Raw genomic sequence first — 40,762 nt, 5'->3', positions numbered from 1 at the left:
ATCCTTCATATCCGCCAGCGAAGAGTAGCATCAAGATGAACGAGTTCCGCTGTGACAGGGCCACTCTGGGCCGTAATGACATTGGTTGCGTCATACCCTGGTACGCCTCCCCGCTCATCTACAGCAAAAGCAGGGCGCCTCAGCTGGCATCCCACGTCACTCGTGCCCAGAACTCGGGGCTGCCCGGCGCGAGTTTCAAGCACCCGCTTCACCGGACGACCGATGAGGCAAGGCGCAAGCGGAACCGGGACCTGGCCTGCCCCGATGGCGAGACCCGGCCCCCCGGTAAAACGTGCGATGAATACCCCGTAGCCACCTCCCAGGAAGGTCTGGCGTCCGGCGGAAAGCGACGGACCTTCCCTGGATGCTCCATCCCGAACGTGCCCTCGCGTACCGGCCTCAAGGGTGCGAGCGCGTGCATGATCCATAAGGCTGACCAGGACTACCAGGGCGGGAAGAACAACGCCTTCTACAGGAGCGAGCGGATGCTGGAGGGAGACCCCTTCCGGGTCCTCATAGAGAACTGACCGCTCAAGGATGTGGGTGCTACAGGTTCATTCGCAGCACCCACATCCTGACGCTTCGCCTGATATTGTCAGGCTATGGTCACATCGTGTGTCATATTCGTCAGCGATGGCATGTTCGGCATTGCAGACGACGCTGAAGAACCCGCGGACACAGCCTGCTGGGCTGTCGGTTTGGCCGCGCCCATGGAATACGGAGCCTGGGTGAGCACTGGCATCCACACCGGGCGTGTAGAGGTTGGGGCCGAGGTCGTCGCTACAGCACCACCCGCGCAAACAACCACGTGGGAAGAGGTTGTCGAGATCAGCGTGCGGTCGATCGAAGGAGACCTCCGCATCATCTCTGCCCACGATGCCGTGCCAACCGACCTCCCCGCGCTCAACCCTCAAGGGCCCGGTTGGTATCGCATCAGAGTCCACGCCAGGGGACGAGCGACATACGCCGACGGAACCAACGAAGCGCCCACCGAGCACTACCTCATCACCGCCTGGCCGCAAGCACCGACGGCCCCCGTGGTACTCCGCACCAGTGACATGATCGAGGAAGCTCGGCTCGCACACGCCGACGACCCATCGTGGGAAGCTCTCACACGGCCGGAACAACAACTGGCACAGAAGCCGATGACCGCCGAACGGGAAAACCTGCTGCGCCACCTGAAACGAAGGTGACGATCCCTCCTGATCCGGGCTGTCGAGGACTCACCTGCGACGACCAGCGTCCAGGCGCTCCCGTGGCCTAGGTGTGTTGTTCGGAGAGGTTGGTGCCCGGACAGTGGGGACGCCCTGGCCGCCGTCGAGCGTTGAGGAACTGGCGGTGGAGCCCGCCAGTATCACGCCCGTACCCGGCCCGCTGGTCCGGCGTCTTCGGCTCACCCGCCCGGGGCGGTGGCATCCCGAGCGGGTCATCGAGTGCCGTTTCCCGACGCTTCGGCTGGATTGCCTCCTTTCTGCGTTCAATGTGGTCTGCGTAGATTCGGTGAACCAAGGCCCGCTGGTGTGCGGGCCCGTTCCGGATTGGTGGTCTGCCCGTGTCACACCAGGAGATCCCGGCTGAGCGCCTGGCCACCCTGCAGGAGATCGTCGACGCCAGCCCGTATTCGGCGGCCCGCCAGGACATCCAGGGGGTGAGCTGTGACGACATCCAGGCGAAGATGGACAGCTACTTCGGAGGTGCCTTCGACGACCCCGCGGCGGGTGCTGGCTACTTCATCTGGTTCCTCACCGCGCTGATCAACGGCTGCGGGTTCATCTGGGGGGAGCAGTCCTCGATGGACCCAGCCACCGGGGATCCCTTCCAGCTCCAGACCGTCTACTACTACAACAGCGACGACCGCGGCACCAAGGTCAAGATGTACTCCGGCGACTCCCCCGAGCTCTACAGCAACAACATCAACACCAAGGGCGACTACGACTCCAGCAGCGACGTCCACAACCTCTTCCGGCTCGCCCCAACGAAGGCGAGGCACTCGGACAAGACCATGTTCCACATGTTCGTCCAGGACGGCGCGCACGCCGGCAAGTCCGTGAGCAGCTACGTCAGGAGCGACGGCCTGCGGGTCGTGCACGCCGTGGAGCACGACTCGGCCACCGCGGACCTCTGGGTGATCGGCGACTACGTCCATCACGACGAATACTCGGGCAACCTCTTCCGCAACTTCTCCGTGAACGGGGAACCGAACGGCTGGCTGACCATTCCCGACGGCAAGGGCGGCCAGCCGATGAAAATCGACCCGGTGTCGGAGAGCACCAGCCAGGGGCACGAGGGCAGGGCCCAGGTCTTCCACTTCCGGCCCGCCAGCTGGGGCGGGTGACCTGCCCGCGGCCGGGACCGGGTGACACAGCACCGGGCGGCCGCCGGCGCTCCGCCGTGCGCCGCCCGGACCGCGGAAGATCGGACGCCAGACCAACGGAGCTTCACGCGGTTCGGTTGAAGGCCCGAGGGACAGACAGACGGCCAGCCCTCTCCGCGCCTGCCCGGGGGTTGAGGAACATCCATGTCAGATCGTGCGCTAATCCCTCGCGGTCCTGTTCGGCGCTTTGACCTGGGCTGATCGTACTGCGGAGCCTTCGCGAGTCGAAGTTGTCGATCTTCGGAGGCCCTGGTGGCGGTCGAGTTCTTGTCGGATCAGCAGGCAGCCCAGTACGCGGCGTTCAACGGAGCGCCGTCTCGTGCGGAGCTGGAGCGGTACTTCTTCCTGGATGACTCGGATCTGGAGAAGGTGCAGGCCAAGCGGCGTGCGCACAACCGGCTCGGGTTCGCGGTCCAGCTGACGAGTGTGCGGTACTTGGGCCGGTTCATGCCGGACCCGCGGCAGGTGCTGGCGGAGGTCGCCGAGTACCTGGCCGAGCAGCTGGGGATCGCCGACGCGTCGTGTTTGAAGGAGTACGGCGGGCGGGACGGGACGGCGCGTACGCACGCGGGGGAGATCCAGGAGGCCGGGGGCTGGCGGGACTTCGCTGAGGTGCGGGACGAGCTGAGCGAGTGGCTGGACGCGCGGGCCTGGACGACGGGCGACGGGCCGAAGTCGCTGTTCGACGCGGCGGGCGGGTGGCTGCGCGAGCGCCGGGTGCTGCTGCCCGGGGCGAGCCGTCTGGCCCGGCTGGTGGGCACGGTGAGGGAGGCAGCGAACAACCGGCTGTGGGACACCCTGTACGGCCTGCTGCTGACGGTGGAGCCGGGGGCACGGGTGTCGGAGCTGGACCGGCTGCGGCAGGGCCCGGTGCGGATCTCCAGGCCGCAGATGAAGTGGGCGCTTCAGAGGGCGCAGGAGATCACGGCCTTCGGGATGGGTGAGGTGGACGTGTCCGCGATACCGCCGCGGCGCCTCGCGGAGCTGTCGCGGTACGGGATCGACGGCAAGGCGTCGCTGCTCAGGCGGCACGGCGACTCCCGGCGCCTGGCCACGCTGCTGGCCACCGCCGTCTACCTGACGTCCCGCGCGGTCGACGACGCCCTGGACCTGCTCGAAATGCTCGTCGCGACGAAGCTGCTGGCCAGGGCCGAGCGGGAGACGATGAAGGAGAAGCTGAAGACCCTGCCGCGGGTGGAGCCGGGCCTCGGCAAAGCTGGCCACCGCGTTTCAGATCGTGTTCGACACCACGTCCGAGCAGGTCGACACCGACACCGGAGAGATCACCCCGCCCGAGGTGGAGACGCTGGAGGCGATGTGGGCGCGTATCGAGCAGGTGGTGCCGCGGCACGAGCTAGCGGCGGCGATCGCCGCGCTGTTCGAGCTGACCCCTCCGCTCGACGCGGACGCGGCATGGCGGACCCAGTTGGTCACCCGGTTCGCCGTCATGCGGCCGTTTCTGAAGCTGCTGGTGGATCACCACTGTGTTCGGGAACGCGTCCGTAGAGCAGACCACCTTCAACGCGTCGAGAGTACTTGCGATGTGCGACCGTGACGACGTACGGGTGGCCAAGGGTGCCGAGTGCCCGCTCGTATACCCGCACCCTCACCGCGCCGAATACGCCCATGGCAAGGACGGCCTCGGCGGAGCGACAGACTCGCTGCCTGCTCCACGGGAGAGAGAACAAGCCCGCCCTGCCGTTGAAGTGCTTGCCGGTGTCCTGAAAACTGCACAGGCACCCGTGACGATCGCAGCGATCGGCCCTATGACCAATATCGCGCTGCTCTTGGCCGTATACCCGGAGCTCCGCTCTCGCATCGGCCGACTGGTGGTGATGGGTGGGGCGACAACAGCGGCAACGTCACCGCGACTGCGGAATTCAATGTGTGGAGGCAGCTCGACGCGTCCTCGTCAAATCCGACGTGCCGACGACGCTCGTTCCTGTCGACCTGACCCACCGGGTCTGGGTGAGTGACGACTGGCTCAAGGCCGTCGTCACCTCCGGCTCCACCGGGGCTTCCTTGGTGTCTGTCCGCGCCCAGTACCGTGCCCACTATCAGCGGGAACGCGGAGTGGGCGACCTTGTCCTGCATGATGCGGTGGCCGTTGCCGAGGCGATCTGGCCCGGCACACTGAAGTGTCAGGCAGTCGATGTGGTGTGCGACTCGTCGCCAGCACGCGGCGCAACCCTCATCGACACCCGCTCCGGATACGACGATGTACAAGCCAGACGCAAGATTGACGTGGCACTCGACGCGGACGTCGACGCTCTGCGCGACCTCCTGCTCGACAAGCTGAGTGGCCACTCGTGATCCCAGCCCATCCCACATACCGATCCAGTCCTCCAGGGACGGCGGCCTGACGGGGCGCCGCACCCGGAGCGCATCGTTCCAGCCGCTTCGCTCAAGGGCTCTGTACAGCCCTCAGTTGCTATCGCTAGGTTGACGATCAGAATCGGGCTCGTCGACGCGTTGGTGGCTGGGTGGCGCGTCCCCTTGACGTGTCCGACGGAGACATCGTGTCCTACCGCTCCCTCTTACGTGTTGCAGGCGTCGGCTTCTTCCCCTTGGGATTCCTGGCCCGCCTGCCGTACGCAACCTCAGCGCTTTCCACGCTCATCCTGCTCCAGGCCTCGACCGACAGCTACGCCTTCGCTGGCCTCGCCAGCGCGGCCCAGAGCATCGCCATCGCCATCGGTGGCCCCCTGGTCGGGGCCCTGACCGATCGGTACGACCACCGGACCGTCGGCGTCGTCGCTGCAATCGCCAACTTCACAGCCTGGGCTGCCCTGCTGACCGCCAGCTACGGTGACCGGGCGAGCATGTTTGCGGCCTCGGCCCTGGTGGGTCTGACCCAGCCCCAGGTCGGGCCCCTCGTGCGGGTGCACTGGTCACGCCTGGTGCAGTCTCGCAACGAACACCACCTGCTGTCCCCGGCTCTGTCCTACGAGGCGTCCGCCGACGAGCTGAGCTTCGTCGCCGGCCCTGCGTTCGTCGGGCTGCTCGCTTCCCTCAGCCCCCTCGCGCCTGCGGTCGCGACGATGGCTCTGCTCGCAGCAAGCACCCTCCCTTTTGCCCTGATCTACGCCCACCGCACCACTCACCAGCAACCGTCGGGTCAGCAGGAGATGCCGTACCTGCCCCGCCGCCCCCTCGCCGTCATGTTCCTGGCCATGGTGGCCATGGGGGCGATCTTCGGCGCGGTCCAGACGGCCGTCACTGTCTACGCCAACACGATTGACAAGCCCGGTGCTTCTGGTCTCATCTACGCCGAGTTCGGCATCGGAAGCGCCCTGGCAGGCGCCGCCTGCGCCTGGCTCCCGCAGAGGTTTTCCCTGCGCGCCCGCTACGTCTCGTTCGCAGCAATCCTCTGCGCGGGCATGCTGGTCCTCTTCATTGGCGCCCAACTGGTGTCGGTCCCTGCCGCGGTCGCGGTCGCGAGCTTCACCGTGGCGCCCTACATGATCTGCCTGTACGCGCTGACCGAACGCCTTGCCCCCGCCGAACGGGCTGCGGTCGCCATGACCATCCTGTGCGCTGGCGGCCCCCTCGGCACAGCTGCCGGACAAGCCTTCGCCGGCAGCCTCGCAGACACTCACGGCGTCGACGGCGCACTCCTAGTCGCTACCATCGTCGCAGCGGGAGCACTCGTCCTCGCACTCTCGGCATTTCTGGCCGACCGACAGCGCAACATCTGGATCATCGACACTGCGTCCGCGAAGCACTGGATGGTCCAGGAGCTCTCAGAACATCCGCAGAACACCCATTGAGCCTTTCCTAGGCGTTTGGTCCAGCGGTACTGGATGTGCCGTAGGCCGCGTCGGATGCGTTGGACGAGGTGTTCGGAGGCGGTGAAAGCGACGTTGGAGAGCCCTCCACGTCACAGGAGGGACCAGATCCTCTCGACCGGATCGAGGTCGGGTGCGTAGGGCGGCAGGTAGTAGATGGTCAGCCAGTCCCGGACTGCCGCCCACTCCCGCAGGTCGGCGGCATTGTGGACATTGAGGTTGTCCCAGACGAGCACAATCGGGCCGTCGAGCTGCTGGTGGGCTGCGGTCAGCGGGCCTGCGTGGCGGCCTGCTCCTTCGTCTTCGCCTCCTCCTTCTCGCGGCGCCACTTCCCCGCTTCGTCCTGCTCCGCCTTCTGCCGGGCACGGGCCGCGGCTTCGTGGCACTGGTCGCAGAGAATCTTGGCTGTCTCCTCGGTGCGGGGGTAGGTATCGGGGTGCCAGATCCGCCACGTCGTCTGCAAGACCTTCGTCGTGCTTCCCAGATCGGCCACCTTGTGCGTCCACATCCCGGGCTGGGTGAAAGCCCAGTACTTCAAGCACAGCTCCCTGTCCGAGGCAGCCACCCCGTCCTCGGCAACCTAGTTGAGGTCGTAACCCAAGCCCAGCACGAAGCGGAACACGACGACGTCCATCTGGTGCTCGGGAAGTCCGGCTATTGCCGCGTACAGGTACAGGCCTCTCGAGGTTGTACCTGCCCCTCGCCCTTCTGGGTGAGGCTGCACGCCACGTCAGCGTGTGCGTCGGGCTGGTGCGGTACTAGAAGCAGCATGGCCACTCCCCCTGACCCCCAACCGAACACTGAGAGCGTGAGCCGCGACTCCCTGGCGGAGCGCAAGGGCTACAACGAGCGATTCCTCGGGCCGATCGTGCCACTGCCCCTGCCTGCCGACCCGGCCACCGACACGGTGATCCTCCCCTACACCAACTTCAGCGTCGTTTTCCGCCCGGACCGACGCCTGGCCGCGGCAACCGCCGTCACCATCGACGGCGCGAGCCTCATCGATGTTCCACGTAACGACAACTGGCGCTTCGACCCCCGCCTCCCCGAAGACCACCAAGCCGGCCACCCTGTTTACAAAGACAACCCTCTGGACAAAGGGCACCTGGTCCGCAGGCTTGACCCCGTATGGGGCACGGAAGCATCCACCGCGAACAGCGACACGTTCCACTACACGAACGCAGCTCCGCAGATGGACATCTTCAACCAGGGCAAGAAGCTCTGGCAGGGTCTGGAGAACTTCCTGCTTGACCATGCCGAAAACTTCGATTGCAAGCTGACGGTCTTCACCGGGCCGGTCCTCGAAGCTTCCGACCCACCCTACAGGGGCATCCAGGTACCGCTCCGTTTCTGGAAGGTCGCCGCGTTCATGCAGGACGGGGATCTTGCGTCAACCGCCTACGTACTCGACCAGAGTCCCGACCTCACCAAAGACGCCGCCGCCCAAGCTCTGGCCAAAGCCGCACGAGCAGGAGACCCTCCTCCCCTCGGCGCGTTCCGCACGTTCCAGGTACCCGTCCCCGACGTCGCCCGCCTCACCGGACTCGACCTCGGGCCACTGCCAGCGGCTGACCGACTCCCAACCGCGGTACGCGCCGCACAGCGCTGGACACAATTGGAGTCCTACGACGACATCACCATGCACACGTCGTAGCTGCACCTGCCGTGTCGGCTATGCGCTGTCACATCCGGCATCGAAGCGGCCAATGAACTGTCCGAATGTTTCCGACGAGACGAGCCTCGAAGCAGTCAGCATCTCCACCATGGGCTGCCAGCGCACCGGACCACGCCCGCTCGAGCGGAGGCGAGCCGCCATCGACGTCAAACGCTGAGGAACCGCCTGAGGGTGGCTGATCACTCCAGTTCCCACTCGATGGCCCGCCACCCGGAAGGCGGCGGGCCATCACCATGCCCTGTTACCGGAGCCCTCCTCCGACCCGACAGCGCAGACTCCGCGAGTTCGCTCTTGTGGGGGGGTGCGCACGGCGATGCGCTGTGGGTCGACCGTTGCGGTTTGCAAGGCCTTTCTTCTGCCCTGGCGAGATCAAGCCTTCCCACCCCATGCCAGGGTCATCGGGCGTCAGGAGCCTTCCCGCCGCCCTTCCTCTTTCCGCAGCAACGCCGGGATGCCGCTGTTGAGGAGGCGCTGCATCTTCAGTCCCAGGTGCAGGGTCAGCCGGTCATGGCCGTTCTTCAGGTCCCATCCGGTCCTGTTCTCGACCTGGGCCAGCCGGTATTAGAGCGTCGTCCGGTGGATCGACAGCCGCGCGGACGCGGCCGCGGTGTCTCCGGCGGTGTCCAGGAACATCTCGGCGGTGCGGGCCAGGGAGTCGGTGCGTGAGCCGGTGCTGAGATCGGCGATCCCAGGCGGTACCACCAGCTCCGGAGAGGCCATCACTGCGAGCATGAGCGGGCCGTAGACGCCGCTGTCCCGCCAGGAGACGACCGGTGCCAGCTCCGGCAGCTCCGCGGCGGCGAACGCCGCCAACACCGCCTGACGGAAGAGGTCAGCGGCCCCGTCGAGCCGGCCGGCGTTGCTCACACCGACGAAGACACCGCGGCCTTCCGCATCCCGCTGCCGCACTCCCCACCGCACTTCCTCGGCCCACCATGCCGCAGCCCGCTCCACCTCCTGCCGGCTGGCGACGAGGACCGCACCGCGGCCCCCCACCGTGGTTGTGAGCGCCCGGGCCGGCGGCTCGTCGCGACCACTCCGGCCGGTGGCGTCCGTGATCACGGCGGCGACCACCTCGGGGTCGGTGTTCGCGTCGGCCACGATGACCGCGACCTCGTCCTGCGCGCCGACGAGCCCCTCGCCGACCAGCTCCGCTGCGGCGTGAGCGGAGCCTTCGCCCCCGCTCAGGAGGTCGGTCGTCAAGGCCCGGAGCCGCTGCTCCTCCTCGCTCACCCGCAGCGACGCTCCCGCAGCCGCGCCGTCAGCTGGACCACGCACTCGCCCACCACCTCGTCGAAGCGCTCTGTGCGCGCGCCGATGAGCCACAGGTAACCCAGGAGCCGTCCGTGATCACGAATCGGATAGCAGCGCCGTTCCTTGAACCCGAGAGACGGGTTCGCGGGTATCGACCGTGGGGTGGCAGAGGTCGCGATGCCGAAGCCGTTGAGGTACGCGGCGGTGGTGGCCGGCAGCCGCCGGGACAGCACCACGTCGACACGGAGCGGGTCCTCGTCGCCGTAATGACGGCTGCACACGATGAGACCGCCACGCTCGTCGTCCACGGCGACCGAATGCCGGATGCGGGCGGCCAGCGCAATCCTACGGCGGGCGCCATCCGGGCCCGATGTGTCTCCTCTGGAACCGGTCCGGCATCGACGCAGGATTCAACCGTGCGTACTGCATTGCAAGATGCCGTCTCGCTCATTGACGAACGATATGACCCCTCCTATCGTGAAGGCACTTCTTGAAAGGACGGGATCCGCATGAGGCCAGTCGCCCGGATAGGCGCCTTGCTCGTGTCGTGCACCGGCCGCCGGACCTACGACGAACCGCTCAGGTATTCCCCGCCCCGGGAAGGGCTGCGCCCCGGCACGGCTGTCGGCGAACCTCAGACCCCCTTCTGAGTGCATGCGTCGCTGTGCCACGCATCGCTGCCGCACCGAGACCTCCGCCGTCCGCCGGATCATCGCCGACGAGCCTTTCCCCTCACCTTCGCGAGGAGTGCATCACCGTGACCACCCATACCCCTCTTGAGCAGATCTCCGGCCCGTCCGCCTGGCGCGGCGACGAGCTGTCGACATCAGACGAGTGGATCTACATCCTCAGCGAGGCTGAGCTCGCCGAACTGGAGGAGCTGGGCCGGCGCTTCGTCGCCGACGACCCGAATCTGCGCACCGTCACCGCCGCCGACTACCCGTTCGACGCCTGCCGTGCCCTGAACAAGGAGTGCGCCCGCCAGATGGACGCCGGCCGGGGATTCATCCTGGTGCGTGGCCTCGCCACCGAGGGGTACGGCGACACCATGGCCGCGGCCATCTTCTTCATCATGGGCCTGCACCTCGGCCAGCCGATCGGGCAGAACCAGAGGGGCGACCTGCTCGACCACGTCATCGCCACGTCGAACATGACACTGTCCGACGAAGGCGCGCTGCCCTCCCGTGTGCGGGACCGGCTGCCCTTCCACTCGGACAGCTCCGACGTCGTCGCCCTCATGTGCCTGCGCGGTGCCAAAGAAGGCGGAGCCTCCAGCCTGGTCAGCGGCACCACGATCTACAACGAGATGCGGCGCCGTCGGCCGGACCTCGCTCCGCGGCTGTTCGACACCTACCACTGGGACTGGCGGCGTCAGGACCCCGACTCCCCGGAGCTGACGTACACCTCACCGATCATCAGCTACGTCGACGGCATCTTCAGCACCTACGCCGGAAGCTCGATGATCTTCAGCGCCCAGGATTACCCCGATGTTCCCCCACTGACGCCCGACCAGGCCGAAGCCATCGCCCTCTTCGACAAGATCTCGCAGGAGCCCGGCCTGCCGATCGACATGGATTTCCAGCCGGGGGATGTGCAGTGGCTTCTCAACTACGCCGCCCTGCACTCGCGCACCAGCTACATCGACCACCCGGAACCCGAGCGCCGCCGCCACCTCCTGCGTCTGTGGCTCAAGCGCGACGTCGGGCGCCCACTGGCCCCGAAATTCGGCAAGCACGTCGTCGAAATGGGTGAGCCCACCACACCCCTGGTACCCGGCGGCCGGTTCCACATCGCCAGCGCCGTCACCGTCAACGATGACTGGGGAGTGTGACGCCGTACCCTTCACCCTCCCGGTGACAGTTGGCCACTGCCGACGGCGTCCGCGGCTGAGTCCCCCGGACGCCGCCCAGCCCACGGCCGATTTCCGAGCACGGTGCCGGAAGGGCGGACGCCCAACCGGCCGGGAACGCAATGAAGCGTCGGCGGAATCGTGGAACACCATCACGGCCACGAGCGCCAACGTGATGGAACCGGACCGGCCTCCTGCGTCATGGCACCGCCGGGGAGTGCTCCCGACCACCGCAGCCATCGCGGCACCTGGCTGCGGCATTCCTCTGTCGTGGCGAAGAAGTCCGTCGCGCGGGTCGGGGCAGCGGAGGCACGTCGCCCCGGGCCTCCGGCCCACCGTCAGGCGGCGATGGTCTTCACACGCCGGTGTGGCCCGCGGGCGGCGCGCACCCCCACTACCGCCCAGGCCGGCCCCGCCGCTCCGTCAGTCATGCGCGTCCGCCACCGCCTGGGCCGGGAAGCCACCATCGTGTCCATCCACCCGCCCGCTTCTCTTCAGTGCGCTCACACACTTCACGGACATTGTTCGCTGGTGAACTCAAGTTCGCGGTCTTCGGTCCGGAGCGACGCCAGGCCAGGTGGGGAAACGTCCCGTCGTGTGCGCCAGCTCCCCCGCCAGGCCCGGGCGTCGGCAATCGCCCCGGCTATGCCGTCGGCTCGGTCAACAGCCTGCGGTAGATCCGCGCGTAGGCCGTCAGCTGCGCCAGCGACAGTTCATCGCGACGCGGGTCGTCGGCGGCGGGCTTCGCCTGCGGACCGAGGCGGACGGTGTCGACGCCGCGGGCGCGCAGTACGACGCCGTCGGTGGATCCCGTCCAGCCGGTGATCGGTGGCGGCTGCGCGCCGAACTCGTCGCGCCAGGCCGCCCGGGAGGCCGTCACCACCGCGGCATCGGCCGGCGTGGCCGCGGCTGAGGCGATCGGCTCGGCCTCCACCTCGACCGCGCAGTCCCGTAGCACCGACTCCGCACACCGCGCCCGCAACCGGTCTGCCAGCTCCGCCGCAGCCACGGCCGGCTCCACGAGGTCACCGGCGACGGCGTACAGATCGATCCGCAGCCGGCCCGGCAGCAGGTCCGGCTTGTCCGGTCGGCCCCCGCTGATCGCGCCGATACCGCATGCCCGGCCGGTCTGTCCCACCCGCGGGTCCGCCGCCAGGTAGTCCGTGCGCCAGCGGGCCAATTCCTCCAGGACGACGCCGGCCCCGGCGACGACTCCCCCGGGCGGTGTGGCGGACTCCGGCACCATCGCGGCCCCGGGACGGCCGGTCACCAGGACGGTCAAGTAGAACGCGCCCGGCTCGTGCCACAGCAGCGTAGGCGGACCGCACTTGGCGACGATCGCCGAGCGCGGCAGCGGGTACCTGTCGGCATAGGCCTCCAGGCCGGTGATCTGGCTGGAGCGGCGGTGCGTACCGGAACCGGCGAGCAGCAGCCGCCCAGCACCCGCCTCGACGAAGGCGACCAGCGCGGCCGCGGCCGGTCCGCGGGCGACCCCGAGACCGAAGCCGGCCACCAGGTCTCCGTCCACGGTGAGCGGACCTACCGGCCCGGTGTCGCCGGTGAGGAGCCGGTTCGGCGCGTCGCCGTCGTTCAGCGAAGTGTCGAGGTGGGAGTACAGGAGCGGCCCGGCCCCGTGGTCGGCGACCAGGCTGCCGCCCGCGGGGCCGTGCTCCAGTACCTGCCACTCGATGTGCGGCCACCGGTCCGTGCACCAGCCGCGCAGCCGGTGGGCGGCCGTCCGCTCATTTCCGCGCGGGGCAGGGGTCGCGTCGAGCAGCCGCAGGATGTCCAGCATCCGTTGTCTCAAAAACGTCCCCAGTCGTCAGAGGCCGGACGCCACACGTCGATGTTGCGCGGGTCGGCCGGCATCTTGCGCGGCCGGTGCGTCTCATGCTCCTCCGACGTGAACACCCGGTGCCGGTCGCACAGTTCGTACCGCGGACCGAAGCGCGGGTCGTGCAGGTAGAACGCGATCGACGTCGAGGCCGAGTGGTTGACGATGTCGGAGGCGATCGGCGCACCCTTGTACAGTGCGCGGGCGCGCATCCGCATGACGTGGTCGAAGCTCTTCATCGCGAAGCACAAGTGCGCGGTGAAGTGTTCCTTGTTGTTCTGAACCGCAAGGCTGTGGTGGTAGCGGTCCTCGCCGCGGAAGAAGGTGGTCGAGCCGACGACGTAGTCCGAGGGCAGGAACTTCAGGACGTGCTGGTAGAAGTCCATCGTCTCCTGGTACTTCGCGGTGGCGATGAAGGGGTGGACCAGGTCGAGCGGCCGGATCTCGATGTGCGGTGGCTCGGCGTACTCCTGGAACCCGGTGAACAGCTCCACGATGAGGCCGTTCGGGTCCTTCACGGCGAAACCCTTGTCGCACAGCGCCCGCTGCCGCTCCTGCAGCTCCAGGACCTCGAGGCCGGTGTCGAGAACACTCTTGTGCAGCTGTTCGAGGACCTCCTCGCTCTCCACGCTGTAGCCGACAGCGGTCGTCCACCCGTCCGCTCGTTCCGGCGCGTGGATCAGCTCGATCGCGTGGTGCTCGATGTCGGCGCGCAGGTAGGCATACTCGTCCGTACGCTGTTCCAGCTGCAGCCCGACGTGGTACTCGAGGAAGTCGATCGTGGCCTGCATGTCCGGAACCTCGATCCGGGCGTACTCCATGCCATACGGGCCGTGCGGGCGGTTGTTCACCGGCGATGTCCTTCCTGCAGCGAGCGACGCACACTCGGTGAATTCGAACGAGGTGATGGCCTGCTGGGCGACGACCGGCCGCCAGCGCGTGCGCACGAAGCTCTCGTGGGACTCGCTGCCGAGATAGGCGAGCAGGTCGTTCTGGTCGTCGAAGTCGACGGCCATGGTGTGGGTGAAGGTCCGGTCGCGGGTGCTGATGTTCTCGCCGAGGACGAAGCCGCGCATGGCCGGGTACCGGTCCGGGAAGGCACGCAGCTCGGCCAGCACGGACTCCCGGGTGGCCTGGTCGGCTCCGTCGGCGAACCGGAAGGACAGGGTGTGTCGAATCATCGGGTCACCTTCCGCCGCCGGCTAGAGGATGAAGCTGAGGCGGGCGCCCGCCGCGAGTGACTCGTGGCCGAGGACCGAGCGCCGCAGCCGGAAACGGAGTCCGTCCTCGGTCGGCACCAGCAGATGGTCGTACCACCCGACATAGACGTCGAAGTGCCCGTCGCGGGCGCGGTGCACCACGAACGACGCCGCCACGCGGAAGGAGTCCTCCGTGTGCTCGGACAGCCGTACGTTCGACACCAGCCGGTGCGTGCGCGAGTGCGGGTTCTCAGCGTGTGCCTTGCGGGACTTCAAGCGCTTGACCCGGGCGCGGAGCAGGTCCCAGTCGTCGTCGACGAACGATCCGGTCTCATGCGGAGACCATCCGGGGCGGTGGTCGGTGGTCGGGATCTCGTAGCGGGCGCCGGTCTCGAAGAGGGCCAGCCAGCCGTCGTAGTCCCAGTGATCGAGGATGTCCGCCTCGGCGTAGAGGAAGTCCTCCACTTCCGGCCGGGTGATGGTGCGCCCCGCGCACCGCAGGGAGCCGCTGTTGACGATCGGGGTCATCGCACGTCCCTCCCCGACAGGAAGGATGCCGGACGCTCGCCGTTGACCTCGAGGCCGTCATCGAGCCCCGCGACCTCGATCCAGTGCCGCCAGAAGCCCCGCATCGCACCTTCGTCGATCGACCTGCCCTGCACACCCTTGGCCTCGTCGGCCATGCCGCGCGACATGTCGCTGTAGTCCAGCTCGGGCGGAGTGGTGCCCGCCGTGGCCTGGATGCCGCGCTGGACCGCCTCGTACGCCTCGATGTCGTCCGGTGTGGCAAGCCCGCCGGGGCCGACGAAACTGACGACGGTTCTCATGCGCAGGGATCGGGTGTCCGGGTCCTCGTCACGCGGGACCAGCTGCCATGCGCGTACGTCCGTCTGGTCGGGCGCCACCGGCTCCAGCTGCCGGATCGACAAGCCCTCGATGTCGAACAGCAGCAGGTTCGGGAACACGAACAGGATGTGGCTCTCGTCGGCCACGTGGTGCGCACGTTTCTCTCCCAGCCGCCGCGTCATCTCGGCTCGGTGGGCTTCGGTACGCACGCGCTCGTCCTCGCCGAAGCGTGGTTCCCAGACCATGCTGATCCGTCCCCCGTGCCCGGTCAGGACCAGCAGCCCGTGGCCGTTGCCGAGGTTGTACGCATACTGGTCGTCATCGGTGACGGCGTAGCCGCTCTCGCGCAGGTAGCCCACGAACGTGTTGTGCGTCGGTGCGAAGTGGTAGCCGTCCATGGCGTTCTCGACGGCGAGTTTCCAGTTGCCCCGCACGCTGTAGAGCTGTGTGCCGGGCAGTGTGGTCATCCCGCCGGCGTGCTGCTGCTCGATCATCGTCATGTAGTCGGCCGCATCGCCGAGGTACTCGAGCAGTGGCGGAACGTCGGGGTCGAAGGCGATGAAAACGAACCCCTCGTGGATTTCCAGACGCGGTACGCCACGCAGCGCCATCGACGCCCGGAACTCATCGCTCGACTCGTACGCGCCCGCGTCGGGGATCGCGGCGACCTCACCGTTGTTGCGAAAGGTCCAGGCATGGTAGAAGCACTGGAAGATCCTGGTCGAGCCCTCACTCTCCCGGCACAGCACGGTGCCACGGTGCGGACAGGAGTTCAGGAACGCGTGTATCTCGCCGGCGGTGTCCCGGCAGAAGATCAGCGGCCGGCCGCCGAGAGTGCGGACCTTGAAGTCATTGGGATTGGGGATCTCGGTCTCGTGCCCGAGGTAGAGCCAGGTGTGCATCCACACCCAGCTGCGTTCCCGGGTGAAGATCTCCGCGCTGCGGTACGCCTCGCGGTTGACCCGGAAGGTGAGCTGGTCCCAGTCCTCGACGATCATCGGCGCTGGGACGGTCCGGGGGTTGCTTCCCATGGGAGTTTGCCTCTCACAAGTCCCGACCCGAGTGGCGTCTCGTGAGACGCCATCTCGTATGTCGCCTCAGCGTCCCCCAGTGCGCTCAAGGGTGTCAAGCATTCGCCTCGTGGTTGACACCCTGGTCCGGCATCGCCATCATCCTGTTCCATATTGAAATACACCGTCTCGCATGTTGTGCGACCGTGTGAAGGGCAACAAGCTCGTGCCGTACGTCATCACTCAGGCCTGTGTCGATGTCATGGACAAGTCCTGCATGGAGGAGTGCCCGGCCGACTGCATCTACGAGGGCGAGCGGATGCTCTACATCCAGCCCGACGAATGTGTCGAGTGCGGGCGCTGCGAACCCGTCTGCCCGCAGATCTCGATCTTCCACCACGAGGACCTGCCGCAGGAGAGCCAGCAGTTCGAGCGCATCAACTCCGAGTTCTTCACCCTCGGAACCGAGCCGCTCGGATCGCCGGGCGGAGCACGCAAGGTCGGCAAGACCGGCCACGACCACCCGGAGGTGGGCGCGTGACCGGCCTCTCGACCACGGGTGCCGACCCCGAGATCTCCGTCGACCTGCTCATCATCGGATCCGGCCCGACGGGGCTGTACGGCGCGTACTACGCCGGCTTCCGCGGCATGAGCGTCGCGGTCGCCGACGCTCTGCCCGAGGTCGGCGGCCAGATCGCCGCGCTGTACCCCGAGAAACTCATCTTCGACGTGGCCGGCTTCCCCGCGGTCCGCGGCCAGGACCTGGTGGACCAACTGGCCGAGCAGGCCGGACGGTGGAACCCCAGCTACCTGCTCGGCCACGGGGTCACTCAGCTCAACGACACGGAGGAGGGCATCGTCGCCACCACCGACCTCGGCGCGCGGATCACCGCGGGCGCGGTGCTCGTCTGCGGTGGGATCGGCAACTTCATCCCCCGCGAGCTCCCGGTGGGATCCGAGTATCTGGGCCGGGGACTGCGGTACTTCGTGCCGCGGTTGGACGAGCTCACCAGCCAGGACATCGTGATCGTCGGCGGCGGCGACTCCGCGCTGGACTGGGCGCTGTCACTGGAGCCGATCGCCTCGTCGGTGACACTGGTACACCGGCGTACGCGTTTCCGGGCCCATGAACGCACCGTCGAGCAGGTCCACTCATCCTCCGTGCGGGTCCTGACGCCCTACGAGGTCGAGAAGATCTCCGGCGACGGGCCGGTGTCGGAGGTCGTGGTGGCGAGCCCCGACGGCAACCGGATCACCCTGCCCGCCCGATCCATCGTGGCCGCACTCGGCTTCATCGCCGATCTCGGCCCGATCGAGCAGTGGGGACTGGAACTGCGCCGCCGACGCATCCGCGTCGACCCCACGATGCGCACCAGTCGGGAGCGCATTTTCGCGGCCGGCGACATCGCCGACTACGACGGCAAGGTCAGCCTCATCTCGATCGGCTTCGGCGAAGCCGCCCTCGCCGTGAACCACATCGCCGCCCTGCTGGACCCAGCACGCTCGATCACACCGGGGCACTCCTCGGATGCGTGAAGCCGGCCCCGGACCGTCTAGCCGCGGCACCCCCCGCCGACACGAACCCTGCCTCGAGCCCGTCCAGCACACCGGTTCGCCGTGGACGAGCGCTCTGAAGAGACCCACACGGGTCACACGTCACCGTACTCTTGTCCCTATTCAATACGGCGTTTCACTTGTCGTCCCACCCAGTCTGAGTGACCACGGACAGGAGCGGAAATCCATGCCCCCGAAGGCTCAGCGGAGCACCGACGAACCAGCCGGCCCGGACAGGACCGCGCCGACCATCCAGACGGTGCAGCGCGCGGCACTGATCCTCGGTTCGTTCACCGTCGGCAAGCCGCATATGAGCCTCAACGAGATCACGACACGTCTCGGGGCCAGCAAGGCCACCGCGCACCGCTACACGAAGGCACTGCGGGCGGCGAACCTGCTGCGGTACGACGAGCGCACCTCCCTGTACTCCCTCGGCCCCCAGGTACTCACTCTCGCCGCGGCCGCGCGGGCCGGCCTGCCGATCGTCGCGGCCGCCGAGCCCTACATGGAGGATCTGGTCCGGCACATCGACGAGACGATCGTGCTGTCGGTCTGGGACGGCGAGTCGGCGACCGTGGTGCGCTCGGTCGACAACACCGACCACATGGTGCGCATCAGCGTCCGGGTCGGCTCGCGACTGCACCTCACGTCCTCGGCACAGGGACGCGTCTTCCTCGCGTTCCTGGCCCCGGAGCAGGTACCGACTCTTCCGCGCGAGGTCCGCAAGTCGGCCGAGTTCGCCGAGGAGCTCCAGGCCATCCGGCAGCACGGTCTGTCGGTCAACTCCCCCACGGTCAACGGGGTCCGCACTGTCGCAGCGCCGATCTTCGAGGGCGACAAGATCAGCGGAACCCTGGCGATCGTCGGCACCACGGCGACGGTTTCCGACGACATCAAGTCGCCGATGGCCCAGGCGCTGCTGGAGACCGCCCGCGCGTTGTCGCAGCGGCTGGGCACCTCCGACGACGCGACCAACGGCGGCTGACCCGGTCGCAGCAGCAGTGGATGGCGGCTCACCGCGAAAGCGGTGGGCCATCTGTCGTGACGTGCGTGTCGGGGATGGCTGGATGGCTCATGCCGGCGCCCTTGCACATCGATCCGCTCCCACGGTGTCCCCGTGGGGGCGGACTCGTATGCCCGTACGCCCGTCAGGGCAGCAGGTCGGCCCGCGGCGGAACGAAGAAGTCGATGTTCACACAGGGGGTTTCCGTCGGCTCGACGTAGTGCTCGCTGCCACGCGGAACCAGCAGGAAGGATCCGGTACGCATGTCGTGTGCGACACCGTCCACGTAGTAGTTGGCACGCCCTTCGGCGATATGGACCAGCTGGTCGAAGTCCTCGTGCCGGTGCGGGTTGAGCGTCATGCCGGCCTCGAGCTCGTGGTGGGCGATCATCACCTCGTCCGTCGCATAGACGCGACGACGGACCCCTGGCCGCACCTGGGTCACCGGCAGCTCGTCCCAGTTGACGACGGTGTTGAACAGTGCCGCGTTGCGTGTGCTCACTGGTGTTCCTCTCCGGCGGCCGCTCTCAGACCGGCCGCCAACATCTGCAGGTCCGAGCCGACGACCAGGTAGTCGGCGTCGCCGAGGCCCAGGTCCGCCGCGGCGCCCCGGGTCGGTGTCCAACCGCCGAACGCCACCGTCGCGGAGCGGGCGGCGTCGCTCACCCGGTCCACCACGACGCGCAGCTCCGTCCGGTCCGTCGGCAGGCCCAGGTCGACCGCGAGGTCGGTACTGCCGACGAAGCACACGTCGAGAGCGGCGACCAGATCCCGCAGCGGATCCGTCCGCGCCGTCTCGATCTGGCCGACCAGCACCGGCGGGTCGTCCTGCTCGGAGCGCAGGAACCCGGCCAGCGGGAGCGCGCCGAACCGGGCGGCCCTGTTGGCCAGGCTCACCGACCGGCGGCCGGCCGGTGCGAACCGGGTGGCCGCCACAAGTGCCTCGGCCTGGGCGACACGGGTGAGCATGGACAGCTGGATTCCCGCCGCCCCGGCCTCCAGAAGCCGGTTGATGGCGGCGGCGTCCACCTCGGGCACGCGGACCAGGGACGGCAGGCCGCACGCGTCCGCGTGGCGCACCAGGCCGACGGCGTCCTGCTCGGTGAGGGTGGAGTGTTCGAGGTCGACGACCACGAACGCAAACCCGGCCGCCACGGCCAGTTCCACCACGTCGGGCGACGCCAGCTTGACGAAGGTACCGACGGCGGGGCGACCCGCGGTCAGGGCCACGCGCAATCGGCGCCGCAGAAGACGGAGGTCACCTGCGGTCATCTCGGATCCTCATCTCGAGCTGCGGATGTGCCGGACCGACTACAGACCCCGCCACGGCACGATGTCGACCTCGGCTCCGCCGTGCAGTACCACGGTCGGCTCCAGGCGCGGCGCGACGATCGTGTTGCCCGCGGCGTCGGGCAGGGTGACCTCGTCCGTCTCGCTGACGACCGTGACGTCGGCCCGCCCGCCGACCTCCAGGCGCCCGTAGCCCTCCGCGTCGAGCCCCAGCAGCTCGGCCGGCGCGGCAGTGGCCCGCCTGACGCACTCCTCGAGGGGCGCACCGAGCGCGACCAGCTTGGAGATGCTGGTGAGCAGGTCGAATACCGGGCCGCGCCAGTTGCGTGCACTGGTGTCGGAGCTGAGGACATCGGGCAGGAAGCCGTCGGCGATGGCCCGGCGCGCCACCTCGAAGCTGAGGTTGCTCCTGCCGTGGGCCGAGTCGAACAGCACGCCGCGCGCACGGGCCGCGGTGACGGCGGGCTGCACATGGTCACCGTCGAGAATCCCGTGCGGCTTGCCGGTGTAGCAGTGCGCCACGATGTCGCCGGGACGCAGGTAGTCGAGGACGACGGGCAGCGGCTCGGCGGTTTCGCCGATGTGCAGCATCAGCGGGAGACCGGCCTGTTCGGCGAGCGCCACGGACTTCTTCAGCAACGACTCCCAGTTCTCGCCGACGACGTCCTCGGAGAGACGGATCTTGAAGCCGCGCACGATGTCGGGGTGGGCCTGGGCGGTCGCGAGCGCGTCCTCGGGGACCAGCGTGCCGGGGTTCAGCAGCTCACCGAATCTGAAGTCGATCAGGCCGAGCACCGAGACATTGAGGAAGTTGACGATGCGCAGCGGGTTCGCCTCGACCACCAGTTTACGGAAGGCCGCGAACGTCGATGCGCCGGCGGTGCCGGCATCCGCCGCCGCGACGACGCCGCGGCGCAGGTGGGCTTCTTCGGCCGGGGCGCCGACGGCGGAGACGTACGGGAAGATGTGGGTGTGGCCCTCGACGAGCCCCGGCAGCACGGTGGAACCGGTGACGTCGATCGTGCGGGCGGCGTTCGCCGCCAGCCCCTTCTCCATCGCGGCGATGCGGTTGCCGGTGACCGCGACGTCAAGCCGGGCGTTGATGCCCGACGCCGGGTCGAGGACGGTACCGCCGGTGAGGACGAGGTCGTAGGACGACTCTGACGAGATGGACATCGGTATGGGCTCCCAGGGGGCTGAGGGGCGGTCAGCTGTCCGATCTGTGCAACGGGGTGGCCGTGCGGTGACGCGTCACGCGGATCGCACGACGCGGGTGATGAGGGGCAGCACACCGTCGACCTCGACGCGCACCTCGTCGCCGTCGGCGAGGAAGCAGGCGCGGTCCTGGCCGGTGCCGGCCGGGCTTCCGGTGAGGACGACATCGCCGGGTTCGAGCACGGTGAACCACGACAGTCTGCTGAGCAGATCGGGGAGTGGAAAGATCATCCAGGCGCTTGTGTCGTCCTGCCGGAGTTCGCCGTTGACCCGGGTGCGTAGGCGGATCGCGCCGGGGTCGCCGATGTCGTCGGGAGTGCGCAGCGACGGGCCGAGCGGCGTGAAGCCCGGGTAGCTCTTGGCGAGGGCGGGCACGCCTGTGGTGCGCATGACATCACGCGCCGTCATGTCGTTGGCCGCGGTGATACCGGCAATCGCGGGCCATACCTCCGACTCGGACGCCTGGTACATCCGGCGCCCGACGACGACCGCGATCTCCCCCTCGTAGTCGAGTTCGGTCACGGCCCGCGGGACCACCACCTGCGCACCGGGCCCCGATACGCCGGATGACGCCGCAAGGTAGAGGATCGGCTGCTTGGGCCGCGCCCGGCCGGTCCGGGCCGCCTTCGAGACGTAGTTGAGCCCGACGCCCCACACCGCACGGGGACGGCCCAGTGGCGCCACGACCGTGGCCTCGCCGAGCGGGACCCGCTCGCGCACCGTGCGGGACGACAAGCCCAGCAGCGAGCCCTCCTGCTCCAGGAGGGCGCCTATGTGAGGGAAAGGCGTGTCCAGGAGGGCGATGGCCCCACCCTCGATCCGGCCCAGTCCGGCCGATGTTGTCACAACTTGCATGACGGCATCTTTCAATGCGAGACGGGAGGTGTCAAGCAATGCGAGACGGCATCATGCTCAGCGATACGCACCCGGAAGCCGAAACGCCGACACCCCGTCCGCACCACAGTGCGGACGGGGTGTCCAAAGCGCTGGCTCCGGGCAGCCGACCGGGGCGTCAGGTGAGCTGGCGCTGCACCTCGCCGCTGTCCCAGTAGTCCGTTCGGCGTGTGATGAGGCCGTCGGCAACGGTGAACACGAAGACCCCTCGCACACGTACCGGGCGGTCTTCTGCCGAACGCATCAAGAACGTCATGACGTATGGCACCGCGGCCGTCTCGCCGTCGACGAGGAAGCACTCGGGCACGTAACGCAAGTCCCCGAAGTTCTCGAGAAACCCGGTCAGCGCGGCGCGGTACTCGGCGCGGCCCCTGCGGCTGTGCCCCATCGACGAGGTGTGTTCGTTGACGAAGTCCTCGGCCACACAGGCGGCCACGGCGTCGGCATCGTGCGCGTTCAGCGCCGCGAGGTACCCCTCGACCACGGCGCGGGTGTCCCTCAGGACGAACCCCACTTCTTGCGGACCGTGTCGAACACCCGCTGGTCGTGGGAAATCTCGACGACGTTGCCGTCGGGATCCTTCAGAGCGCAGATGTAGCCGATGGGATCGGGCATCTGCCGGGGCTCCCAGTGCAGGCAGCCCAGCTCGCGGGCCCGGTCCGCGAGCGCGTCGACATCCTCGCGCGCCGGCACCTCGATGCCGATGTGCGCGAACGGGTGCAGCAGCCCCAGCTGGTTGCCCTTGTCCTTGTTGAAGGACACCAGGACGAGCACGAACGGTGTCTCGGCCTGTCTGTCGTTGGAGAGCCAGACACTCTCGCCGTCGGCGTCCTTGAACCGCTCCACCACCACCAGAGGGGTCAGCGTGGTGTAGAACGCGATCGCCTTGTCGAGATCGCCGGTCGGCAACGCGACGTGAGTCCAGCGGGCCGAGATGAGGCCGGTGGCCACGGTGCCTCCAAGGTGAGTAGCGAGCATTTCGTGAAGCCTAGGTGTGCGCCCGGCCGCGAGTCGATGTGCTGCGGACACAACACCTGCGCGGCAGATGCTGGCCCCGCGCGACATCGGCTCCGGACCTGCCGCCATGGGAGCCTGCGGCATGACAGGGACGGGCATCACCAGGGAAAACGAGGGCAGACGTGCAGTACGGGATTCTGGGTGGTACGGGCATCGAGGTGAGCCGACTGTGCCTCGGGACGATGATGTTCGGCGCGTGGGGCAACACCGACGAGGCGGAGTGCCACCGTATGGTGGCCACGGCACTGGACACGGGGGTCAACCTCGTGGACACCGCCGACGTGTACGCCTTCGGCGAGTCGGAGGAGATCCTCGGCCGCGCGCTGAAGGGACGACGCGACGATGTCGTCCTCGTGTCGAAGTTCCATAACCAAATGCCCGGAGGCCCGCTGGACCGCAACCGGCGTGGCAACTCCCGGCTCTGGATCATGCGTGCCGTGGAGAACAGCCTCCGACGGCTGGGGACGGACCACCTCGATGTGTACCTCGTCCACCGTCCCGATCCCCGGACCGACATCGAGGAGACCCTCGGTGCGCTCAGCGACCTGGTGCGGGCGGGCAAGGTACGGGCGATCGGAACCTCGAGCTTCCCGGCCGAGGAGATCGTCGAAGGGCAGTGGGCGGCGCAGCGCCGTGGCCTCCAACGGTTCACCGTGGAGCAGCTTTCGTACTCCGTCCTGGCCCGGCACGCGGAGGCCGCCTCCCTGCCCACCGCGCAGCGGCACCGCATGGGCGTCATGGTCTGGAGCCCCCTCAACGGTGGCTGGCTGACGGGCAAGTACCGGACCGGAGCCGAACCGGCGGGAGACTCACGGGCCCGGACCAACGCTGATCACTTCGACTTCGGCGACGAGCAGGTGCGCAAGCGCAAGCTCGCGGTCGTGGACGAACTCCTGCGCGTCGCCGCCGACGAGGGCTGCACGCTCGTCGAGCTGGCACTGCGGTTCGTGCTCGCCCATCCCGGCGTCACCTCGGCCGTCATGGGCCCGCGCACCCACGACCAGCTCCTCTCACAGCTCACTGCAGTGGAACGGCCCCTGTCGAACGAGGCGCTGGACCGGATCGACGCACTCGTCGAACCGGGCAGCGTGCTCAACCCGAGCGACATCGGCTACACACCGCCGACGCTGAAGACCGCTGCGCTGCGCCGACGCTGAGGGCGGGCCCGGGGACCGCTCCAACCAGGGCCCCGGGTCCTGCCGTCAGGTCGATCCACGTTCGAAGGGCCGTCCGAGCGCGGCGGGTTCCCGGTGCTGGGTGGTGAACAGCACCATGGCGAGCAGGGCGAGCAGGTACGGCGCCGCGACGAGCAGCTGGGCGTTGAGGGTCACGCCGAGCGCGGGGAGCGCCAGCCGCATCGCGTCGGACAGGCCGAACACGCAGCAGCCGAGCAGGGTCCGACCGAGCCGCCACGCCCCGAAGATCACCGCGGCGATGACGATGTACCCACGCCCGGCGGTCATGTTCTGGTTGAACGATCCGACCTCGCCGACCGCGAGGTACGCCCCACCGAGACCGGCCAGTGCGCCACACCACAGAAGGGCCTGCCGGCGCCGAAGGTTCACCTTGATGCCCGTGACGTCGGCTGCCTGCGGGTTCTCCCCGACCGCCCGCAGTTCCAGGCCCCAGCGGCTGCGCTCCACCAGCCACCAGGTGAGCGGCACCAGCAGGATCAGAAGGTAGGCGGGCCAGCGTTCGGAGAACAACGGCTTGCCGATGACCGGGATGTCCTGCAGCAGCGGGATCGACACCGCCCCGACCTGGTGCGAGGAGAACTGCTCCGTCGTGATCAGGTAGCTCGTCAGCCCGAGCACCAGCGAATTCAGCACAAGCCCGACGACGAAGCTGTTGATCTGCGCCCGGTGGGAGAGGTTGCCGTGCACGAAGCCCACGACGAGGCCGGTCAGGACGCCGACCACGAGCCCGACGGTGGCACTGCCGGTCGCGCTGGCGGTGGCGATCGAGGTGAACGCGGCCCCGAGCATCATCGCCTCGACGGAGATGTTCATCGCGCCGGCGCGCTCGGCCAGGTATTCACCGCAGGCGGCGAAAGCCAGGGGCACCGTCAGCCGCACCCCGCTCGCGAGAATGGTCGCACTGCTGTCCAGGGCGCTCATACGGCTGCCTTCCTCTCGATCGGGACAACGGACGCGGCGGGCGCCTCCTGCGGAGTGGTACCGCGCCGCCCTCGGAAGAGGTCGACGAGGACGGGCGGTGCGACGAACGCGAGGACGAGCAACGCCTTGACGATGTCGACGAGGTAGGACGGCACACCGGTCGCCGACAGGAAATCCCCGCCCGCGCGCAGCACGGCGAAGACGAACGACACCGGGATCGCGGCCAGGGGCCGGTTGCGCGCGACGAGCGCGACGAGCAGGCCGTCCCAGCCGACGTTGTCCGAGAGCCCGGCCTGCAGCCGGTTGGTGCTGACCGGAGTGGCCAGCAGCAGCCCTCCCGCCAGCCCCGCGAAGGCGCCTGACAGCGCCAGGGTGAAGCCGCCCAGGGCGCCCACCCGGACACCCGCGTGCTTGGCCGTCAGCGGGTTCAGTCCGACCATGCGTACCCGGAAGCCCCACCGGCTGCGGCTCAGGACGAGGGCGACGCCGACCGCGGAGACAAGCGCGATGAACAGGCCGGCGTTCGGCTGCAGCGACGGGTACTGTCCGAAGCTCGCGAGCTGGGCGTTGGCCGGCAGGGGGTTGGACTGGGCGTCGGCGATCCCCGAGGAACCCTGCGCGCTCTCCTGCAGACCCCACGGCGTGCTGACCGCGAACGTGACGAGCTGGATGGCGAGGAACGTCATCAGCAGGGTGCTCACCGGGACGTTGACGCCGCGGAAACGCAGCATCAGAGCGCTGAGCGCGGCCCAGGCGCCGCCGCCGACCGCAGCGGCGATCAGCACCACGACGACCAGCATCGGGCCTGGCAGGGCCAGCCGCAGCCCGACCCAGGCTCCGGCCAGACCGCCGATGAGCACCTGTCCCTCCTGGCCGATGTTGAAGGTGCCGGCGGACGAACAGATGCACGCACCGACCGCGACCAGCAGCAGAGGCGCCACGTTGAGCAACGTCGTCGTCCATCCGGTGGTGTTGGCCAGAGACCCGGTCCAGATCGCGGACAGTGACGCCCTCGGCGAGGCACCGGTCAGCATGAGCAGCAGTGCGGACGCGCCCAGAGCGACGGCGACGAGTACGACGGTGAGGCCCGCTGTCATCCAGCCACCGCGCCCGGGGCGGAGCCGGGCGAGGAGCCGCCGGCCGGGGTCGCCCGCGGCGGCCAATGAGGCAGCACTCATGCGGCTTCACCTCCGACCAGCATGCCGAGACGCTCGGAGGTCGCCTCCGAGACGGGGAGTACTCCGGTGATCCGCCCCGAGGAGATCACCGCGATCCGGGTTGCAAGGGCCATGACTTCCTCGAATTCGGTGGAGATGAGCAGCACTCCGACGCCTTCGGCGGCCGCCTTGCGCAGCCGGGAATACATGTCCTCGATGGCACCCACGTCAAGCCCGTGGGTGGGCTGCGCGGCCACCAGGATGCGGGTGTCACGGGACAGTTCCCGGGCGAGTACGACCCGCTGCTGGTTGCCGCCGGACAGGCTGCGCACCGGCGCGTCCAGCGACGGTGCGACGATGTTGAACTCCTCCGCGAGGCGGCGGGCCTCGGCGAGCATCACGCCACGCCGCAGCAGGAACCGGCCGCTGACCTTGTCGAGCGATTTCATCGTCAGGTTCTCGGCGACACTCATGTCGAGGACGACGCCGCTTTGGTGCCGGTCCTCCGGCACGATGCCCAGACCAGCCTTGGCGAGCGCGCCGGGCCGGGTCACATCGACCCTGCTCCCGGCGACCTCGATGCGGCCGGCGGTCGGCGGGATCAGCCCGGCGAGGACTTCGCCGAGCGCGGCCTGACCGTTTCCCTCGACGCCGTAGAGAGCGACGATCTCACCCGCGCCCACGGTCAGATCGACGCCTTCGAGAACCCGGACGCCGCCTTGCTCGACGGTGAGGCCGGCAAGACACAGGACGGGATGCTGCCTGCCGTGGGCCCCGCCCTCGCCGGCGGGCGCCTTCTGCGCCGGCAGCAGGCCGAGGGCAGCGCCCTCCTCGCCCAGCGACACACCACGGCCCACCATCCGCTCGGCGAGCAGCTGTGGAGTAGTCTCGGCCGTGACCGCCCGGAAGGCGACACGGCCCCTGCGCAGGACCGTCACGCGGTCCGTGGCCTGGGCAATCTCGGCCAGTTTATGGCTGATGAGGATGACAGCGCGCCCCTCATCCTGTACCACCCGGCCGAGCACGGTGAACAATTCCTCCGACTCGGCCTGGGTCAGTACCGAGGTGGGCTCGTCCAGGATCAGAATCTGGGGATCGCGCCGCAGGCACTTCACCACCTCGACCCTCTGCCGCTCGCCGGCCGAGAGCGACCCGACGCGCGCCTCGGGGGCGATCGGCAGCCCGTAACGGGCGGAGACCTTGTGGATATCGGCGCAGATCGCCTGCTTGTTCACCTTGCCGATGTCGCCGAGAGCCACGTTCTCCCAGACGGTCAGCCCATTGATGAGGCTGAAATGCTGGTGCACCATGCCGATGCCCAGCTCGGCCGCTTCCTGCGGGCTGTCCAGCGCGACCGCCTCACCGCGCACCAGGACGGTGCCGGAATCTCGCCGGACGAGCCCGAGCAGGACCTTCATGAGGCTGGACTTGCCCGCCCCGTTCTCGCCCAGGAGTCCGTGGATCTCGCCGGCGTCGACCCTGAGGTCCACGGTGTCGCAGGCCGTGACAGCTCCGTAGGACTTCGTGATGCCGCGCAGCTCAAGAAGTGGAACCGCTGAGGTCGTCGGTGTCATCGCTGACCTTCCTCGTCGGTGTCGGCAGGTCAGCCGAGGCGCTCGACCTCGGCCTTCGGGTCGATCTCCTTGTTGCCGATCTTCTTCATGAACGTCGCCAGCTTCTGATCCTCGCTGCCCCGCGCCTTGCAGATCTTGACGGTCGGGTAGGGATCGACGCCCAGATGCCACACACGCGTCGTGCCCATCTTCAAGTTGTTCTTGGCGAACTCCTCCAGCGCGGCGCGGAAGTAGTCACCCGGGCTGAAGATCACCGAGATGTCGAACTTCGGGCGGGTCGAGTCGCACCGGTCGGTGCCCGGAGTGAGGGTCAGTGCACCGCCTGCCTTCGCAAGCTGTGCCGCGGCGTCGGTCGCGCCACCGAGGTAGGGGTAGATGACCTTGATGCCCTGGCTGATCTGTGCCTGGGTGGCCTCCTTGGCTTTCGCCGAGTCGTTGAAGTCGCCGGTGTAGGAACTCGTCAGGGTGGCTTTCGGGACGACCTTCCGGATCCCGGCCAGGAACGCCTTCGCGGCGGCGACACTGAAGTCGGCCTTGGCACCGGCGATGAACCCGGCCTTGGTGTGGCCGGCGGCCTTCATCTTCAGGCCCGCCGCGTAGCCCGCGGCGAGCAGGGACTGGTTGGGGTCGTCCGCCGACAGCAGGATCCGCGGGGCCTGGTCGATGTTCGCCGACGACGGCACGTACCAGGCAGTCTTGATGCAGACCGGCTCCTCGGAGGCGGGGATGGCGGTCTTGAGCTCGCTCGCGCCGAGCGCGACCATGTCGACGTGCTGCTGGCACAGCGCGCGGGCCGCGGTGAGCGCATCGCTCGCGGGCACACTGCCGCGCTTGATGACCTTCCAGCCCTTCTCCTTGGCGAAGGCGTCCGCCGAGTCGACGAAGCTCTGGTAGTAGCCGTGGTCGTTGATGTCGCCGGGGCTGAGGACGCCTATGACGACCTTGCCGTCGCCATTGACATCCGGCTCGTCGAGGCCCGAGCCGCTGTTGCCGCCCGCCGAAGCGTTCTTCTTGGGGGCCGTCGCCTCGTTGCCGGCACAGCCGGAGAGCGCGAGGGCTCCTGCGAGGGCGAGGCCGACTGCGGCCCGAGGGCCCCGGAGCATGCTTCTTGCAGTCATGTGCGCGGTTCCATTCACTGGGTGCACCGCCCCGGCTGGGCGGTAGGGGTGGCAATCAGTTGGCAGTCGGGGTGCGCAGGAGGCACGCTCCTGGTGGAGGGGACTCCTCACCCGCGGCGACGAACCACGGGAACCCATCCGTCCGACCGCTCGGACCCGGGTGGGGTCGATGCGGCCGAGGCGGCCATGAACGAGTCGTCAGCGGTGACACGGACGATCTCTGCGAGCATCAGGTGGATGCCCGGGAAGCAGGTGGTGTGCGCCGGGGTCGATCACCTCGTACACGCGGCGCTCCGGCAGGTTGTCCCCTCCATCCGGGGCGAGCACGGTGACCATCGGGATCGGCCGCACAGCACCGGCTCCGGCAGCGGAATCCGCTTCTGCGCCGGCGGAAGCCTGGATATGTCGAGGACGTTCAACGGCGGGTCTCCTTTACTGGCCGGCCACCGGCTCCGTGGGCCAGGCGGGGCGGGGCGTGATGGCGGCGCGCCGCAGCAGCGCGCCGGATCGCTCGGCGGCGGCCGCGGCGACAGCCTCGAGGTCGACACCGGTCGGTCGCCGGTCGCGGACCACCACGCGGCCGTCGACCAGCACGTCGCGGACGGTGCGCGACACATGGCCCCATACGAGCTGCCGGGCGAGGTCGCCGCGCGGTATCCAGGCGGGGTCCCGGGCGTCGAGCACGACGATGTCGGCCGCCTTGCCCACCTCGAGGGAGCCGATGCGTTCGCCGAGACCGATCGCCCGGGCGCCGTCGATCGTCGCGAGGGCGAACGCTTGCTCGGCGCGGACCGGATCGGGGCGACCGCGGTCGCGTTCCAGGCCCGCGAACAGGTAGGCGGCCAGGAGGACGTCCGGGGCGTCGCCGGCGTTGTGTGAGTCGCAGCCGAGTGCGACCCTCCCGCCCCGCCGCACCAGTTCGGCGTGGCGGGAGGCGCGTGCATACCCCTGGGCGAGACGCAGATAGGCCCCCGGACAGACGGCGACCGCGGTACTGGTCTGGAGGATCGCCTCGACCTCCGTGTCGTCGAGCCACACGGCGTGTCCCAGCAGCAGGCGCGGGCCGAGTACTCCCAGCTCGCGGAAGTGGACCACCGGCCGGCGCCCGCAGCGCAGCGCGTACGCCTCGATGTCGGCAGGTCCCGGAGAGATGTGCCAGGTCAGTCCGACGTCGAGCCGTTCGGCCAGGCTCGCCGCTCCGGCGAACAGCTCGTCGCTCACGAGGTCGTGGCCCACGAGCGTCACCCACCCGGTCACCGGTCCGGTGGTGGGCAGGGACCGGACGATGTCGTCCTGCCGGGCGAGCACCTCGTCGGCGGGGGCACCGAACGGCACGCCCTTGGCGTCCCAGCCCCAGCCTCCGACCCGGGCGCGGATCCCCGCGGCGCCCAGCCCCGCGGCGACTCGTTCGGGGTAGGCCACTGTGCCCGGCTCCAGCACCGTGGTGATGCCCCGGGACAGACACTCCACGGCGGTGATGGTCGCGGCCAGTTCGTCGTCGTCCCCGTCGGCGTGGGCGTGCAGCGGGACGATCCAGTCGAATATGGACTCGTGCGAGCCGAGGTGATCGGGGATCGTGCTGCGCACGAGGGGGTCGACGGTCGTGTGCTGGTGGGTGTCGATCAGGCCCGGGATGACGACGCAGCCCGACGCGTCGATCTCCCGCGCATGCGGGTAGCGTGCGCGCAGGTCCTCGGCCGTGCCGAGCGCCGCGATGCTGTTCCCGGACACGGCGACCGTCGCCCGGGGAAGGACTCGCCGAGCGGCGTCCATGGTGACGATGTCGCCGCCCACGATCAGAAGGTCGGTCATGGCTCGATCACGACCTTGCCGATGGTGCCGCGGGCGGCGAGCACGTCCCAGGCGTCAGCCAGACCTTCGAGCGGGAATCGGGCGGCGGTGGGCAGGCACAGGCCGTCGGTGAAGCAGGCTGATGTGGCGGCGAGGAAGTCGGCCGAGCTGTAGCCGCCGGTGCCCAGCAGCTTCAGGCCGCGGTGGAAGACCTCCTGGAGCGAGAACGAGACCTGGTCGCCGCTGGTGTTGCCCATCAGCAGCAGGCGCCCGCGGATGCCGAGGCAGTCCAGTGAGGTACGCCAGGTTTCGGTGCCGACATGGTCCAGGACCAGGTCGGCACCGGCACCGTCGGTGAAGTCCGACACCGTTTTCGCCGAGTCCGGGGCCTCGTTGGGCAGCACCAGGTCCGCTCCTGCCGTGTTGGCCGCGGCCTGCTTGGCGTCGCTGCCGGCGAAGGCGACGACCGAGGCACCGGCCCGCTTGGCCAGCGCGATGGCTGCCAGGCTGACGGCGCTCGCGCCCGCGTGCACGACGAGGGTCTCTCCGGCGGCGAGCGACCCGACGGTGTGCACCGCGTGCCACGCCGTCGCGAAGGCGGTGGGCACCGTAACGGCCGCAGTGAGCGGAACGGACTCGGGGATCTGGATGACCGATTGCGCGGAGGCCCGTACGTATTCGGCCAGCGCGCCGGGGGCGTTGCCGCCGAGGACGCGCGGGCTGACACAGTACGCGCGATCGCCCGCCGAGCAGCGCGGGCAACTGCCGCAGCCCTGGGTGGGATCGACGGTGACCCGATCGCCGGGGACGATCGAGGTGACCGCGGAGCCGGTCGCTACCACCGTTCCGGCGAAGTCCATGCCCGGCACATGGGGAAGACGGAAGCCGGGGAGCAGGCCGGGCCCCTTGAGCTGGACCAGGTCCAGGCGGTTCAGTCCGCAGTACGCGACCTCGACGACGACGTCGCGCGGTCCGCACACCGGCTCCGGGAGGTCCTGTGGGAACACGGCCTCGGGCCCGCCGAATTCGGTCTGCACCATGGCTCGCACCGAATCCTCCTCACCCTCACCCGTCTCGCATTGCGAGGCGGTGGAACGTATTGCGATACTCTGCCTCCGCCAACCAGTGCTGTCAACGCCCCTGGAACACATCTTGGTTTCACGGGTGTACCGCATGCCGAAAGGCTGAACAGCCCAGGCTGCGGCATGTTCGAGGCACTTGGGTACGGGCGTCGGCGAGGCGAAGCGCGACGTGTCGGTCAGCCTCCGGCCGACACCGGCGCGTCGTCGCCGCGCGACTGCTGCTCGTCAGCCGCGAGCAGATCCAGGGCCGTGAGCGCCAGGTGCAATTCCGCCGCGGCCGCGGGAAGCAGCGGGTCCGTGCCGAGGAGGGTCTTGATCTGCCGTACCCGGTAGCCCACTGAGTTGCGGTGGAGATGGAGTTGTTCGGAGACGCTCTGCCGACTGCCCCTCTCGGCCAGCCAGGCACGCAGAGTCGCCATCAGTTCAGGACGCTGCCGAATCGGTCCGAGGTGCGCCTCGGCGTACGCTTCGAGCCGCGTACGAGGGAGAGGCAACAGTACCTGGACGACCCCGCAGCCGCCGAAGGTGAGCAGTGGGACGCGCTGGGCCGTGGCCAGGCCGAGGAGCCTTTCGGCCTCGGCGTACGACCGGGCCAGACCCTTGGGCGAGTCGGGGTGTGAGCCGCTCGCCGCGACGACTTGGTCGGCGGACTCGTCTCCGGTCATGAGGCGCAGACGGTTCCGCAGGCGGCCGAGCACGGCCTCGTCCGCCACCACCGTCCAGGCCGTGCGCCCCTCCTGCTGCACCGGGTGATCCAGCCAGGTGAGGGCCGTGGACCAGGCGCGCAGGCGGGAGCCGCCGTAGTGCAGTACGGCACCGGCCGGTGGTCGCTGCAGGTCGATGCCCAGTCCCGTGGCCGCCGCACACATCGAGGGACTCACCGTCCCGGACCGCAGCGCGGCGACGACGTCAGCCGGTGTGTGCCGCGTCTGAACTTCGGCGGAGTCGCCCGGCGCGCGTACGGCGTCGATGAGCAGCGCGGTGACGGCGGCATGCGCCAGCGCCCGTACGCGCGGTTCATCGGTACCGACGGCCAGCAGGACACCGGCAACCGTCCGCCCCGCACGCACGGGCAGCGCCGTGGCCCGCAACCCGTCGAGCGTGTCGACCACCGATCCGGCCGCGTCGTCGAGCACGTCGTCCGCCACCGCGGCGGCGACTCCCGCTCCCCCGTCCGTGGTCGCCAGCGGCATGCCCTCGGCGGACAGCAGCCGCATATGCCGGCCGGCTGCCCGCATGAGCGCGCGGAGCACGTCCGAGCAGTCGGCGCCGGCGAGCACGGCTTCGGTCAGCTCCCGCTCCAGCACGGCAGGATCGGGGGCCGGCCCCGGCCCTTCCCGGGCCGTTCCCGACCAGACTCCGGCAGTGGTACTCATGGTGTCCGGACTCAACTGGCCAGCAGCCGGATGGCCACGCCCTTCTCCTGGGTGTATTCGCGTAGCGCCGCGTACCCGCCCCCCCGGCTGAAGCCGCTCTCCTTTTGCATATTGAAGGGGAAGCCGATCACTCCCGCGTCATGGAACTGGTTGACCGCCACCTGCCCGGAGCGGACGTCCTTCGCCAGCCGCAGGGCCCGGGAGACATCGTTGGTCCAGACGCAGGCCAGCAGGCCGAAGTCCGTTGCGTTCATCAGCTCAGTCGCCTCGGCGGTGTCGCGGAAGGACTGTACGGCGAGTACCGGGCCGAAGATCTCTGCGCGGGCGATACGCATGCCCGCGTCCACACGGTCGTACACGGTCGGCCGGACGAACCATCCGTTGCCGGTGGGTGCGCCACCGGTGACCAGCCGCGCCCCCTCACGCGGGGCGTCCTTGAGGAAGCCGCTGACGCGGGCGAACTGGGCGGCACTGACCAGCGGCCCCATGTCCAGGTCGGCTTCCCAGGGCCCGGTCCTGACCGCTGCCATGGCGGCCGCGACCCGTTCCACGACCTCGTCGTGCACCGAAGCCTGGACGAGCAGCCGGGAACCGGCGTAACAGTTCTGCCCCGCGTTCTCGGTGATCGAGGCGGTGATCGCGGGGATCGCCGTGTCGAGGTCGGCATCGGCGAAGAGCACGTTCGGCGACTTGCCGCCGAGTTCCAGCTTCACCGGGACGAGGTTCTGTGCGGCGGCCGCCATGATCGCCCGCCCGGTGGCGGTGGAGCCGACGAAGCTGATGTGGTCGACGTCCGAATGCGAGGTGAGCGCGACGCCCGCCTCGGGACCGAGGCCCGCGACGACGTTGATGACCCCCGGCGGGAAACCGGCGCGCCGGGCGAGTTCCGCGAGCGCGAACGGAGCCAGCGGGGCGACCTCGGACGGCTTGAGGACGACCGTGTTGCCCGCGGCGAGCGCCGGCGCGACGTTCGCCGCGGTGAGCACGGCAGGTACGTTCCACGGGATGACGACGGCGCACACGCCGTACGGCTCGGGAACCGTGTAGCCCAGGTAGTCGGGGCTGCGGGTCGGCAGCGTGACTCCGGTGAGCTTGTCGGCCGCACCGGCGAAGTAGTCGATGATGCCGTGGGAGATGTAGATGTTCGTCCGGGCTCCGGACAGCGGCTTGCCCACGTCCTGGGCCTCGACGGCCGCGAGCGCCTCGACTTCGGCCATGACCAGGTCGGCCCAGCGCCGGAGCAGCGCCCCGCGCTCGCTGGGGTTGGTCGCGGACCAGGCGGGGAAGGCACGGCGCGCCGCCGCGATCGCGTCATCGACATCGGCACCGCCTGCCCGTGCCACCTTGGTCATCACCTGATGGGTGGCCGGATCGAGGACATCCAGCGTGCCGCCGTCGCGGGCCGCGACCCATTCGCCGTCGATGAAGTGCTGGGAAGGAGGAAAGTCAACAGCCGCCATAGCAGCAAACCTTGACCGGCCATATCGCGCATGTCAATATGCGGTCTCACAATGCGAGGCACCGAGGAGGCCCTGTGCGCGCCACCGCCGCTCTGCTGCAGAAGCCCGGACAGCCCTTCGAACTGACCGAGGTGGACCTCGGCCAGCCCCGCCCGGACGAGGTGCTCGTCCGCGTGGCGGCCACCGGGATCTGCGGTACCGACCTTGAGTTCGCCACCTTCTTCCCCACACCCGCGCTGCTCGGTCACGAAGGGTCGGGCATCGTCGAGAAGGTCGGCACCCACGTCACCTCCGTACGCCCGGGCGACCACGTCGCCATGTCCTTCGCGTCCTGCGGCACCTGCACGCTGTGCGACACCGGCTCGCCCGCCTACTGCCGCGCCTTCGACACAGTGAACTTCTCCGGCCGCCGACCCGACGGCTCCACCGCGGTGACCCACGCGGGGCGGGAGGTCAACGCCCACTTCCTTGGGCAGTCGTCCTTCGCCAGTCACGTCGTCGCACCGGAGCGGGCGATCGTCAGGATCGACCCATCGCTGGACCTGCTACGGGCCGGACCCTTCGGCTGCGGCTTCCAGACCGGAGCCGGCGGGGTCCTCAACGTCCTACAGCCGCGCCCCGGCTCCTCGATCGCGGTGTTCGGGGCAGGGGCTGTCGGCGTGGCCGCCATCATCGCCGCCTCGCTCAGCGCCTGCATGGTCGTCGCCGTCGACGTGAACCCGGCCAAACTGAAGGCCGCCCGCGACCTCGGAGCCACGCACACCGTCGACTCCTCGGCCGGGGCGACCGCCGACCAACTGACCACCCTCGTCCCCGACGGATTCGACTTCGCGATCGACACAACCGGCCGCGAGGACGTCCTGCGCACCGCGGTGGAGGCGCTCGGCCCGCTCGGCCGCGCCGGCGTCATCGGCATCGGTCCCAGCGAGTCGATGACCTTCGAGTGGCGCAGCATTCTCAACGGACGCAGTGTCACCGGCATCATCGGCGGGTCCAGCGTGCCACAGGTGTTCCTGCCCCAGTTGCTGAAGCTCAACGCCGAAGGCCGCTTCCCGGTCGAGAAGATGATCACCTACTTCCCGTTCGAGCGGATCAACGAGGCTGTTGCAGCGGTCCGCTCCGGCTCGGTCGGCAAGGCCGTGCTGACCTTCTGAACGTCATCCACCAGACGTTGTCACACGTGACGGCGACACCTTAGGGTGACCGACACCGATGAGGCAGCAGGCATCCGGTGGCGCGGCCGGACAACACCGCGCACAGGTCCGAGCACGTGGAGCATGCCCACCATGTCCGCCGACATCGACTTCGACCACCACTCCGACGAGGCCAATGCCGATCCGGTCGCCTACTACGCGCGCTTCCGTGATACCTGCCCGGTAGGCCGCTCGGCCGCTCACGGCGGCTTCCACTACACGACGCGATACGCCGATGTGGCCCGCATCGCCCGCGATGACGCGACGTTCTCCTCAGCCCGCAGCGACCACGGCGGGCAGGGGGTCGGCATCGTCATCCCCAAAGGACCGGGGCTCGAACAGTATCCGATCGAGCTCGACCCGCCGCGTTCGGCCGAGTACCGGCAACTGATCAACCCACTGCTGACCCCGCAGGCGGTCGAACAGCTGATACCCACGATCGAGCGCCACGCCGCCCGCGTCGTGGACGACTTCATCGAGCTCGGCTCCTGCGACCTCGTCCGCGACCTCACCAACCCTCTGCCGACCGCGGTCACCCTGGACTGGCTCGGCTTCCCCGAGGAGGACTGGGCGGAGCTGGCCGGGCCGATCCACGACATCTTCGCCGCCCCGGCCGGCAGCGAGCGCGCCGTACGCGGGGCCGCCGGACTGGCGTACATGGACCGGCGTATCCGCGAGCTGATCGCCGAGCGCCGCTCGGCACCACGGGCCGACGCGGTCAGCGCACTGGTGCCCAGCCGACGTGACGACGGCAGCGCGTTCAGCGAGGACGAGCTGGTGTCGGTGATCGGCCTGCTCATCGCCGGCGGTGTCGACACCACCACCTCCCTGACCGGATCCACACTCGTCCACCTCGCCCGCCACACCGAGCAGCGCCAGCGCCTCATCGACTCCCCGGATCTGCTGGACACCGCCACCGAGGAGTTCCTCCGCGCGTTCGCCCCTTCGCAGTCGATGGCACGCACACTCACCGGGGACGCCGAGGTCGGCGGCTGCCCGATGCACACGGGCGACCGGGTGCTGATCCCCTGGGTCGCCGCGAACCACGATCCCGCCGTGTTCCCCGACCCCGAACAGGTCCGGCTGGACCGCGACGCCAGTCGGCACCTCAGCTTCGGGATCGGCTCGCACCGGTGTGCCGGCGCCCACCTCGCCCGAGCCATGTTCCGCGCGATGATGACGCAGATCCTGACCCGGCTGCCCGACTACCGGGTGATCGAAGAGGGCCTCGTTCCCTACCCGACGCGCGGCAACCAGTCCGGCTGGGACGCGGTCCCGGCGGTCTTCACCCCCGGTCCCCGGGCAACCGCGCCGATCGGAGCGGTCCGCGCGCTGAGCACACCCATGCCACTGCGCGTGACCGCGGTGCGCCCCGCCGCCGATGGCGTCGTCACCGTCGACCTCAGCCTGCCGGACGGAGGTGAACTCCCCGCATGGCGGCCCGGAGCGCACATCGAGCTGCGTCTGCCCTCGGGCAGGCTGCGTCAGTACTCGCTGTGCGGCGACCCCGCCGACGCCACGACCTGGCGTATCGGCGTCCTTCGCGAGCCCCAGGGCCGGGGCGGGTCGGTGGAACTCCACGAACTGGCCCGCCCGGGAACCACGTTCGCGGTACGCGGGCCACGCAACCACTTCCCGCTCACACCGGCACCGTCCTACTTGTTCCTCGCCGGCGGCATCGGCGTCACACCGATCCTCGCCATGGCCCGCGAAGCCGCCCGACGCGGCACGCCCATGACCGTCGTGTACGGCGGGCGCACGCGCTCGACGATGGCACTCGCCGACGAACTCGCCGCCGTCGCCGACGACGCGCTCACCCTGCTCCCTCAGGACGAGGCCGGGCTGCCGGACCTCCCCCGACTGCTGGACGGACTGGACGCGGACACCGCCGTCTACGCGTGCGGACCGCCGCCGATGCTGGCCGCTGTCGAGCGCGAGTGCGCCCGCCTGGATCTCACCGACCGGCTCCACGTGGAGCGCTTCACCGCCGGCGACGACCTCGAGACGGCCTTCGTCGCCGGAAAGAACCAGCCCTTCACAGTCCAGCTCGCGCGGACAGGAGCCACGCTCAATGTTCCGGCCGACCGCCGCCTCATCGAGGCCCTGCGTGATGCGGTGAGCGGCCTGTCCTACGACTGTGAGAAGGGGTACTGCGGCGCCTGCGAGACCCGTGTGCTCGGCGGGACACCGGAGCACCGGGACTCCGTCCTCAGCGACGAGGAACGCCGAGCCGGGCGCACGATGATGGTCTGCGTCGGCCGATGTCAGGGCGACCGCCTCGTCCTCGACCTCTGAGTCCCGGTCGGCTGCCGCATGGGCCCCGACAGCGGGCCCGGCGCGCACCAAACAGTGTCGCAGTCGAATATGACGAGTTCTATCGGCTTGATCATCTCCGTAGCATGAGTGCCCGTGCGGTCCGGCGGCTCGGGGCACTTCCGTGTTCACCGCACAGCGAGCGGAATTTCTCACAGCGGCCACCGGGGCACCTTCGGGCCGAGCCGTACAGAGCGTGAATGCACATTGGCAAGATATGGACTTCGTTTCCTGCTTCCCGATGCAAGAGGATGGTCCGCGCCTCGCCGCTTCAGAATCAGTGAAGTCACTTCAAGGGCTCCCGAGGAAGAGTTGGTGAGGCGGATATCCGCCGAGGCGCGATAGGATCGGCGGCTCTCCCGGGGGCGGATCTTCCCGAAGGGAAGGAATGCGGGAGATCATGGGAAACCACATCAAGAGAATCGCCGCAGTCGCGAGCGGACTGCTGCTGATGGCGGGGCTGAGCGGCGGCAGCGCCGTAGCTGCTGACGCCAAGGACGACGGGAATAAGGTGGCGGCGGCGTGCTTCGACGTCGTCCACTCGTACATCAAACCCGCCGGTAAGAAGTACTTCCCGTACGACGGCAGTCATCTCGTGACCACCAGCCGCTGCGCCGACATCAACATCATGCCGAAGGTCAGCGGTTATATCGCGGTCTGTTTCAAACCGAGTACGGGAAACCAGTACTGCAATGGCTGGACATGGGCCGCGGCGAACCGCTGGGCCGTGGTCGCCAGCGATGTCCGTAACGGCACCAGGTTCTACTTCACCTTCAACTCGAGTGCGCGATCCACCGGGGGCTGGGCCGCCTGATATCGGCTCATCTGCCGGGTGAAATGAAGCGAGGCACCACCCAAGGAACCGGAGACCCCGGTGCCTTGGGTGCTGCCGCCCCAGCCCTTGGGCACGGGAATGTCCGCCGGGATCGGCTCGGCCTGGTGTTCTGCTGCTTCGCCCCCTGACGCCGGAACCGGCGGCGGGTCGGTACGGGCTCCGGCCGCGTGCTGATGCGCGCGCACCACCGTCGAGTCCACCGGCCCTACCAGTGGTGCACCTGTCCTCTTGCTGTGTGCGGTACGGCGCTTGGACCATGCCGGTACGGCGAGCCAGGGAGGGTGTATGCGGTGGGGCAAGAAGAAGTCTGAGCCGCCCATTCCTACGCGTGGGCGGCGCGGCTACGTGCGGGTGACGACTGATGGCCGCGGGCGTCAGTGGTTGGAGTGCTCGGCGTGCGGGATGCGGAAGTTCAACCCGGGCGTTACGCCAAGCCAGTTCGCCGCGCGGAAGCATGCGGATACGTGCACGGGCTGATGTGGGCGCGGGGCGACCGGTTGGCCGCCCCGCTGAGCGCTGCCTAGGCGGCGGCGCCCATCGCGCGCGCCCATCCGCACTGGGGGGGGGTGGTGCACTCCTGCGGGTCGTCGGCGAACTCCTCGGGGAGCGAGTAGCCAGCGGTGCGCGCCTGGCGGGCGAGGCACTGCGCGCACACGCAGTCGGGGCCGAGACGGTCATCGGACAGGTAGACCTCGTCCTGACAGGTGGGGCACATGGCGTCTCCTTAACCGGACGAGGAAATCACATTTATCGTGAAGGTCGACGTGAAACTCCACTTCATTCCCTCGAAGAAGATACTGTGCGGTTCATCGCGTGTCTCAAATCCGTCGAGCTCATCAAAAAGGACCTTGCGCATGAAGCAGCCGAAGTAGGGGCGTATCTCGACTCCTCCGGTGGCAGCTATCTTTTGCGTCAGATCTGCGTTGATGAGCAGCATCTGTTTGAGGTGACCCTCACTCTCCTCTTCGGGGTGGGAGACGGTAAGTCGCTTCGTCGTATTGAAGGTGACACTCTCGCCCGGGCTGATGCGTTGCACCCCACTCGAATTCAGGGGCTGCCCCTCCGTCCTGTCGAAGAGGAGCCCCGAATCGAAAACTTGCTGGTCGTCTCCGGCTCGGGCCGTGCCGGTCATGATGAAACCCACCGGATTGACACGGGTGTCACCCGTGTTGGTCATGCTTGCCAGCGTGACATCAATTACCTTTTCGGCCATGAAATTCACTCCTCGCCAGCACCCGTAGATCAGGCTCTTCTCGCCCCTCAGCCGGTCTCGCGGCCAGCCGCCGGAGCGCCCGGCAGGCAGACGGGCAACGGGTTCCCGGTTCCCCTTGCACTCGATTCCATGTTCTGCTCAGTGTTCATCGCCTGCAACTGGGGGCATTCGCCCCCAGCGTCACGCGCGCGGCGAGGGCCCCGCGGTCGTCATGGGCGTTCGGGCTCGACCACGCCCCGTAGCCACTGCCCGACCTCGGCGACGTGCACGGTGGCCCAGGCCTGGGCGAGTTCGGGGCGGCGAGCGGCGACCGCCCCGTGGATGGCACGGTGCTACCGCCGGGCTCGCGCCAGAGGCAGGCGCGGGCGGCGGGGCTGGCGCCCGGGCTGCGGCGCGTGGGGCTGCGCACCCGCGTCCTCGGGCAGCGCGACCAGTCCAAGCCGCCGCGCGAGCCGAGTTCGTCGAGGACGACGCGGTGCAGCTTGGCCCAGACCCGGGCGGTACTCCACTCGGCGAAGCGGCGGTGTGCGGTTGGCCCCGACGGCTGCCTGACGCCAGGTCCAGCCTGCACAGACCCCTCAACCCTCCCAATGAGACGGCGTCTTACTGATCTTTTCGTAAGTTCAGTGGGTGTGCTGGGTGAATGGTCAGGCCGGTGTGGGCGAGAAAGGACCATGGCAGTTGTGGGTTGTGGTTGATGCGGTTGATGCCTTGTTCGGTGGCGTCGGCGA

Annotated in this window: 39 protein-coding genes and 3 pseudogenes; 16 read left to right on the top strand and 26 right to left on the bottom strand. The window is 68.8% G+C overall.

Annotation, left to right across the window (positions count from 1 at the left end; genetic code table 11):
• Nucleotides 1–35 precede the first annotated feature (35 nt).
• From NMK44_RS42960 to NMK44_RS40220, 7 genes and pseudogenes are all read left to right on the top strand, one after another.
• On the top strand, nucleotides 36–527 hold the full coding sequence (locus tag NMK44_RS42960; protein ID WP_428849373.1) for a NucA/NucB deoxyribonuclease domain-containing protein: 492 nt from the start codon (nucleotides 36–38) through the stop codon (nucleotides 525–527).
• Between the two features lie 201 nt (nucleotides 528–728).
• Nucleotides 729–1,193, top strand: coding sequence for a hypothetical protein (locus NMK44_RS40240; protein WP_254752875.1), 465 nt, complete (start codon nucleotides 729–731; stop codon nucleotides 1,191–1,193).
• Nucleotides 1,194–1,552: 359 nt separating this feature from the next.
• Nucleotides 1,553–2,335 carry a hypothetical protein gene (locus tag NMK44_RS40235; protein ID WP_254752873.1) on the top strand — a complete coding sequence of 261 codons (783 nt, stop codon included), beginning with the start codon at nucleotides 1,553–1,555 and terminating at the stop codon, nucleotides 2,333–2,335.
• Nucleotides 2,336–2,626: 291 nt separating this feature from the next.
• Nucleotides 2,627–3,848, top strand: a pseudogene (locus NMK44_RS40230) (DUF4158 domain-containing protein); the annotation flags it as partial.
• A gap of 10 nt (nucleotides 3,849–3,858) precedes the next feature.
• Complete coding sequence (locus tag NMK44_RS42850) at nucleotides 3,859–4,350, top strand: nucleoside hydrolase (protein ID WP_374215413.1); 492 nt, start codon at nucleotides 3,859–3,861, stop codon at nucleotides 4,348–4,350.
• The gene (locus tag NMK44_RS40225; RefSeq protein WP_254752869.1) at nucleotides 4,262–4,687 is read left to right on the top strand and encodes a nucleoside hydrolase; all 426 of its coding nucleotides are present in this window, start codon (nucleotides 4,262–4,264) and stop codon (nucleotides 4,685–4,687) included. Before NMK44_RS42850 ends, NMK44_RS40225 begins: the two co-directional genes overlap by 89 nt.
• A gap of 206 nt (nucleotides 4,688–4,893) precedes the next feature.
• Complete coding sequence (locus NMK44_RS40220) at nucleotides 4,894–6,144, top strand: MFS transporter (RefSeq protein WP_254752867.1); 1,251 nt, start codon at nucleotides 4,894–4,896, stop codon at nucleotides 6,142–6,144.
• 23 nt (nucleotides 6,145–6,167) lie between these two features.
• Here NMK44_RS40220 and NMK44_RS40215 read toward each other — a convergent pair.
• Together NMK44_RS40215 and NMK44_RS40210 are read right to left on the bottom strand one after the other, a co-directional pair.
• A pseudogene (locus NMK44_RS40215) lies at nucleotides 6,168–6,434 on the bottom strand (transposase); the annotation flags it as partial.
• The gene (locus tag NMK44_RS40210) at nucleotides 6,431–6,700 is read right to left on the bottom strand and encodes a hypothetical protein (RefSeq protein ID WP_254752865.1); all 270 of its coding nucleotides are present in this window, start codon (nucleotides 6,698–6,700) and stop codon (nucleotides 6,431–6,433) included. The gene NMK44_RS40210 and the pseudogene NMK44_RS40215, both read right to left, overlap by 4 nt.
• A 270-nt stretch (nucleotides 6,701–6,970) precedes the next feature.
• Here NMK44_RS40210 and NMK44_RS40205 point away from each other — a divergent pair, with 270 nt between their 5' ends.
• Nucleotides 6,971–7,816 (top strand): DNA/RNA non-specific endonuclease, encoded by an 846-nt coding sequence (locus NMK44_RS40205; protein WP_254752863.1) that lies wholly within the window; start codon nucleotides 6,971–6,973, stop codon nucleotides 7,814–7,816.
• Nucleotides 7,817–8,242: 426 nt separating this feature from the next.
• On the opposite strand, the gene NMK44_RS42845 is transcribed toward NMK44_RS40205, so the two are convergent.
• The 3 genes from NMK44_RS42845 to NMK44_RS40195 are packed head-to-tail and all read right to left on the bottom strand — an operon-like array spanning nucleotide 8,243 to nucleotide 9,399.
• The gene (locus NMK44_RS42845; RefSeq protein WP_374215414.1) at nucleotides 8,243–8,392 is read right to left on the bottom strand and encodes a hypothetical protein; all 150 of its coding nucleotides are present in this window, start codon (nucleotides 8,390–8,392) and stop codon (nucleotides 8,243–8,245) included.
• Nucleotides 8,393–8,398: 6 nt separating this feature from the next.
• Nucleotides 8,399–9,070 carry a helix-turn-helix domain-containing protein gene (locus NMK44_RS40200; protein WP_254752861.1) on the bottom strand — a complete coding sequence of 224 codons (672 nt, stop codon included), beginning with the start codon at nucleotides 9,068–9,070 and terminating at the stop codon, nucleotides 8,399–8,401.
• Nucleotides 9,067–9,399, bottom strand: a complete 333-nt coding sequence (locus tag NMK44_RS40195; protein ID WP_254752859.1) for a hypothetical protein — start codon at nucleotides 9,397–9,399, stop codon at nucleotides 9,067–9,069. Before NMK44_RS40195 ends, NMK44_RS40200 begins: the two co-directional genes overlap by 4 nt.
• A gap of 449 nt (nucleotides 9,400–9,848) precedes the next feature.
• Between NMK44_RS40195 and NMK44_RS40190 the strand changes: the two genes are divergently transcribed.
• Nucleotides 9,849–10,922 (top strand): TauD/TfdA family dioxygenase, encoded by a 1,074-nt coding sequence (locus NMK44_RS40190; RefSeq protein WP_254752857.1) that lies wholly within the window; start codon nucleotides 9,849–9,851, stop codon nucleotides 10,920–10,922.
• A 661-nt stretch (nucleotides 10,923–11,583) separates the two neighbouring features.
• Here NMK44_RS40190 and NMK44_RS40185 read toward each other — a convergent pair.
• From NMK44_RS40185 to NMK44_RS40170, 4 genes are read right to left on the bottom strand one after another with little or no spacing between them, the layout of a single operon-like run.
• Nucleotides 11,584–12,735 carry a zinc-binding metallopeptidase family protein gene (locus tag NMK44_RS40185; RefSeq protein WP_254752855.1) on the bottom strand — a complete coding sequence of 384 codons (1,152 nt, stop codon included), beginning with the start codon at nucleotides 12,733–12,735 and terminating at the stop codon, nucleotides 11,584–11,586.
• 8 nt (nucleotides 12,736–12,743) lie between these two features.
• The gene (locus NMK44_RS40180) at nucleotides 12,744–13,955 is read right to left on the bottom strand and encodes a Dabb family protein (RefSeq protein WP_254752853.1); all 1,212 of its coding nucleotides are present in this window, start codon (nucleotides 13,953–13,955) and stop codon (nucleotides 12,744–12,746) included.
• Between the two features lie 21 nt (nucleotides 13,956–13,976).
• Entirely contained in the window at nucleotides 13,977–14,501 is a 525-nt protein-coding gene (locus NMK44_RS40175) for an aromatic-ring-hydroxylating dioxygenase subunit beta (protein ID WP_254752851.1), read from the bottom strand.
• Nucleotides 14,498–15,850 (bottom strand): aromatic ring-hydroxylating oxygenase subunit alpha, encoded by a 1,353-nt coding sequence (locus tag NMK44_RS40170; RefSeq protein ID WP_254752849.1) that lies wholly within the window; start codon nucleotides 15,848–15,850, stop codon nucleotides 14,498–14,500. The genes NMK44_RS40175 and NMK44_RS40170 overlap by 4 nt, the downstream gene beginning before the upstream one ends.
• A 172-nt stretch (nucleotides 15,851–16,022) precedes the next feature.
• On the opposite strand from NMK44_RS40170, the gene fdxA reads away from it, so the two are divergent.
• The 3 genes from fdxA to NMK44_RS40155 all read left to right on the top strand — a co-directional run bounded on the left by fdxA (nucleotide 16,023) and on the right by NMK44_RS40155 (nucleotide 18,368).
• Nucleotides 16,023–16,370: a ferredoxin gene (fdxA, locus tag NMK44_RS40165; RefSeq protein ID WP_302889179.1), complete on the top strand. Its 348-nt coding sequence runs from the start codon at nucleotides 16,023–16,025 to the stop codon at nucleotides 16,368–16,370.
• A complete protein-coding gene (locus tag NMK44_RS40160; RefSeq protein WP_254752847.1) occupies nucleotides 16,367–17,365 on the top strand; it encodes an NAD(P)/FAD-dependent oxidoreductase in 999 nt (332 codons plus the stop codon). The genes fdxA and NMK44_RS40160 overlap by 4 nt, the downstream gene beginning before the upstream one ends.
• Nucleotides 17,366–17,570: 205 nt before the next feature.
• A complete protein-coding gene (locus NMK44_RS40155; RefSeq protein WP_254752845.1) occupies nucleotides 17,571–18,368 on the top strand; it encodes an IclR family transcriptional regulator in 798 nt (265 codons plus the stop codon).
• Nucleotides 18,369–18,531: 163 nt separating this feature from the next.
• On the opposite strand, the gene NMK44_RS40150 is transcribed toward NMK44_RS40155, so the two are convergent.
• The 6 genes from NMK44_RS40150 to NMK44_RS40125 form a co-directional block, all read right to left on the bottom strand.
• The gene (locus NMK44_RS40150; protein ID WP_254752843.1) at nucleotides 18,532–18,888 is read right to left on the bottom strand and encodes a cupin domain-containing protein; all 357 of its coding nucleotides are present in this window, start codon (nucleotides 18,886–18,888) and stop codon (nucleotides 18,532–18,534) included.
• Nucleotides 18,885–19,658, bottom strand: a complete 774-nt coding sequence (locus tag NMK44_RS40145) for an HpcH/HpaI aldolase family protein (RefSeq protein WP_254752841.1) — start codon at nucleotides 19,656–19,658, stop codon at nucleotides 18,885–18,887. Before NMK44_RS40145 ends, NMK44_RS40150 begins: the two co-directional genes overlap by 4 nt.
• A 39-nt stretch (nucleotides 19,659–19,697) precedes the next feature.
• On the bottom strand, nucleotides 19,698–20,852 hold the full coding sequence (locus NMK44_RS40140; RefSeq protein WP_254752839.1) for an amidohydrolase family protein: 1,155 nt from the start codon (nucleotides 20,850–20,852) through the stop codon (nucleotides 19,698–19,700).
• Between the two features lie 75 nt (nucleotides 20,853–20,927).
• Entirely contained in the window at nucleotides 20,928–21,746 is an 819-nt protein-coding gene (locus NMK44_RS40135) for a fumarylacetoacetate hydrolase family protein (protein ID WP_254752837.1), read from the bottom strand.
• A 157-nt stretch (nucleotides 21,747–21,903) separates the two neighbouring features.
• On the bottom strand, nucleotides 21,904–22,269 hold the full coding sequence (locus NMK44_RS40130; RefSeq protein ID WP_254752835.1) for a nuclear transport factor 2 family protein: 366 nt from the start codon (nucleotides 22,267–22,269) through the stop codon (nucleotides 21,904–21,906).
• A gap of 14 nt (nucleotides 22,270–22,283) precedes the next feature.
• Nucleotides 22,284–22,736, bottom strand: coding sequence for a VOC family protein (locus NMK44_RS40125; protein ID WP_254752833.1), 453 nt, complete (start codon nucleotides 22,734–22,736; stop codon nucleotides 22,284–22,286).
• Between the two features lie 188 nt (nucleotides 22,737–22,924).
• On the opposite strand from NMK44_RS40125, the gene NMK44_RS40120 reads away from it, so the two are divergent.
• Nucleotides 22,925–23,959 (top strand): aldo/keto reductase, encoded by a 1,035-nt coding sequence (locus tag NMK44_RS40120; RefSeq protein ID WP_254752831.1) that lies wholly within the window; start codon nucleotides 22,925–22,927, stop codon nucleotides 23,957–23,959.
• A gap of 45 nt (nucleotides 23,960–24,004) precedes the next feature.
• On the opposite strand, the gene NMK44_RS40115 is transcribed toward NMK44_RS40120, so the two are convergent.
• The 8 genes from NMK44_RS40115 to NMK44_RS40080 form a co-directional block, all read right to left on the bottom strand.
• A complete protein-coding gene (locus NMK44_RS40115) occupies nucleotides 24,005–24,919 on the bottom strand; it encodes an ABC transporter permease (protein WP_254752829.1) in 915 nt (304 codons plus the stop codon).
• Entirely contained in the window at nucleotides 24,916–26,097 is a 1,182-nt protein-coding gene (locus tag NMK44_RS40110) for an ABC transporter permease (RefSeq protein ID WP_254752827.1), read from the bottom strand. Before NMK44_RS40110 ends, NMK44_RS40115 begins: the two co-directional genes overlap by 4 nt.
• Nucleotides 26,094–27,650: an ABC transporter ATP-binding protein gene (locus NMK44_RS40105; protein WP_254752825.1), complete on the bottom strand. Its 1,557-nt coding sequence runs from the start codon at nucleotides 27,648–27,650 to the stop codon at nucleotides 26,094–26,096. Before NMK44_RS40105 ends, NMK44_RS40110 begins: the two co-directional genes overlap by 4 nt.
• 29 nt (nucleotides 27,651–27,679) lie before the next feature.
• Entirely contained in the window at nucleotides 27,680–28,768 is a 1,089-nt protein-coding gene (locus NMK44_RS40100; RefSeq protein WP_254752823.1) for a BMP family ABC transporter substrate-binding protein, read from the bottom strand.
• 432 nt (nucleotides 28,769–29,200) lie between these two features.
• Nucleotides 29,201–30,580 carry an amidohydrolase family protein gene (locus NMK44_RS40095; protein WP_254752821.1) on the bottom strand — a complete coding sequence of 460 codons (1,380 nt, stop codon included), beginning with the start codon at nucleotides 30,578–30,580 and terminating at the stop codon, nucleotides 29,201–29,203.
• Nucleotides 30,577–31,599 carry an alcohol dehydrogenase catalytic domain-containing protein gene (locus NMK44_RS40090; RefSeq protein ID WP_254752820.1) on the bottom strand — a complete coding sequence of 341 codons (1,023 nt, stop codon included), beginning with the start codon at nucleotides 31,597–31,599 and terminating at the stop codon, nucleotides 30,577–30,579. Before NMK44_RS40090 ends, NMK44_RS40095 begins: the two co-directional genes overlap by 4 nt.
• Nucleotides 31,600–31,817: 218 nt before the next feature.
• Nucleotides 31,818–33,017 carry a PucR family transcriptional regulator gene (locus NMK44_RS40085; RefSeq protein WP_254752818.1) on the bottom strand — a complete coding sequence of 400 codons (1,200 nt, stop codon included), beginning with the start codon at nucleotides 33,015–33,017 and terminating at the stop codon, nucleotides 31,818–31,820.
• 11 nt (nucleotides 33,018–33,028) lie between these two features.
• On the bottom strand, nucleotides 33,029–34,477 hold the full coding sequence (locus tag NMK44_RS40080; protein ID WP_254752816.1) for an aldehyde dehydrogenase family protein: 1,449 nt from the start codon (nucleotides 34,475–34,477) through the stop codon (nucleotides 33,029–33,031).
• 74 nt (nucleotides 34,478–34,551) lie between these two features.
• Here NMK44_RS40080 and NMK44_RS40075 point away from each other — a divergent pair, with 74 nt between their 5' ends.
• From NMK44_RS40075 to NMK44_RS40065, 3 genes are all read left to right on the top strand, one after another.
• A complete protein-coding gene (locus NMK44_RS40075; RefSeq protein WP_254752814.1) occupies nucleotides 34,552–35,631 on the top strand; it encodes an NAD(P)-dependent alcohol dehydrogenase in 1,080 nt (359 codons plus the stop codon).
• Between the two features lie 132 nt (nucleotides 35,632–35,763).
• Nucleotides 35,764–37,965 carry a cytochrome P450/oxidoreductase gene (locus NMK44_RS40070; protein ID WP_254752812.1) on the top strand — a complete coding sequence of 734 codons (2,202 nt, stop codon included), beginning with the start codon at nucleotides 35,764–35,766 and terminating at the stop codon, nucleotides 37,963–37,965.
• Nucleotides 37,966–38,383: 418 nt separating this feature from the next.
• A complete protein-coding gene (locus NMK44_RS40065; RefSeq protein WP_254752810.1) occupies nucleotides 38,384–38,797 on the top strand; it encodes a hypothetical protein in 414 nt (137 codons plus the stop codon).
• 541 nt (nucleotides 38,798–39,338) lie between these two features.
• Here the strand turns inward: NMK44_RS40065 and NMK44_RS40060 are convergent.
• The 3 genes and pseudogenes from NMK44_RS40060 to NMK44_RS40050 all read right to left on the bottom strand — a co-directional run.
• On the bottom strand, nucleotides 39,339–39,533 hold the full coding sequence (locus tag NMK44_RS40060; protein WP_254752808.1) for a hypothetical protein: 195 nt from the start codon (nucleotides 39,531–39,533) through the stop codon (nucleotides 39,339–39,341).
• Between the two features lie 9 nt (nucleotides 39,534–39,542).
• Complete coding sequence (locus tag NMK44_RS40055) at nucleotides 39,543–40,031, bottom strand: hypothetical protein (protein WP_254752806.1); 489 nt, start codon at nucleotides 40,029–40,031, stop codon at nucleotides 39,543–39,545.
• Between the two features lie 421 nt (nucleotides 40,032–40,452).
• Nucleotides 40,453–40,572: pseudogene (locus NMK44_RS40050) on the bottom strand (IS5/IS1182 family transposase); the annotation flags it as partial.
• Nucleotides 40,573–40,762 lie beyond the last annotated feature (190 nt).

The organism is Streptomyces cucumeris (assembly GCF_024295805.1).
Taxonomy (GTDB): domain Bacteria; phylum Actinomycetota; class Actinomycetes; order Streptomycetales; family Streptomycetaceae; genus Streptomyces; species Streptomyces cucumeris.
The sequence above is the reverse complement of the archived record's forward strand: the minus strand, read 5'-3'. Positions and strand labels throughout refer to the sequence as shown.

Excerpts from the sequence above, each read along its gene's own strand:
- NMK44_RS42960 (WP_428849373.1), top strand. The coding sequence starts at position 36 with ATGAACGAGTTCCGCTGTGACAGGGCCACTCTGGGCCGTAATGACATT.
- NMK44_RS40185 (WP_254752855.1), bottom strand. The coding sequence starts at position 12,735 with ATGCTGGACATCCTGCGGCTGCTCGACGCGACCCCTGCCCCGCGCGGA.
- NMK44_RS40180 (WP_254752853.1), bottom strand. The coding sequence starts at position 13,955 with ATGATTCGACACACCCTGTCCTTCCGGTTCGCCGACGGAGCCGACCAG.
- NMK44_RS40175 (WP_254752851.1), bottom strand. The coding sequence starts at position 14,501 with ATGACCCCGATCGTCAACAGCGGCTCCCTGCGGTGCGCGGGGCGCACC.
- NMK44_RS40170 (WP_254752849.1), bottom strand. The coding sequence starts at position 15,850 with ATGGGAAGCAACCCCCGGACCGTCCCAGCGCCGATGATCGTCGAGGAC.
- fdxA (WP_302889179.1), top strand. The coding sequence starts at position 16,023 with ATGTTGTGCGACCGTGTGAAGGGCAACAAGCTCGTGCCGTACGTCATC.
- NMK44_RS40155 (WP_254752845.1), top strand. The coding sequence starts at position 17,571 with ATGCCCCCGAAGGCTCAGCGGAGCACCGACGAACCAGCCGGCCCGGAC.
- NMK44_RS40145 (WP_254752841.1), bottom strand. The coding sequence starts at position 19,658 with ATGACCGCAGGTGACCTCCGTCTTCTGCGGCGCCGATTGCGCGTGGCC.
- NMK44_RS40140 (WP_254752839.1), bottom strand. The coding sequence starts at position 20,852 with ATGTCCATCTCGTCAGAGTCGTCCTACGACCTCGTCCTCACCGGCGGT.
- NMK44_RS40135 (WP_254752837.1), bottom strand. The coding sequence starts at position 21,746 with ATGCAAGTTGTGACAACATCGGCCGGACTGGGCCGGATCGAGGGTGGG.
- NMK44_RS40115 (WP_254752829.1), bottom strand. The coding sequence starts at position 24,919 with ATGAGCGCCCTGGACAGCAGTGCGACCATTCTCGCGAGCGGGGTGCGG.
- NMK44_RS40110 (WP_254752827.1), bottom strand. The coding sequence starts at position 26,097 with ATGAGTGCTGCCTCATTGGCCGCCGCGGGCGACCCCGGCCGGCGGCTC.
- NMK44_RS40105 (WP_254752825.1), bottom strand. The coding sequence starts at position 27,650 with ATGACACCGACGACCTCAGCGGTTCCACTTCTTGAGCTGCGCGGCATC.
- NMK44_RS40100 (WP_254752823.1), bottom strand. The coding sequence starts at position 28,768 with ATGACTGCAAGAAGCATGCTCCGGGGCCCTCGGGCCGCAGTCGGCCTC.
- NMK44_RS40095 (WP_254752821.1), bottom strand. The coding sequence starts at position 30,580 with ATGACCGACCTTCTGATCGTGGGCGGCGACATCGTCACCATGGACGCC.
- NMK44_RS40090 (WP_254752820.1), bottom strand. The coding sequence starts at position 31,599 with ATGGTGCAGACCGAATTCGGCGGGCCCGAGGCCGTGTTCCCACAGGAC.
- NMK44_RS40085 (WP_254752818.1), bottom strand. The coding sequence starts at position 33,017 with ATGAGTACCACTGCCGGAGTCTGGTCGGGAACGGCCCGGGAAGGGCCG.
- NMK44_RS40080 (WP_254752816.1), bottom strand. The coding sequence starts at position 34,477 with ATGGCGGCTGTTGACTTTCCTCCTTCCCAGCACTTCATCGACGGCGAA.
- NMK44_RS40070 (WP_254752812.1), top strand. The coding sequence starts at position 35,764 with ATGTCCGCCGACATCGACTTCGACCACCACTCCGACGAGGCCAATGCC.
- NMK44_RS40065 (WP_254752810.1), top strand. The coding sequence starts at position 38,384 with ATGGGAAACCACATCAAGAGAATCGCCGCAGTCGCGAGCGGACTGCTG.
- NMK44_RS40060 (WP_254752808.1), bottom strand. The coding sequence starts at position 39,533 with ATGTGCCCCACCTGTCAGGACGAGGTCTACCTGTCCGATGACCGTCTC.
- NMK44_RS40055 (WP_254752806.1), bottom strand. The coding sequence starts at position 40,031 with ATGGCCGAAAAGGTAATTGATGTCACGCTGGCAAGCATGACCAACACG.